This window comes from Anabaena azotica SJ-1, from assembly GCF_047275885.1.
In the GTDB taxonomy this organism is placed as follows: Bacteria; Cyanobacteriota; Cyanobacteriia; order Cyanobacteriales; family Nostocaceae; genus Trichormus_B; species Trichormus_B azotica_A.
Genome location: NZ_CP178454.1, coordinates 2,132,675 through 2,190,345, shown reverse-complemented (window position 1 = coordinate 2,190,345; position 57,671 = coordinate 2,132,675). Strand labels below are relative to the sequence as shown.

General features: G+C 39.6%; 46 protein-coding genes (2 of these 46 running past the window's edge). 27 read left to right on the top strand and 19 right to left on the bottom strand.

The genetic code is table 11. From position 1 onward, the window contains the following. On the bottom strand, positions 1–842 hold the 5' portion of the coding sequence (locus tag ACLLO5_RS09600) for a helicase C-terminal domain-containing protein (RefSeq protein WP_413176048.1). It extends 721 nt beyond the left edge of the window; only the first 842 of its 1,563 coding nucleotides appear in the window; its start codon is at positions 840–842; the stop codon falls past the left edge of the window. 169 nt (positions 843–1,011) lie between these two features. On the opposite strand from ACLLO5_RS09600, the gene ACLLO5_RS09595 reads away from it, so the two are divergent. Further along, entirely contained in the window at positions 1,012–1,974 is a 963-nt protein-coding gene (locus ACLLO5_RS09595; RefSeq protein WP_413175225.1) for a M48 family metallopeptidase, read from the top strand. A gap of 194 nt (positions 1,975–2,168) precedes the next feature. On the opposite strand, the gene ACLLO5_RS09590 is transcribed toward ACLLO5_RS09595, so the two are convergent. Further along, entirely contained in the window at positions 2,169–3,107 is a 939-nt protein-coding gene (locus tag ACLLO5_RS09590; RefSeq protein ID WP_413175224.1) for an AAA family ATPase, read from the bottom strand. A gap of 395 nt (positions 3,108–3,502) precedes the next feature. Here ACLLO5_RS09590 and ACLLO5_RS09585 point away from each other — a divergent pair, with 395 nt between their 5' ends. After that, a complete protein-coding gene (locus ACLLO5_RS09585; RefSeq protein ID WP_413175223.1) occupies positions 3,503–3,931 on the top strand; it encodes a hypothetical protein in 429 nt (142 codons plus the stop codon). A gap of 345 nt (positions 3,932–4,276) precedes the next feature. On the opposite strand, the gene psbA is transcribed toward ACLLO5_RS09585, so the two are convergent. Continuing rightward, positions 4,277–5,359: a photosystem II q(b) protein gene (gene psbA / locus ACLLO5_RS09580; RefSeq protein WP_413175222.1), complete on the bottom strand. Its 1,083-nt coding sequence runs from the start codon at positions 5,357–5,359 to the stop codon at positions 4,277–4,279. A 446-nt stretch (positions 5,360–5,805) separates the two neighbouring features. On the opposite strand from psbA, the gene ACLLO5_RS09575 reads away from it, so the two are divergent. Beyond that, positions 5,806–7,239, top strand: coding sequence for an ArnT family glycosyltransferase (locus tag ACLLO5_RS09575; protein ID WP_413175221.1), 1,434 nt, complete (start codon positions 5,806–5,808; stop codon positions 7,237–7,239). Positions 7,240–7,371: 132 nt separating this feature from the next. Here ACLLO5_RS09575 and ACLLO5_RS09570 read toward each other — a convergent pair whose 3' ends face one another. Next, on the bottom strand, positions 7,372–7,968 hold the full coding sequence (locus tag ACLLO5_RS09570; protein WP_413175220.1) for a glyoxalase-like domain protein: 597 nt from the start codon (positions 7,966–7,968) through the stop codon (positions 7,372–7,374). Between the two features lie 254 nt (positions 7,969–8,222). Between ACLLO5_RS09570 and ACLLO5_RS09565 the strand changes: the two genes are divergently transcribed. Further along, complete coding sequence (locus ACLLO5_RS09565) at positions 8,223–8,846, top strand: sigma-70 family RNA polymerase sigma factor (RefSeq protein WP_413176047.1); 624 nt, start codon at positions 8,223–8,225, stop codon at positions 8,844–8,846. A 101-nt stretch (positions 8,847–8,947) separates the two neighbouring features. Further along, positions 8,948–10,054 (top strand): tetratricopeptide repeat protein, encoded by a 1,107-nt coding sequence (locus ACLLO5_RS09560; RefSeq protein ID WP_413175219.1) that lies wholly within the window; start codon positions 8,948–8,950, stop codon positions 10,052–10,054. Between the two features lie 82 nt (positions 10,055–10,136). Here the strand turns inward: ACLLO5_RS09560 and ACLLO5_RS09555 are convergent, their stop codons facing one another. From ACLLO5_RS09555 to ACLLO5_RS09545, 3 genes are all read right to left on the bottom strand, one after another. Next, a complete protein-coding gene (locus tag ACLLO5_RS09555; protein ID WP_413175218.1) occupies positions 10,137–10,892 on the bottom strand; it encodes a hypothetical protein in 756 nt (251 codons plus the stop codon). Between the two features lie 94 nt (positions 10,893–10,986). Then, entirely contained in the window at positions 10,987–11,856 is an 870-nt protein-coding gene (locus ACLLO5_RS09550; RefSeq protein ID WP_413175217.1) for a DUF2267 domain-containing protein, read from the bottom strand. 119 nt (positions 11,857–11,975) lie between these two features. After that, the gene (locus ACLLO5_RS09545; protein ID WP_413175216.1) at positions 11,976–13,340 is read right to left on the bottom strand and encodes a sensor histidine kinase; all 1,365 of its coding nucleotides are present in this window, start codon (positions 13,338–13,340) and stop codon (positions 11,976–11,978) included. A 390-nt stretch (positions 13,341–13,730) separates the two neighbouring features. Here ACLLO5_RS09545 and ppk1 point away from each other — a divergent pair, with 390 nt between their 5' ends. Beyond that, on the top strand, positions 13,731–15,896 hold the full coding sequence (gene ppk1, locus ACLLO5_RS09540; RefSeq protein WP_413175215.1) for a polyphosphate kinase 1: 2,166 nt from the start codon (positions 13,731–13,733) through the stop codon (positions 15,894–15,896). A 217-nt stretch (positions 15,897–16,113) separates the two neighbouring features. After that, entirely contained in the window at positions 16,114–16,524 is a 411-nt protein-coding gene (locus ACLLO5_RS09535) for a response regulator transcription factor (RefSeq protein ID WP_413175214.1), read from the top strand. Between the two features lie 215 nt (positions 16,525–16,739). Here the strand turns inward: ACLLO5_RS09535 and ACLLO5_RS09530 are convergent, their stop codons facing one another. Next, positions 16,740–16,922 (bottom strand): hypothetical protein, encoded by a 183-nt coding sequence (locus ACLLO5_RS09530; RefSeq protein WP_413175213.1) that lies wholly within the window; start codon positions 16,920–16,922, stop codon positions 16,740–16,742. A gap of 130 nt (positions 16,923–17,052) precedes the next feature. Here ACLLO5_RS09530 and ACLLO5_RS09525 point away from each other — a divergent pair, with 130 nt between their 5' ends. Beyond that, the gene (locus ACLLO5_RS09525) at positions 17,053–17,598 is read left to right on the top strand and encodes a DUF2854 domain-containing protein (protein WP_413175212.1); all 546 of its coding nucleotides are present in this window, start codon (positions 17,053–17,055) and stop codon (positions 17,596–17,598) included. A 287-nt stretch (positions 17,599–17,885) separates the two neighbouring features. Here the strand turns inward: ACLLO5_RS09525 and ACLLO5_RS09520 are convergent, their stop codons facing one another. Beyond that, positions 17,886–18,146 (bottom strand): chlororespiratory reduction protein 7, encoded by a 261-nt coding sequence (locus ACLLO5_RS09520; protein WP_413175211.1) that lies wholly within the window; start codon positions 18,144–18,146, stop codon positions 17,886–17,888. A gap of 207 nt (positions 18,147–18,353) precedes the next feature. Further along, entirely contained in the window at positions 18,354–19,559 is a 1,206-nt protein-coding gene (locus ACLLO5_RS09515; RefSeq protein ID WP_413175210.1) for a histidine kinase, read from the bottom strand. Positions 19,560–19,838: 279 nt separating this feature from the next. Between ACLLO5_RS09515 and ACLLO5_RS09510 the strand changes: the two genes are divergently transcribed. From ACLLO5_RS09510 to ACLLO5_RS09500, 3 genes are all read left to right on the top strand, one after another. After that, on the top strand, positions 19,839–21,350 hold the full coding sequence (locus tag ACLLO5_RS09510; protein WP_413175209.1) for a hypothetical protein: 1,512 nt from the start codon (positions 19,839–19,841) through the stop codon (positions 21,348–21,350). Between the two features lie 222 nt (positions 21,351–21,572). After that, positions 21,573–22,961 (top strand): S-layer homology domain-containing protein, encoded by a 1,389-nt coding sequence (locus tag ACLLO5_RS09505; RefSeq protein WP_413175208.1) that lies wholly within the window; start codon positions 21,573–21,575, stop codon positions 22,959–22,961. A 421-nt stretch (positions 22,962–23,382) separates the two neighbouring features. Next, positions 23,383–24,468 carry an SGNH/GDSL hydrolase family protein gene (locus ACLLO5_RS09500; RefSeq protein WP_413175207.1) on the top strand — a complete coding sequence of 362 codons (1,086 nt, stop codon included), beginning with the start codon at positions 23,383–23,385 and terminating at the stop codon, positions 24,466–24,468. On the opposite strand, the gene ACLLO5_RS09495 is transcribed toward ACLLO5_RS09500, so the two are convergent. The 3 genes from ACLLO5_RS09495 to ACLLO5_RS09485 form a co-directional block, all read right to left on the bottom strand. Then, positions 24,410–25,186 (bottom strand): class II aldolase/adducin family protein, encoded by a 777-nt coding sequence (locus ACLLO5_RS09495; protein WP_413175206.1) that lies wholly within the window; start codon positions 25,184–25,186, stop codon positions 24,410–24,412. The genes ACLLO5_RS09500 and ACLLO5_RS09495 overlap by 59 nt on opposite strands. 197 nt (positions 25,187–25,383) lie before the next feature. Beyond that, positions 25,384–26,922 (bottom strand): ArnT family glycosyltransferase, encoded by a 1,539-nt coding sequence (locus ACLLO5_RS09490; protein WP_413175205.1) that lies wholly within the window; start codon positions 26,920–26,922, stop codon positions 25,384–25,386. A 5-nt stretch (positions 26,923–26,927) separates the two neighbouring features. After that, on the bottom strand, positions 26,928–29,363 hold the full coding sequence (locus ACLLO5_RS09485) for a hypothetical protein (protein ID WP_413175204.1): 2,436 nt from the start codon (positions 29,361–29,363) through the stop codon (positions 26,928–26,930). 250 nt (positions 29,364–29,613) lie between these two features. Between ACLLO5_RS09485 and ACLLO5_RS09480 the strand changes: the two genes are divergently transcribed. The 3 genes from ACLLO5_RS09480 to ACLLO5_RS09470 all read left to right on the top strand — a co-directional run bounded on the left by ACLLO5_RS09480 (position 29,614) and on the right by ACLLO5_RS09470 (position 32,509). Next, complete coding sequence (locus tag ACLLO5_RS09480; protein WP_413175203.1) at positions 29,614–30,558, top strand: glycosyltransferase family 2 protein; 945 nt, start codon at positions 29,614–29,616, stop codon at positions 30,556–30,558. An 89-nt stretch (positions 30,559–30,647) separates the two neighbouring features. Further along, positions 30,648–31,016 (top strand): EamA family transporter, encoded by a 369-nt coding sequence (locus ACLLO5_RS09475; protein ID WP_413175202.1) that lies wholly within the window; start codon positions 30,648–30,650, stop codon positions 31,014–31,016. Between the two features lie 584 nt (positions 31,017–31,600). Then, a complete protein-coding gene (locus ACLLO5_RS09470) occupies positions 31,601–32,509 on the top strand; it encodes a polysaccharide deacetylase family protein (RefSeq protein ID WP_413175201.1) in 909 nt (302 codons plus the stop codon). A 161-nt stretch (positions 32,510–32,670) separates the two neighbouring features. Here ACLLO5_RS09470 and ACLLO5_RS09465 read toward each other — a convergent pair whose 3' ends face one another. Continuing rightward, a complete protein-coding gene (locus ACLLO5_RS09465; protein ID WP_413175200.1) occupies positions 32,671–37,374 on the bottom strand; it encodes a glutamate synthase-related protein in 4,704 nt (1,567 codons plus the stop codon). A gap of 893 nt (positions 37,375–38,267) precedes the next feature. On the opposite strand from ACLLO5_RS09465, the gene ACLLO5_RS09460 reads away from it, so the two are divergent. From ACLLO5_RS09460 to ACLLO5_RS09420, 9 genes are all read left to right on the top strand, one after another. Further along, entirely contained in the window at positions 38,268–40,184 is a 1,917-nt protein-coding gene (locus ACLLO5_RS09460; RefSeq protein WP_413176046.1) for a phosphodiester glycosidase family protein, read from the top strand. Between the two features lie 351 nt (positions 40,185–40,535). After that, complete coding sequence (locus ACLLO5_RS09455; RefSeq protein ID WP_413175199.1) at positions 40,536–40,955, top strand: phosphomannose isomerase type II C-terminal cupin domain; 420 nt, start codon at positions 40,536–40,538, stop codon at positions 40,953–40,955. 151 nt (positions 40,956–41,106) lie between these two features. After that, complete coding sequence (locus ACLLO5_RS09450; protein ID WP_413175198.1) at positions 41,107–41,430, top strand: HesB/IscA family protein; 324 nt, start codon at positions 41,107–41,109, stop codon at positions 41,428–41,430. 224 nt (positions 41,431–41,654) lie between these two features. Continuing rightward, positions 41,655–42,038, top strand: coding sequence for a 30S ribosomal protein S12 (gene rpsL / locus ACLLO5_RS09445; RefSeq protein ID WP_013190146.1), 384 nt, complete (start codon positions 41,655–41,657; stop codon positions 42,036–42,038). A 363-nt stretch (positions 42,039–42,401) separates the two neighbouring features. Next, a complete protein-coding gene (gene rpsG / locus ACLLO5_RS09440; protein ID WP_347603501.1) occupies positions 42,402–42,872 on the top strand; it encodes a 30S ribosomal protein S7 in 471 nt (156 codons plus the stop codon). 139 nt (positions 42,873–43,011) lie between these two features. Further along, positions 43,012–45,090, top strand: a complete 2,079-nt coding sequence (gene fusA / locus ACLLO5_RS09435) for an elongation factor G (protein ID WP_413175197.1) — start codon at positions 43,012–43,014, stop codon at positions 45,088–45,090. Between the two features lie 22 nt (positions 45,091–45,112). Next, positions 45,113–46,342, top strand: a complete 1,230-nt coding sequence (tuf, locus tag ACLLO5_RS09430) for an elongation factor Tu (protein ID WP_413175196.1) — start codon at positions 45,113–45,115, stop codon at positions 46,340–46,342. Between the two features lie 192 nt (positions 46,343–46,534). After that, positions 46,535–46,852, top strand: coding sequence for a 30S ribosomal protein S10 (gene rpsJ, locus ACLLO5_RS09425; RefSeq protein ID WP_010998474.1), 318 nt, complete (start codon positions 46,535–46,537; stop codon positions 46,850–46,852). Positions 46,853–47,049: 197 nt separating this feature from the next. Further along, positions 47,050–47,700: an LON peptidase substrate-binding domain-containing protein gene (locus ACLLO5_RS09420; protein WP_413175195.1), complete on the top strand. Its 651-nt coding sequence runs from the start codon at positions 47,050–47,052 to the stop codon at positions 47,698–47,700. Positions 47,701–47,811: 111 nt separating this feature from the next. Here the strand turns inward: ACLLO5_RS09420 and pheA are convergent, their stop codons facing one another. After that, positions 47,812–48,693, bottom strand: a complete 882-nt coding sequence (gene pheA / locus ACLLO5_RS09415) for a prephenate dehydratase (protein WP_413175194.1) — start codon at positions 48,691–48,693, stop codon at positions 47,812–47,814. A gap of 362 nt (positions 48,694–49,055) precedes the next feature. On the opposite strand from pheA, the gene ACLLO5_RS09410 reads away from it, so the two are divergent. After that, on the top strand, positions 49,056–49,643 hold the full coding sequence (locus ACLLO5_RS09410; RefSeq protein WP_413175193.1) for a DUF1997 domain-containing protein: 588 nt from the start codon (positions 49,056–49,058) through the stop codon (positions 49,641–49,643). 56 nt (positions 49,644–49,699) lie between these two features. Here ACLLO5_RS09410 and ACLLO5_RS09405 read toward each other — a convergent pair whose 3' ends face one another. From ACLLO5_RS09405 to ACLLO5_RS09395, 3 genes are all read right to left on the bottom strand, one after another. After that, positions 49,700–50,371: a ribonuclease HII gene (locus tag ACLLO5_RS09405; RefSeq protein WP_413175192.1), complete on the bottom strand. Its 672-nt coding sequence runs from the start codon at positions 50,369–50,371 to the stop codon at positions 49,700–49,702. A gap of 8 nt (positions 50,372–50,379) precedes the next feature. Then, positions 50,380–52,512 carry an Rne/Rng family ribonuclease gene (locus ACLLO5_RS09400; RefSeq protein WP_413175191.1) on the bottom strand — a complete coding sequence of 711 codons (2,133 nt, stop codon included), beginning with the start codon at positions 52,510–52,512 and terminating at the stop codon, positions 50,380–50,382. 572 nt (positions 52,513–53,084) lie between these two features. Beyond that, positions 53,085–55,724 (bottom strand): TIGR03960 family B12-binding radical SAM protein, encoded by a 2,640-nt coding sequence (locus ACLLO5_RS09395; protein ID WP_413175190.1) that lies wholly within the window; start codon positions 55,722–55,724, stop codon positions 53,085–53,087. A gap of 565 nt (positions 55,725–56,289) precedes the next feature. Here ACLLO5_RS09395 and ACLLO5_RS09390 point away from each other — a divergent pair. Beyond that, entirely contained in the window at positions 56,290–56,487 is a 198-nt protein-coding gene (locus ACLLO5_RS09390) for a hypothetical protein (protein ID WP_200321377.1), read from the top strand. Between the two features lie 55 nt (positions 56,488–56,542). On the opposite strand, the gene ACLLO5_RS09385 is transcribed toward ACLLO5_RS09390, so the two are convergent. Next, positions 56,543–56,899: a hypothetical protein gene (locus ACLLO5_RS09385; protein WP_413175189.1), complete on the bottom strand. Its 357-nt coding sequence runs from the start codon at positions 56,897–56,899 to the stop codon at positions 56,543–56,545. A gap of 243 nt (positions 56,900–57,142) precedes the next feature. On the opposite strand from ACLLO5_RS09385, the gene clpS reads away from it, so the two are divergent. Next, positions 57,143–57,424, top strand: coding sequence for an ATP-dependent Clp protease adapter ClpS (gene clpS / locus ACLLO5_RS09380; protein ID WP_413175188.1), 282 nt, complete (start codon positions 57,143–57,145; stop codon positions 57,422–57,424). A 68-nt stretch (positions 57,425–57,492) separates the two neighbouring features. Beyond that, positions 57,493–57,671: the start of a CPBP family intramembrane glutamic endopeptidase gene (locus tag ACLLO5_RS09375; RefSeq protein ID WP_413175187.1), read on the top strand. Its footprint extends 655 nt past the window's final position; the window shows 179 of its 834 coding nt (coding positions 1–179); it begins with the start codon at positions 57,493–57,495; the stop codon falls past the right edge of the window.

The window sequence follows — 57,671 nt, the reverse complement described above, 5'->3', positions numbered from 1 at the left end:
CGCTGCCAAATTGGTGTAAGTGCTTTAGCTAATTCCAGTGGAGCGTAATGTAAAGAAAATAAGCCTTGACGACGGGCAATAGTAGCCCAGAAAAGAGGAGGAGAGGCAGAAGAAGACGGATTTTCCACCAGGCTTTGGAATTGTTGCCTTAAGCGTTGCCAAACATCTGGCAAGCTATCTGAGTCTAAAGCTAAAAACAAATTTTGTAAGATATCTGTTTCTGGTTGGGATAGCAGATAACAGTGGTATGGATTTTCAGGATGTTGGAATAATTCGCACGTCATTTGTACCCTAGCTTCACGAATTACATCAGTTTCGTAGGGACAAGCAAGCATCAGTTGATCCCAATCATGGGATTGAATCTCTTGTGTTAGCTGATGACGCACCCAATCTTCCAAATCATCAACTCCATCAATAATTGTGGGAATATTTGGGGGAAAACTATCATTATCAGCCAACTGACCTTTTAGCCAAGCTTCAGGAGATGTCAACAGCAACCCTTGGAAATCAGCACCAGGCCAAACTTCACCTGTTCTGATGGGTTTGTTAGCTTGTAACCATTGCTGTAGACGGGGAATTTCTATTTTCAGCAACCGCTGCTGCACAGCCTCCGAAGCCACAATAATTACAGGGCCATGCCACATCAAGGCGGATGCGATAAAACTTGTGCGATATCGCCCTTGATAGCCACAAACAGCACCTACTTGAATTAAGGCACTACGTCCCAAGCGCAAAGCGCGTGCTACCAACCGTGCCATCGTTAAGTGATGGGGCCAGGAAGGAAAACCCGCCTGCGATCGCAGGAAGTTATGTAGTGATAAATGAACTTCTGCCTCAATCACACGCTTTTCATCCCATAACAAGTGACTTTTTCCGAACTGCCCCATTTCTATTATGTTGTCAGGGAGTAGGGAACAGGGAACGGGGGAACAGGGAATATTTATTTTTCTTCTTCCTCCTGCCTCCTGCCTCTTCCAACCCCCAATGATCATTTACCAACTTCACTAGATTATGCCAACCTACACAGGAATTTCCAGCGAAGCCTTTAGGCATCCACTAGATCGCCAAGCCGAGCAAGCCTTACGAAGTTTACCGGGATTTGATTTAATCGCTCGTAAATTTGTGGAATTTGTCTATGAACGCCCTCAATTAGTCTATTTAATGGGCAACACCATCCAAGTAGGGCCCCGTCAATATTCCACTATCTACCAGATATTTCGGGAATGCGTGCGAGATTTAGACATTTACCCCGAACCAACACTGTTTATCTCACACAACCCCCAAGCCAATAGCTATGCATTGGGGCAAGAAAATCCTTACATAGTCGTAAACACAGGGATACTTGACTTACTCAATGAAGCCGAAATTCGGGCAGTGCTTGCCCATGAACTGGGGCATATTAAATGTGGTCATACTATTTTAATTCAAATGGCGATGTGGGCAATGAGTGCCGCTTCCGTCATTGGTGAATTAACCTTCGGTTTAGGTAATTTCGTCAGTCAAGCTTTGATTTATGCCTTTTTTGAATGGCGACGTAAAGCCGAATTATCCGCAGATCGCGCAGCATTGTTAGTCATGGATGACCTAAACCCAGTTATGTCATCAATGATGAAAATTTCTGGCGGTAGTAACAAATATGCCAACGAATGTAGCTTACAAGAATTTATTCAACAGTCAGAAAAATATCAAGCACTAGATGATGATGGACTCAATCAAGTATATAAATTTCTCATGTACAATGGCGCTCAAGGAATGATGCTTACCCATCCATTCCCTGTAGAACGCTTGCATTATTTACGCTCTTGGGCAGTATCAGAAGAATATCAGCAAATTCGCCAAGGAAACTATCAGCAAACACCCGCTACCGGAGCAGTAAACGTCAAAGTTGAAACACCGGAAAATGAAGCAGAAAAATTACGTAAACAAATTGAAGAATTGCAAAACGAAATTAACAGGATGAAAAAAGCTGATTAGGTGACAGGGAATAGGTGTCAGGTGACAGGTGACAGGTGACAGGTGACAGGTGACAGGTGATAGTTAAGAGGGAATAGGGAATAGGAGTCAGGAGTCAGGAGTCAGGAGTCAGAAGGCAGAAGAACGAAGAACGAAGAACGAAGAACGAATTAATTTTTACCCTGCTCCCCTGCTCCCCATCTCCCAATCCCCGATTAGCTTTCAGTTTCGCAGTCAGGAACACCTTCCCTAAATACTCGACTAGCAAGAATATCTACTGCTTCGATAGTAATTAAATCTTGCTTATTTAATTTTTTGCCACTATTCAATAAACGATTAGCTTGACGCAAACGCGCTCTGTCTATAGCATTACGCACACTACGAGCATTAGCAAAATGGGGCATAGTCTTCCGGCGAATTAAATACTCTCGGAAAGCTTGTTCTGCATCTGGGCTAAAACAATAGTTTTGAGTTGTGACTATAGATTGAGCAATAATTAACAAATTATCAACACTATAATCATTAAATTCAATATGAATCCCAATCCGAGAATTCATACCAGGATTACTGTGGAAAAAATGCTCCATTTGGGTTTTATAACCAGCAAGGATAACAACCAAATCATCACGCTGGTTTTCCATCACCTGCATGAGAATTTCAATGGCTTCCAAACCAAAATCTCCTGGATGATCTGGGCGGTATAAAGTATAAGCTTCATCAACTAATAAAACACCCCCCATAGCATTATTTAAAACTTCCCTAGTTTTCGGTCCAGTTTGTCCAATACCTTGCCCAACTAAATCATCTCGCGTCACCAACATGACATTCTCTTTGCGGATATATTCCAGACGATAGAGAATTTCCGCCATTCTCATAGCTACAGTAGTTTTACCCATACCTGGGTTGCCTAAAAAAGTCATGTGCAAACTAGGCGCACCAGCAGTTAAACCAAGACTTTTACGAATCCGGTCAACCAGCAACAAAGCAGCCATTTCTTTAATTTTGTTCTTGACTGACTTTAAACCGACTAACTCCTGGTCTAACTTATCCAGAATGTCTTGGATATGAGATTCCCGGAAAGCTGCCTCTAAGTCAATTTCGCTATCTTGGGTAACAGCACTAATCGTTTCTTTGTTTAAAACTTGTTCACTCATGACTATCACCTCTGGTAATGACTTTGATGATAGCCTTAAGGTTGGAAATATAAAAGAATGTAATTCTAATATGACTGATATATATTTCTTTATTATCAATTTCCGAATTTAGTCATAGAGAAAACATAATCTCCCTCACCTCCCCTCCAATATAGAGACAGTGTGAGGGCTGGTTATTGGTCATTGGTCATTGGTAAGATTTTTCTTAGATAGCTAGTTTATACCTATTTTCTTTAATTTTGACACATATAATCTTCTTCAAACCCCTTCAAAAAGAGGGGCTTAGAGAAATGATATGTATCAATATTTAAGAGGAACGGTATTTCCTATAAGTAGGAAAATGATAAGGGCTTGACTATACCCCAGTCTGGAATTCGATTTAGGTTTTTATCAACATGATGATTAAATTGACATACCGATTGTTTGCATTGATACTTATCGTTTTTGTATCTTTCTTTGTACCAGAAATTACGGAAGCATCAGCAAATAATTTTTTTAATTCATCTCAAGTAATTTTCACTTCTCATAGTGAAGATACTAAGGATACTATTACTTTCTCAGAGGATGATTTAACTCCCCAAGAACATCAGAAACTTCAAGCAGTCCGTCAGCGAAGAAACAAGGAAATTCTTGCAGTTTTAAATTCTGCTCAACGTCAACAACTTGCTCACTATTTGCATACTGGTAATGACCTGGATCAAGCCCTAGAGGCGGTAGATTTAACCTCAGAACAACAGGAACTAATAAATGCTGTTATTGAATTTACTAATTTGAAACTGAAAGGAATTTTTTCTAATCATGCATTACTAGTAAGTGATAAATAAAGCTTAGTGATTGTGATTGGGAATCATAAATTATGTCAGTTGTGAAAGATTTTGCATTTTGAGCAACTGACAATAACAACATCAAGATTATTTTTATACACTCCTATCTCATTATCTATCCAATTTCTCCCATATAAGTAATCGTGCAAAATAAATTTCATAGTTAGGAGGGGGAACAGGTAACAGGTAAGGAATACAGACATTTTTGTTTTCAATCAATATGTGTAATTAATTTTGCTTGGGTATTTGTTAAGAGTAAACATGAAAAAGCAACCCAAAGCATTTTTAACTTGGGTTGCCTACACTGTTTTTGAGGGCATGAGAACGAACTGAATTCCGAGTCAATTAACCATGAATAGCAGGTGCAACTAAAGCTACAGGTTGAATATCTCCAGCAGCTAAATCTAAGGGGAAGTTGTGAACATTGCGTTCGTGCATTGTTTCAATTCCCAAGTTAGCGCGGTTTAAAATATCAGCCCAGGTATTAACTACAGCACCTTGAGAATCAAGAAGGGAATGGTGAAAGTTAAAACCATTGAGGTTAAAGGCAAAAGAGGATACACCCAAAGCTGCACACCAGATACCAATTACTGGCCAAGCACCTAAGAAGAAGTGTAAAGCACGACTATTGTTAAAAGATGCGTATTGAAAAATTAATCTGCCAAAATAACCGTGAGCCGCAACAATATTATAGGTTTCTTCTTCTTGTCCGAATTTGTAACCTTGGTTTTGGGATTCATTTTCGGTGGTTTCTCGCACTAAAGAGGAGGTGACTAGAGAACCGTGCATAGCAGCAAATAAAGCACCTCCAAAGACACCAATTACTCCTAACATATGGAATGGGTGCATGAGAACGTTATGTTCTGCTTGCAGTACAAACATGAAGTTAAAAGTACCACTAATCCCTAAAGGCAAACCGTCAGAGAAAGAACCTTGACCTATGGAGTAGACTAATATTACCGCAGTGGCAGCAGAAACAGGTGCGCTGTAGGCGATCGCAATCCAAGGACGCATCCCTAAACGGTATGATAATTCCCACTGGCGACCCAAGTAGCAGAAAATACCAATCAGGAAGTGGAAAATAATTAATTGGTAAGGACCACCATTATATAACCACTCATCTAAAGTAGCGGCTTCCCAAACAGGATAAAAGTGCAACCCAATAGCATTGGAAGTAGGAACAACCGCAGCAGTAATAATGTTATTCCCGTAGAGTAAAGAACCGCTTACAGGTTCACGAATACCATCTATATCTACAGGTGGTGCAGCAATAAAAGCAATGACGAAACAAATTGTTGCTGTTAAAAGTGTAGGAATCATCAGTACACCAAACCAACCAATGTACATCCGGTTGTTAGTGCTGGTAATCCAATTACAAAATTTATCCCAAAGATTGTTACTTTGGCTTTGTTGCAGAGAAATAGTCATACTTTTTAATTCCGAGGTTAATCGTTGTTCAAGGCAAGTTAACCTTATGCTTTATTTAACTATGTAGTTATATAGCTTGTCAAGTATATTTTCATGTAATTTGTAAATTATTTTTTTAGCCAATGAGGTTGACGGGTGATCAACGGTGTGTAATCTAGGCTGGGCTTGACTTTCACGTTGATGAATATGGAAAAGACGAAAGTAGGGGTAATACCCTGACGGGAAGCAAGCTACATGAATTGCCCCTACCCTCGCAATAATTAGGTTTTTGGTCACATTGTGCGTAAGTCCTATGAGAATAAGTTTAAAAATAAATTGATACACTATAGTCTATTTTAGATTCATATAAAAGTGTTTACCTAATACGAGTAATGGATATCTTTTGTTGTCACCTGCTTTGAAGAGTTACATATTTTCAAAATTTATGTCCCCAAAATTTATGCAAAATGGCGTATATACAAAAATTAGCAGAATTATTATTAATATTTAATCCAACATTAATAATAAAGAGTATACAAGTGCTAGATTCAATTCCCCGCTTGTTCAATAGTTTTTTAACTCGTAAAGATTGGTTTTTTTGTACACTCATTACCATATTAGGATCTGCTATTAGAATCTATAAATATGATCAAATTCCTGTACATGATTGGACAGCTGATGAATATGCTTTTGCCTGGAGTGGTATGAGTTTGATTAAAGACCATGTACCTACAAGTTGGTCTTGGTTAAAAGCCTATGGAGACTTACCAAGAGTAGATTGGAAAGGTGGTACTTACCAGTTAGTTACTCCTTGGCTAGATCATCCTCCTTTATTTAGTTTAATTGTTGGTAGCGCGGCAATTTTAGGAGGAGCAAATACTTTTTTTGATTGTACTTTAACTACTATTAGAATTCCATCATTGATATTTGGCATTCTTTCTATTATTCTCTTTTATATATTAAGTTTAAGATTATACAATACTAAAATTGCTATTATTTCATCTGTAATTTTTGCCACCAACCCGAATATAGTTTTTCTTTCTAGATTGGCAGTGAGTGAAAATTTTATTCTTTTTTTAAGTTTATTGACTTTACTTTATTTTTTGGAATATTCCAAATCTTCAAATTTAACCTATTTATATATTGCCGCGTTTTTAGCTGGTTTGGCATCTCTAGCAAAAATAACCGGCTTTTTTCTTGTACCTATGCTTTGTTTACTGCTAATTCTTCAAAAGAAATGGCGAGAAAGCTTATTAGTTTTTGTTATCGGTTTATCCCTATTATCTATTTATTTTATTTATGGAATTAGTTATAATTCCGAATTATTTTTTAAAGTTATTCAATCCCATACTGAACGTTTTGAAAATTTTCTTTTATTTAAAGAAATAATTTTAAAGCCAGTATTTTTTGAAGATGGTTGGTTAACTTTTAGTTGGCTAATTCTAATCCCAGTTTTAAGAGCATCTGGTGATAAGATCAAATATAGAGTTATTAGCATTCCCATTATCGTCTATTTATTTATACTTTTATTTTCTGGTTCTCAAAGCCATTTCTATGCTTGGTATCTTATTCCTTTGTTTCCTTTTTTATTTTTAGCATTAGGAAAATTTTTAGCTAATTTTATCAAAAACCCAGATTTTCTAAGTGCGTGTTTATTAATTATTTTTGTGGGGGCGTGGAGTTTTAACTATAATATCCAGTATGGATTAGGTGAATTGTTCTTAAAAACAGCAATAACAAAGTATTTCTTTATAGTAGGAGTTTGTTTATTAATCACACCATTCTTAGTTTATGCTGTAATTCAATCGGGAAGAACAAAGTTTTTTGCAAGTTTAGCTGCGGGGTTTACAATTGTTATTTTACTTCTAGGAAACATTAATATCATTTATAACTATCAGTAGAAAAAATCAATATCTTCCCTAAAAATTTAGGGTGCATCAGAAAAAAACCGAAAAATCATGAATGAAAATATCCCCGACTTCTTAAAGAAGTCGGGGATCTCAATGGGAATCTAAATTCTAAATAACTAATAATTAACCGTTTACTTCAGCCATTTCAATCACTCGTCCTTCGTAGTCTTTCACCAAGAAATTCAAAGGTTTTTGATTGCGAATCTTAAACTTCAAACCTCTGGTTTCCACCCGCATTAAAATCAATTCCAAACAGTCATGGTCAAAACAAACATGGCGCTGCTGATTTTTAGTACCAATACTCGCACCAGTAATGATGTGCAGTTGAGTATTTTTCTTTAATTGATACCACAGTCCATCATTGGCGTTACTCATTGCTTTATTTGACCAACTGGGACTAGTGGACATATAAAGCGGGTCTATCCCTGTGGCACCAATGGTTTGTTCGTAGTTGTAGTAATAGTGCAAAGGTACTTCTGCTGCTGGCAAATCTAGTAAGCCTTCATACAACTGTCGGGCAATTTCCAAGTCCGACACCATGACAGTATAGACTTTCGGGGCGCTGGTTAGAAACATCCACATGGCACCAGCATAAGCCGCCAATAGCATAATCATAATGCCTTGGGTGGAGAACAGGCTATCCAACGGTAGGGAAGGTAAGAAAGAGCCTAAAGTAAAGGGACTAAGCAGGAAAGGTATCAAATTAGCTGCTATAACCATGAATAAACAAAGATTGTATAAGGGAGCCGCTTTTAGTATTGTCGATAAAGACTAATATTAAGTCCTCTTTTTTAGTTTATCTCAGGAACAGGGAACAGGGAACAGGGAACAGGGAACAGGGAACAGGTGACAGGTGACAGGTGACAGGTGACAGGTGACAGGTGACAGTTAATAGTTTTTACCAATCACCAATTACCAATTACTGTTTACCAGCCATTACTCTGTATATTAAAAAAAAATCTACTAAAACACTTGTGCAAATTCCTTCTTTTCCTGAAGCTAATCATCCTCTGGTTAAATCGCTGTTTCATCACAGTGACCAGGAATTACTGACTCTGTTTAGGCGCTATCCCGATGATGGTAAATACTTTACGGTCATTTTTTGCCGCTATAGCCCTATAGTTTACACTTTGATTCAACATTCGGCGCGATCGCCTGTTCAGGCCGATTATCTATTTGCGCTTACATGGCGACATATATACTATGAACTCGGTGGACTCTATCTCACTAACCCAGAAACAGGCGAGGATATATTAACCTTGCAAAACTGGTTAATCAACATGACTGCGTTCTGCATTAATGAAATTAAATTACCACCAACCGAAGCGATTCATTATTCACTCAAGGACACTTCACCACCGTTATGGTGTTATCTAGACCAGTCCTTAGACCAACTACCACCAATATTACGCTTAATTGTCTTGATGGCTCAAACCTTTCACTGGAGTGAAACACGCATCGCTGCTTATCTGCAAGCTGAAGGAGAAAATATTTCTCCTGACGAAGTAGCCAATTTTCTCCAAGAAGGTTATCGTATGCTAGAAGACAAATTACCAGCTGATATTCGCGCTATTTACTTAGGTGAAGATCCCGCTTAAGCTTGACTTAGGTATCAATGTGAAATTAGCTATTTTGTACCTAAAAATTTAAACTTTTGCTTACACCTTTCTGAAAAGCCGGAATTTCACGGTTAATTGTCATGAAACAACTACACTTTTTATCGAATTCTACTATTTTCAATTTACATTATTCCCAGATTTTACAGCAAATTCATAAATTGCCCCAGGGAATTGTTTATACTCTATTATTTACTGCTTTTTTCATACCTACTGCGGCTAATGCTATTGAGATTACCAACCAAATCTATAGTCCTTTAAATCATCCTCTTGGCAAACCATTAAATGTTAGACCAGTCAGAGAAGAAGCTGATAGATTACTGCGTCTGGGTAGACAACAATATGCTTCTGGTTCTGTGGATAAAACCATTGAATCTGGATTACAAGCACTAGAGATTTATCACTCTCTTGGTGACATGACTGCACAGGGTTTAACCTATGATTTACTCGCTGGTGCTTATCTACAATTAGGTAATCTCAAAGATGCGGAAGATGCTATCCGTCGTCGCTTAGGAATAGCGCGTGATAATAAGGATTTTAAAAATCAGATTTTTGGACTGAATAATCTGGCAACTCTGTTGTTACAAAAAGGCGAACCAAAGGCTGCTGGAGAAACTGTTCAAGATGCTTTAGTCATTGCTCGCAATCTTGATGATATTGAAGGACAAGGGCTTTCTTTGAGTAATTTAAGCCTGGTATATATAAGATTGGGTGATTATAATCAAGCTGTTAAATTAGCGGAAACTGCTTTATTTTTTCGCCGTCAAACAGGTAATGTCATCGGTGAAATAAATACTCTTAATAACTTAGGTGATGCTTATTTAATGGCGGGAGATTATGAAAATACCATAGGCGCTTATGGGACAGCGATGCGGTTAGCAAAAATAAATTTTTATCGTCCTGACCAACTACGAGCAATTGATGGTTTAGTGACTGCTCATACTGCTGTTGGTCGTTATGAACGGTCTTTGGAATTACTAGAACAGCGGCTGGCGATCGCTAAATTTTTAAATAGTCCCAACGAAGAACTAAAATATTTCGTATCCTCCGGGGAACTTTATGAAAAAATCCGGGATTATCCCAAAGCACGTAATTTTTATCAACAGGCGCTTTCACTCGCACAAAAATTAGATGACATCAAACAAGAAGCAAAATTGCTCCATATTCTCAATGAATTGAAAGGACGTTAACTGTAAGCAGGTGACAGGTGACAGGTAACAGGTGACAGTGGAGAGGTAGGGAAGCAGGGAGAGAATCAGTAATGACCAATGACTAATTCAAGAATACTGAACCGTTTGATTGAATACTCATTGCTCTTTTATCCTGCTTCATATCATTTGTTTCTTGGAATGTTACTTCCAAAGTTCCCCTTTCTTCAGCAGGTTTAGGTGTCACCATCAAAAAGCCACCATCTTCTCGTTGAAATGTCACCGTTATTGGTGTGCTTAAACCTCGTAGAGTCACATCTGATTTACCTTGTAACTTGCGTGGTGCTGTATCGCCAATGACTTGATAAGTAACATTTGCCCCTGAGTTATTAATTAGCCTGATATTTGCTTTACCATCTGCTAGTGCAATTCTGGCACTGGGGTCTTGTCTTTGTTCTGGTGCGGGTGGTTGTAAGCTGTTGGATGGGGGAAGAGTTGGTACCGTTTGTGCATTATCTCCTGACCGAAACCCGCGTTGAGAACGATTATAAGGCTGTTCACTAAAAATACCGGGATTAGGATTCAGTGCTGATGGTACTGGTGCTTCACCTCCCACACCCAACCTGACTTGGTATGGTGAAGGAGAAGTAGGGACTGGTAGCAACCCAAGTTGCATGAGTATGAGTGTCAAATCATTAGGAGGACAAATGGGGGGGACTATAACCCGAATATTATAAGGTTCTTCATAGAAAATACCGGGACAAGGATTAAGTTTAGAAGTTGTTTCTTGTGCCAAAACTGCTTGGGGAATGATTGGTAAACTCATCAATAATCCACTACAAACAGTCCCAAATAATTTCATATATTTAGGAAAATTCATTATTTTAACTCCTGTGAAAATATTCAGAATTAGGAATAGGGTGTAAGGTGTAGATAAATAATCTTCTCCCTGTCACCTGTCACCTATCACCTACTTACGCTTCTTCCCAAAATTGACGAATTCTCTCAGGTAGCCAGGTAGAAATTTCCTGAATGCGTTCTGGGGATAATTCGTCTTTAGTGGCAGAAAATACAGCTTTAATTACTTGTTCTGCATCTGTATTTGGTGGCATTCCTCCTTCATTTGCTACTCGAAATAAAAAGAGATCGCTATCAATTCCTCTAAAGATTCCTGTAGGTTGTAATGGTGGACGCACACGACTTAAAAATGCCACAATTGGGTTAGTATCATGCCACAAATCGGCAATTTCTAATTGCAGGGATTTATCTTTAGTTATTTCTGCTGCTTCATGTAGTTCTGCTTCCACTCTGTCAGCAGCTTCCGTTGTCATTAAATCTCGCATGACCCGGAAAACAACTTCTGTTAAATCCCTGGCATCAAAAATATCTGTTAAGCCACTTTTAGCCATGATTTTTTCTAAAAATGGCAAATTTTTATCAGCAATAGCTACTGATGGTTTTGTTTCTGCAACCTGTGGTTGATTAACTTCTAATTTCTCTAACAGCTTCTGGCCTTTTTCCGTCATTTCTGCTTGTTTGAAAGTGATCAAATGTGGTAAAGGTCCATCCGGTGCGCCATAAGTATTAGCAATTCGCAGGTCAATTTCCTGGGGATGAATCAAATCAGGAACGTCTTCTTGAGTTGCGTAGGCATTACCTGTAAACTCTGCATTGATATAATGATTTTGATTTAAGTAATCTAAATGTCCTAAAAATTCAGCTATAGTGATTTGATGTCCAGGAAAATCGGCTTGATGAAAGTGAACTTCATGCATTCCCCTGCCAGTTTCATTAATTTTTTTCAGTAAAGTGTAGGTAATATCTTGTCTGATAGTAATTGGCATCTGTCCCTAAACCCAATATTGTTATTTTTTATGTGAAACTATATCTACACTAATAAGTAAATATATTTGTCTCCCTCTATCACAGGAAACAAATTTTGAATAGATGTTTAACTATGAATTTAATACTCAAGAGTGATGGGTAAAATCACAGTGAACGTAGTACCTTCTCCCACAATGCTATCAACTTGAATTTGTCCTTGATGATGTTCAACAATTGCTTGTGCGATCGCCAGTCCCAATCCTGAACCCGTTGTAGTTTCCCGACTTTGATGAGTTCTCGCTGGATCTACACGATAAAACCTATCAAACAACCGTGGTAATGATTCTGGAGGAATACCAACTCCTGTATCAGTGATTTTAATTTGCAAACAAGCCACACCATAACGCACACCAGAAAGCCGTGCTAACTCCACCTGCACTTCTCCCTGAGTGGATGTATATTGCAAGGCATTACCAATCAAATTTGTACATAACCGCACCAATTGATCCCAGTTTCCCAACAAAGTAAACCAATTTTCTTGTAATTCTGGTTCAATTTCCAAGGGAGGATCAACTAAATTTAGAGTTAAGGTAATTTCTTTTTCTTTAGCTACCAGTTGTTGTTCTTCCACAACTTCCATCAGCAAAGCATCCAGGGGACAAGTTGAAAAAACTTCTTGGCTAATTCCACTGTCTTGTCGCGCTAAAAATAATAAATCATTTACCAATCTACCCAAACGCTTGGTTAATCGTTCTACTAATTTTAATTGTTGCTGATAATGAGCAATACTGCTGGTTTCTAAGTCTAAATCAGCCAGTGCAACTTGGACATTAGTTTGAATTAAAGCAATGGGACTTCTCAGTTCATGGGAAGCATCAGCTGTAAATTGCTTGAGACGTTGGTAAGACTCCCCCACTGGTTCCATAGCTTTCCCAGACAGAAACCAACCACTCGCAGCTACTGACAACACCATTAACCAAATTCCTAAAGCCAAATCAAAAATCAACTGACGACTGGGTTTAGTGACTTCAAACCAAGGATGACTCACGCGCAGATATCCTAAAACCTGTCTTCCTATTTCTACCCGATGGGTCACTTGTCGCAGTAGTAGTTCTGAGTCTCCCCATCCTCCCATTCCCACCACACGGACAGTTTCACCCGTATTACTATGAATAGGAATATTTATAGGTTCCCAAAAAGTTGACCACCGTAATTCACCAGTGGGACTAAACCATTCTAGGTCAATGCGATCGTCTTCTGCTGTATCAGAATTATTCCGAAAACTCGCTTCTACATTCACGCGGAGTTTATCAGGTTGGAAGTTTACAGGTTCAATTACCAATGAACGCTCTACTACTTCCACTACATGATTTAATGTATCATCCACCCGTTCAACTAACGTATTACGAACATATAAATAAACCCCAGTGGCAAATAAGAGTAGTAAGATAGCAGTAACAGCAGTGTACCAAAGGGCAAGACGGCGACGGGTGGCTTGGAACATTAGATATGGGAACAGGTAACAGGGAACAGGTAACAGGGAAAATAAAGGCTGAAAGTCTTGTGGTATCTAAGTTTGATCTTAACTACTGTTGTTACCCAACTGACAATTGCTATATTTCCGCGTTGTTAATTATCTCTTAACCAAAACTCACTATATTACTTAAATTAATTGAGTTAAAGCATATTGCAGATAGATGAGGTACAAGATTTTCATAAAAAATCATCAAGTATTAAACGGGTTTTAATTCTGACTCCTTTGCGGGCGAAGCATTCGGGCAATCAGTTATCAACTTTTATCCAAAGCTATTTTCCGAATGCTTCGCCCCTACAACCCCTCCTTTAAATCTTCTCCAGCTTGCTGTGCAACATCTACTAGCCTCTAAAAATAATTATGCCAAAATCCAAAAAGACTAACCCTGCCATTAATTTAAGTGATGCACAATACTATATTAACCGAGAGTTAAGCTGGTTACAGTTTAATAGTAGAGTATTGCATGAGGCTTGTGATGAAAGGACTCCCTTACTAGAACGGCTCAAGTTTTTGGCTATTTTCAGTTCTAACTTGGATGAGTTCTTTATGGTGCGGGTCGCAGCCTTAAAGCAACAGGTAGAAGCAAAAGTCAATCTTTTAACTCCCGATGGTCGGACACCACAACAACAATTAGATGATATTCGGTCATACCTGGGTCCGGTAGTTACAAAACATAACGAACAGTTTGAGCAAGTTTTACAGCCATTGTTGGTTAATCAGGGAATTTACATTTTAGATTACATTGAATTAAATTCAAAACAACGTAGTTATCTGGATAATTATTTTAAAGAACAAATCTTTCCAGTTCTGACTCCTTTGGCTGTTGATCCGAGTCATCCTTTTCCTTATATTTCTAATCTCAGTTTGAATTTGGCTGTGGTGGTGAAGAATCCAGAAACGGAAGAAGAATTTTTTGCCAGAGTCAAAGTTCCCAGTGTTTTACCACGATTTTTACCGCTACCTTCGGAGTTAGGAATTCAAAACAACGGAAAACCCGTGTATTGGACAGGTGTACCTTTGGAACAAGCGATCGCACACAATCTAGAATACCTGTTCCCAGGCATGAATATTCAAGAATGTCACCCCTTCCGCATTACTCGTGACGCTGACCTAGAACTGGAAGAAGACGAAGCCGATGATCTTTTATTAGCCATTGAACAAGAACTCCGCAAACGTCGCATGGGTGGAACTCCCGTCAGGTTAGAAATTAAATCCCAAACACCAGAAGTATTACGTTGTCGGTTATTGCAAGATTTGGAATTAACCGAAAACGATATTTATCAAGTCGATGGTTTATTAGGACTGCGAGACTTGATGTATTTTATGGCTTTACCATTACCAGAACTCAAAGAACCACCACGTCAATCTGTTGTTCCCTACCGTTTACAACGTCTCAGAGAACCAAACATAGATCCCGATTTAGTGGAACTAGAAGAAGGCAGAGATTTCTTTTCTATTATTCGCGAAAAAGATTTGTTAGTACATCATCCCTATCAATCATTTTCCGGCACAGTAGAACGGTTTATTACTCATGCTGCTTGGGACCCAAATGTATTAGCTATTAAAATGACTCTTTACCGGACTTCCGGTGATTCACCCATAGTTAATGCTTTAATTGCTGCGGCTGAAAATGGTAAACAAGTTTCTGTATTAGTAGAATTGAAAGCCCGATTTGACGAAGAAAATAATATTTACTGGGCTAGACGTTTAGAAAAAGTTGGTGTTCATGTTGTTTATGGTTTAGTCGGACTCAAAACCCATAGTAAAATTGTATTAGTTGTGCGACGAGAAAAAGACCGGATGCGTCGTTATGTGCATATTGGAACTGGAAATTATAACCCGAAAACAGCACGATTATATACAGATTTAGGCTTGTTGAGTTGTCGTGAAGAATTAGGTGCAGATTTAACAGATGTGTTTAACTTCTTGACCGGATATTCTCTACAAAAATCCTATCGAGAAATCTTAGTTGCACCGGTGAATATGCGCGATCGCTTTCTGGAATTAATCAAGCGAGAAATCGAAAATGTCAAAAATGGATTTTCCGGTCGCATCGTTGCCAAAATGAACGCCCTAGTCGATCCTGAAATTATTGCAGCCCTATATGATGCCTCCCGTACTGGTGTGCAGATTGACCTCATTATCAGGGGTATCTGCTGCTTGCGTCCTGGACTCAAAGATATCAGTGAAAATATTCGTGTCATCAGCATTATCGGCCGATTTTTAGAACATTCCCGCATTTTTTACTTCTACAACAATAGTCAAGAAGAAATATATATTGGCAGTGCTGACTGGATGCGTCGTAATCTAGATCGTCGAGTGGAAGTTACCACTCCCATCAAAGACCAAGATATTGCTAAAGATTTGCAAGAAATCCTGGGAATTATGTTAGCTGATAACCGTCAAGCCTGGGAACTACAATCTGATGGCAGTTATATTCAAAGACGACCCTGCGATAATTGTCCAGAAGCCAATTCCCAAAAAACTTTCATGTCTATGGCATTACGTTCTACAAACATGACATAAATTTTGAGGACTTTAAAAAGTTGACTATACCTTAAAAATAGTATCAACTTATATTGTTTTATAAAAAGTTATTTTTTGGTGCAACCAGAAATATGACTTCATCATTTCTTCATAATAGAAATGCCATTATTCCCCCTCAAGGTAGAGTCAAAACTGACACCTCTTCTCATACACTATAAAAGCTCTTAGATGTAATATTTTGTAGCCGGGAATGTTAATGTTGTCCTGTGAGTCTTCTTCCTTGCGCGTTCTCTTAGTTGATGATCATGAATTAACTCGCTTAAGCCTACAACTAGCTTTTTCTTGCCAAGAAAATATCCAAGTCGTAGGTTTAGCTAGTAATGGTCAAGAAGCCATAGAAATGGTCAAAAGATCCAACCCTGATGTAATTGTTTTGGATTTACATATGCCAGTGATGGATGGTTGGTGTGCATCAGGTTATATTAAATCCATATCTCCCAATACTCAAATTTTGGCTTATTCTTCAATAGATGATAATTATTTACAGCAAACCAAAGCCATGCCTAATTTTGATGATGTTTGCAAAAAAGAAGCTCCCACAAATGAACTGATTGCTTTAGTTAGGCAACTAGGACTGCGTGCTGCCAAAAATTCATCTGTAGGATGAAAAATTATCCACTTTGAATTTTTGACAGGATTTGAGATTTTAGATTGAGTTTTACTGCTGATTACTGAATCATACTGTATATTTTTATATGACTTGAATCACCCAGCTATATCTATATTCTGGGTGAAAAGATATTTATACCAAACCAAAAATCGTCGGCTTAACAGTAAAATTACAGTTTGCCGACGTAATTTTTATTTCATACTTTGAACGGCTTAATTACTATCCGCTGCGGGAATTGTGCGTTTAAATTCATCAATTAAATCATCTAATTCTTCCAACGCTTGATTGACATCAACTCTCAACGTTCCCAGGTTCGGTTGTTCTAGTAGACTCAGCAAGTAGTCACGCTTGCTTTGTACTGATGCAATTCTTTCTTTGATGGTTTGCAGTTCCATTGTTGTATTCCCAATCTTTAACTATCTTCAATTAAAGTTAACGCAAAATCGGCTGAGGCTGATAGCGCATCTTGGCGTAAGCCACTGATAATAAAACTAAGATGTTAAGAAATTATACTCACCTCAGATCATGCTAGGCAAGATTTCTTTGGGAACACTCGGTTTAACTGTCGGTGGCATATTAATCATAGTCGGCTTTATCGCCTATGGTGCTGATAATGCTACTCTCAATCTCGTGGGATTTTTCTATGGTTTTCCTCTTTTCTTGGGAGGTTTAGCACTCAAAGCCAATGAACTCAAGCCTACACCCTTTAGTCAAACAACCACACCATCAATATTGGATCTCAGAAAACAGCAAGCGACTGTAACTCAAAACAAAATCCGCACGGATATTACACGCTTTTGCTATGGTCAAAAAGCACATTTAGATCGGGCGCTTGCTTATCTAGGTTTGAGTCCTAGCGATGAAGAAAGACCAATAGTAACTGGGTTAAGAGAAACAGAAGTTAATGGTGCTTATTCCTTAATTTTAGAATTTGATTCTCCTCAGATTCCCATAGATATTTGGCAGCAAAAACATGAAAAAATGACTAAATATTTTGCTCCTAATGTTGAAGTAAAAATTACACAGCCCGCTGAAAATAGAATTGAACTGGAGTTAATTAAAATTCAATAGGAATTTATCGGGATTGGGGATTGTTAAAGAGGCAGAAGGACGAAGGCAGGAGGCAGGAGGTAATCCCCATAAATAAATTTAGGGGATTTAATCAGGACGTATTTTTCCTTGCGCCGCGCGTCTCGGAAAAAATATTTTTATTTTTTGCATAAATAAATTTAGGGGCTTTAAACCCTTTTGGCAGAGAACAAAAATTGTATTTTCTTCCTTCTGCCTCCTGCCTCCTGCCCTCTGCCTTTCTTCGGTAATTGGAGATTAGAAAAAACCATTACCTATTACCCAATTCTTTATTTTTCTAAGCGCACTGCATACCACTGTAGATATTGACCAGGGCCAACGTCTAAGTCACAACTGGTATCAATTAAATATTTTGCTTGTTCTGATACTAATTTAAATTTCTGCACATCAGGAGGCAAGTCATCAAATGGCAGTTGCTGTAAAACATTTTCCAGTTTTTCTAATAACTCTGCTACTGTCAAAAATTGTTCTGGTTGGTTTGTTTCTAGAACAACAAAGTGTTCCTCTTGATACATTAATGGATTTGGCATTTTTTAATCTATTTATTAAAGTTATTAAAGGGTAATTAAATTTGTGTGCAGGAAGTCAGGAATCAAGGCAAGAATCAGAATTGATATAGCAGGGAACTCTTAACAGGGAACTCTTAACAGGGAACAGAGTTGAAAGTCTTTTAGTGTATGGATTTTTGACGTTAATTGTGTATCTCATTCAAGTGCATACCGCTATAACTGACCTAATTAAGATGGATAAACTGGTAAAGTAAAATGAAACCATGCACCACCTTGAGGTGCGGAGTCTACCCAAATTTGACCATAGTGCGCTCTGACAATACGTTGACATAAAGCCAGACCAATTCCGTAACCATCTGTTGCTTCATCTCTTTGTAGACGGAAATGATTTTCAAAGATGCGATCGCGGTTTTCTTGAGGAATACCAGGGCCAGTGTCACCAATACTAAATTGGACTTTTTGGGTAGTACGGTGCAGTCCAGCCAAGCTAATCATGCCACCAGCGGGTGTATATTTAATAGCATTATCTAAAAGATTTACCAACACTTGACGAATGCGTTCTGGATCTGCATAGACACGGGGTAAATCATTGGGAATATCAGTTTCTATTTTTTGAGATTTAGCAATGTAGCGATCGCGCAATTCCTCCAAAACCTCCAAACAAAGTTTACCTAATTCCAGCTTTTGTGGAACAATGGGAAACTCTGTGTCATGACCACGACCAACTTGTAACAAGTCGGCTATCATTCGATCAATTATGCGCGTTTGATTTCGGGCTTGTTTTAATAAATGGGCTGTCATCGCTGGTTTGAGACGCTGAAATTCTCCCATTTCTACATTATAGTTAGATTGCAGAGTTTCTATAGCTATAGCCGTAGCTGTCAAAGGATTGCGGAGGTCATGTGCTAACATCGACATCACTCGATCTTTAAATTGTAGCTGTTCTTGAAGTTTCTCTTTTTCCTGCTTCAAGTGAAAAATTTCATCCGAAAGCCTAATCAACTCAGCAGAAACAGCCACAGAACGGATTGTAGACTGAGGAGATGTTCCCCGCCCATCCTCTTCTCTACGTTCTTGTAAATCTTCCTGTAACTTTAAGAAAGCGTCTACAGCCGTTTGCCATCGAGGCCACCAGTTTTTTAATTCGGCTATGATATTACTGCCAGCTAGAGTTTGCTGGGGTTCAGGATGAATTTTGATTAAAGCTGGCGTGGCTATTAATTTAAAATGTTCCGCCAAATATGGTTGTTGCCCAACATCAATAATTTGAAGCTCAAAACTATACTCAGCCTCTAATTCTTTTAAATAAGCACGAATTCGCTGTACCTGTTGGCGGGACTTTGGCCGTCCATCGACAAACAACAGCAGCTGGAGTGGGGCTTCAGAATAGATCGGCTGATCCTGGGAAACTTTCATGTAATCGTGTTTCAACACTGGTAACAACCTGGCAACGCTTTCTTTGAAACTAAGAGTATGGCTTGCGCCTCTCTCGGCAATTCAGGAATTTAGGAGGAAAAAAAGAATAAACCCTTAACTATCAATATCAAAAGTCATTCAATTAGTTTCTCCAATCTGCAACGGAGGCGAGAGTATCACCCGTTACCCACTCAGGGGAAAGTAAAATAAACTGACAGTTGTTGATAGTTGTTGTTTTCTTCCAATTTAATATCTATTTTAGATTTTCATCCTCCTATTCTGATCTGCATTTCTGAAATGAAAAAAATCTTGTTGGGACTTTTGCTTCCTTTTTCACTAATTTCCACCCCTAGCTTCACCTCAGCTATGGAATATAAGTCTCCATTTGCACTAAGTCAAAATTTGGCTTCAGAACAAGAGACTGATAGATTTTATACCACGGCAGCAAGGCTAGTACAGCAGCAGATTTATTTAATTGCTCGACTTGAGCAAGCACTTAACAATCCAGACCCCAACAAAATGAGAGCCGTTCGGGGGCAATTAACTATTAATACTTATTCTGTAGAAAGTTTTCTCAAACGTCAGTACCCAAATCCCAAAACTTTGTGTACTGCAAAAGGAGAGGTTTCTCAACAGTCTTCTTTACCTATGCAGTTAACTGAGTCCCAATCACAAATTTACTGCTCTTTGTACACTTCTAACCAGGAATTATGGAAGTTATCCCCGGTTATAGATCAGTTATTGTCTCGACGAGGTGAGTTAGCCTTGGTTAGACCTCTACCTTTAGTTTCTGGACAACGAAAGTCAGATCCGGTACTTTCTGTGGCACCAGTTCAGCGTCCTGATCTTGACAAACTAGCCACAACTTTTGTTAGTAGAGAACCAAATATTACTTCATCTCCAGTACCAGTAGTTGGTAATGTGGGAAAAAAAGCCATAGCGAACTATGTAGCACCCATCCAACCAGCTATTGGTGTACCAGAAGAGACTATTTTTACTCTCAAAACTGCTGATCAAATGTTGAAAGCAGCCCAAGCAGCATTTCCCCAAAATACTAAATTTATTAATCCTCAAGCAGACGCAGCGATACTTGATCGATTTGCTTACGACATTGATCCCCAAGAAACACAAATCTACGCTCCGTTTTTGGCATTGTCTAACACGGGAATTTTTCGAGTTTTACCTGATTCAGCCTACCGTCATCAGCCTAATACTCTCCAAAATAGATTACTACCAAAAGTTAGTGAGCGTTATCCTTTTCCTGTTGTGGGTGAGGTTAAGGGTGATTTTACTCCCAGTTTAGCATTGAAAATGATGGGTGATAACTTTCAGTTAAGCCATCAAGGAATAGATTATGGCTTCATGATCGATGTGGGTGAGATACCCTTAGAAAAATTGGATGGGAGATTACAAGGCGTTTCTGCACCTATTAGAGATTTATTCCGTAATTACCAGCCGCCGAAACAGTTAAAAGCCTTACAAATAGACAGACAGCGGTTTTTAACAGGGAAAGATCAGAAGTGGTCACAAAATCAAATATTGTTGGCGAGTGCAAAAGCCAGATTAAATCATACCTATGTAGTGCGATCGCTCCAATTCCAACTCCCAGAAATCATCTTAAATCCTCAACCCATTTCCCCACAAAATAGCCGTATTAGGCAGCAATTAGGACCAATACCCAGCAGCGATACCATCATCGCCTTCCGCGCCGTGCGTAGCCGTCCAGACGGCAGCTACACCATTTTGTGGCGAGTCCTCAACCAATTACCAGCACCACAAATTGAAGACTTAGAAAATTATGTGCAGTAGGAGAGGAGTTCAGGAGGCAGAAGGCAGAAGGCAGAAGGCAGAAGGTAATTTATTCTCCCCCATCTCCCCCATCTCCCTCATCCTCCCCATCTCCCCCATCCTCCCCATCTCTCCCATCCTCCCCATCTCCCCCATCTCCCCATCTCCCCCATCTCCCCATCTCCCCTGCTCCCTGCTGATAAAATGCTAGGGTAGAAAAGGAAACTTGACTTTTAATTTCCTGTGTTGTCTTCTAAACGTCCAGCTATCTTTCTAAGTATGGCTGTTTTACTATCTTCCTTAACAGCCTGTTCTAACAGTCCTGCGTCCAAAAATTTGGAGCAATCTTTAGCAGCAGACCCCGCGCTGCAAAATAACCCTACAGTTTTTGGACAAACCAAGAATCAAGGAATCTCAACTACACCTACAGTTCAGTTACCTCAAGACTTTCCTAAAGAAATTCCTATCTATCCCAATGCCACATTACAAGAAATTAAACCTGATAATAATTCAGAAAATTCAGAACCAAAAACTATAACTCGCTGGCAAAGTTCCGACCCCAGCAATTTTATCACCAGCTTTTACCGAAATCAGTTTCAAAACAAAAACTGGCAGATTTTACAACAACCAAAAGATGATATAGAAGGCACTTTTGAAGTAAAGCAAAATAACTTATTTTTAAAAGTAACAATTCAACCAAAATCAGTTACTAACACGACATCCAATCAAGCCCAAACTGCAACTGAATTATTAATTGAATACTTACCTAATAAAATTGCCATCAATCAACCCACCATTAATCAACCTAATTTAAATCAAAACTTAAATCAAAACTCTAGTGAAATTCCCCAACCGGGTGATCCACAGTTTATTGGACCTATCATACCCAACGCAAATGTAGTCCAACAACCAGTTATCCCAACAAACACATCTGAACCTCAAGAATTTAGTGACTTAAATCAAGCACCACCAGAATGGCGAAAACAGATTCAAGATTTAGCAACATTGGGTGTATTGTCAATAGAACCAGACAAAACTAAACCCAACTCTAATTCTACAAATAACCAATTTCAACCCAATCAAATCATTACCCGTAGAGAATATGCTCGTTGGCTAGTTGCTGCTAATAATGCCATGTATGCTAATAATCCTGCCAAGCAAATTCGTCTAGCATCAGCAAATGATCAACCTGCTTTTAGAGATGTTTTACCTAAAGATCCTGATTTTTCCGCTATTCAAGGATTAGCAGAAGCAGGATTAATTCCCAGTTCTTTAACTGGAGACACGACAGCGGTTTTATTTCGTCCTGATGCACCCTTAACAAGAGAACAATTGTTATTGTGGAAAGTCCCGTTAGATACTCGTCAAGCCTTACCTGTTGCTAACTTAGAAGCCGTTAAGCAAACCTGGGGTTTCCAAGATACAGAAAAAATTGACCCTAAAGCACTCAGAGCAATTTTGGCTGATTTCCAAAGTGCTGAACAATCAAATATTCGGCGGGTGTTTGGGTATACAACATTATTCCAACCCAAAAAAGCTGTAACTCGCGCTGAAGCTGGTGCAGCTTTGTCTTATTTCGGTATTCAGAGTGAGGGAATTTCAGCAACTGAGGCTTTGAAATTAAAGAGTTAAAACCAGAATATAGGACATCGTATTTTGGATTCACAGGGAACAGGGAACAAACAATAAAAAAATGTCCTCACAATTGCGGCTACTGCTATATTTACAGCTTCATATATTCTTTATAATACACCACTAATTATAAAGTTAAGGTAAATCTCAGGGTTTTCATTGAATTCAGATCCTGTTTAATGAATCTTTTGACATAAATTAAATATAATTACTTAAGTTGACTGAATAAGTTGGACTCAGCACAAGCTTGTAAAAAATACTAAAACTAAAAACTGCAAAAACACTTAGGCTACAAGCATCATAATTCTCAAACTTTCTTGCATAAATTTCTAATCACTCAAAAAATAATCTGTAGATTTACTAACCTCTACAGATTTATATACGTGCAAGATTCACAAAAAATACAAGGAATTTAATGATCATGAAAAAACAAGTTGTAGCGGCTGGTTTTGTCCTCGTTTCTTTCATGTTGCCACTAAAAGCTTCGGCGGTAACTTTTAGCAATTTTTATGTATTTGGCGATAGTCTTTCAGATACAGGCAACATTTTTAATTTAACTCAAAATTTAGGGGGTTTACCCCCAAGTCCACCCTACTTTGACGGACGTTTTTCTAATAATAAAATTTGGGTAGATTACCTGGGAGAAAATCTAAATTTAACGCCTACTCCATTCACAAATTTAGGTCTTCCTCCTTACAATACGACTACCTTGAACCAAAGTATTAACTTTGCTATTGGTGGTGCCAACTCTGGTTCAGGTAACGCTGTTGTTCCTAATCCGCGATTACTAGGAGTATTAGAACAGGTTGGTTTGTTTACCCAGCCATTCCTAGCCACGAATCAACTGCTTGATCCCAATGCGTTATATGCTGTGTGGGGAGGTGGCAATGATTATCTGTTTGGTGGGAGTAATACTACTAATCAAACAGTCCAAAATTTATCAACAGCAGTAGATTTTTTAGCTTCATCTGGGGCTAAAAATATCATGGTATTTAATTTACCAGATTTGGGTAAAACTCCGTTCGCCTTAGCCAACCAAAAATCCCAATTTTTCACTGATTTAACAATTGACCATAACAATAAATTAGCAGCCAGCCTAAACTTATTTACAAGCAACATACCTGACATTAATCTGATTAATGTTGATGTATTTTCCCTATTTAATCAAGTTGTAAACAATCCTGGAGAATTTGGTTTTACAAACGTTACTAGTCCTTGTGTTGTAGGTCCATTGACCAATATAATCAGTGTATGTAGTAGTGATCAACAAAACAATTTTCTGTTTTTTGACGGCTTACATCCCACATCAAATGCTCATCGTCTCATAGCAGATGCAGCACTTTCCGCAATCTCAGCTAAATCTGTTCCTGAATCTTCAGCAGCTTGGGGACTGTTGGGGTTGGGAGTGTTGGGTGTAACAGGAGCTATTAAACGTAAACAAAAGGCTTTTAATTCAGCAAATCTGGTTCTTGCTGCACAATCATCTCGTACAACGGTTGAAAGCTAAACCAACCCAACTCATGAGAACCTACCTGAGAGTGGGTTAAGCTTGCATATTCTGGTTTGATAAGATGGGGTTTCCCTGCGGCTTCAGCTAGTAATTGTGCTTGACAAGAACGTTCCATTGTAATGAACCACCAAGCTGCCTCATCAACTGTTTTACCGACGGTGAGTAAGCCGTGGTTCTGGAGAATAATAGCTTTGTTTTTACCTAAAGTTTGGGAAATACGTTCACCTTCTTTTGGGTCAAGAACAACACCTGTGTAGTCTGCAAACAGGCTATGGTCTTCGTAGAAAGCGCAAGCATCTTGGGTAATGGGATCAAGAAGACGACCAAGGGTAGACCAACTTTTTCCGTAGATAGAATGGGCATGGGCAGCAGCTATTACATCAGGACGTGCGGCATGAACTTGAGAATGAATAGCAAAAGCTGCCCGATTTACTGGGCTGTCACCATAAATAACTTCACCATTCTGGTTAACTAAAATCAGGTCACTAACTCGAATTAAACCAAAATGGACACCAAAAGGGTTAACCCAAAAGTGTTCTGGGTTTTCTGGGTCGCGGGCTGTAATGTGACCAGCAATACCTTCATCAAAACCAAACCGGGAAAATAAACGGAATGCAGCTGCTAGACGCTGCTGAAGATGTAGCCGTTGTTCTGCAACAGAATTAAAGGTTGGTATTTGGAGGATATTTTTATTTGGTTGAGATATAACTTGCATATAATTCGGATGTTTAATGGAAAGTAGACTATATTTTTACAATACAACAGAATACTGGAAAAGGAATGGTGGTGCAAAAGCATACCTGTTTTGGGATAATTAAGACTGAAAAATCAATACTTAAAATATAATTTTGGTGTATTTATATTGCTTTGATATTGACAAATCGCGATAAATAGCTAGGTTAAAATTGAAAACTATATTGATGGTGAAATCAATGTAAAACCATTAACTTCTCCTAAGATATTACTCTGACCTAAATTCATTTTTTCCAAAGTTTCACTATCCACCAATAGATTAAATTTCTTAGACCACATCTCCTGTAAAACCGAAAAAGGAACAGCAATAACCTGACAATCACTATAAAAATCTAAACTAGGACGACTATAACTAAAAGAAGTATAAATTGTTTTTCCCGCTGGAATATGTTGACGAATTAATGCCGCAACTGGTTTAACTGGAAATGCTTCATTTAACTCCCATATCCAAGAATTTGAACTCATTAACAGCAATAAAACCAAATACATTCCTCCAAATAAAACCGGAATAAAGTTACGTTTTTTCTTGATAACTAACCATGTAGTAATACCCATACTAATTGCTAAAACAATACTCATGGTAATTAATGTAGTTTGTGGGTCAGCCAAACTAAAATAAACACAACCTCCTAAACCAGCAACAGTTAAAAAAGCAAAAAATCCTCCCAGAGATTTGAAATTAAACTTTCTTTCTTGCCAAATTTCACTCAAATTAACGCCAATTGCTAAAGCTAAAAATGGATATATAGGCATTACATACCAGGGGAGTTTTGTATTCATAAATGAGATAGTCCCAAGGTAAATTACTGTGCCGATAATAATTAAACGACTCCAAGCAGTATGTCGTTTGTTCCAAGCTAAATATAACCCTCCAGGCAAAAATAATAACCAAGGAAAACCATATTTAAGTATTTCTATGAAATAGAACCAAATAGGGCCAGTATGACCTTCTACAGATTCCGTCAGTCTGGCAAAAGTTTGTGATTGCAAATTTATTTGTAAAAAATTCTCTCCATAATGTAGCCATTGGGCTATGTACCAAGCAATAGGTAAAGCATTGCCTAATAATATTCCTATCCATAAATATAAATTTTTAAATAAATAAAACTGTCTATTGAGTAATATAAATAAACCAGCAATTCCCCCCAGCAGTAAAACTATCATGCCTTTGGTAAGAGTAATTAATCCTAAACTCAAACCAATTCCTAAAGCATAAATTCTCTGCTGATGGGATTTTAAGATAGAAAATAATAACAACAAAAAAAATGTAATTACTGCACCATCTAACATTGCTAGTCTGCCATGACGCACGACAGGTAACATGGTCATGTAAACTAAAGCAGTAAATAATGCTGGTAAACTTTGGTTAAAAACTAAATTTCCTATTGAGTAAAGTAAAGGTACACCTAACGCAGTTAATAATGCACTTGGTAAGCGTGTTGTCCATTCATTTACACCTCCTAATGAATAAGCAACAGCAATTAACCAATGTATTAAAGGTGGTTTATTATGATATGGTTCACCTCCTAAAGTTGGATAAAGCCAAACCATTTTATCAACGGGGTGACGATAAATGTCACGGGCAACTTGGGCAATAGTACCTTCATCCCAATCTCGTAAAGGCAAATTTCCTAAACATATTAACCACAGGAATAAAGATGCAAATAACAATCCTAATAACCAATATTTATTCCTCATATTTATCAATTAATTAATGGCAGAAATTTCATTATATTTGTGACGGTTTTTAATGTTTTTAATTCTGGTATATCTGGTTTAATTTTTTCGGCTATAGCTAATGGTTTTTCAGCTTTTCTTGGTTGAAAGCTATACAAATGTATAAAGCTTAAGTAAGTCCATAAATAAGGATTTTGACTATCATATTTAGTTAATTCTGTTAAATTCTGGATTAATTCTGAGGCTTTGCGCTGTAACAGTTGTGATAAAACTAAACTATAACGCCAATTGAGGTTATTTGGTTCGTTTTGCAAATAATAATTAGCTGCAAGTTCAATTTGTTTTAAATAATCTAGAGTTGGATCATATTGATTGAAGTTATCTATCTGCTCAAATATATTTTCTAATTTACCATTTTGTAATTCTGGTGCTAATTGTGAGATGCGGGAAACTAAATCTAAAGGTGGTGATTTTTCTATGTTTCCTTCATCTGTGACATTTACCGTTACATCTTGAATATTTAAGGGTGTGATTTTGCTATTTCTTCTATCTAGATATAAAGCAGAAAGTTGATATTTACCTAAAGGTAGTGTTTTGGGAATAAATGTAGATAAATTCTCAATTACTCTAAAAGTTCCTTGGGGATGGCATTTAAAACCACAGTATAGATTTCCCAGTGCAATCGCATGATCATGATACCATGAAAATTGCTGATTTTTCCATCTCAATAGTAATAACCCATTCTGCAATTCATCCCATTTACCTGTCATTTCATAAGTAACAGGATTATTGTTTTCTCTGATTAATTGATTAGAAATTTGAACTTTATCTAGAGCAAATTCTTGTTCAATAGTGTTTATTTTTTGAATTACTACATCGGGATTTTTTCGATGATATAATTTGAGTGTATCATTATTTGGTAATTCCCACTTAGCTTGTAAGCTTAAATCAGGAGCAGATTCAACTAAAGATTTTAATTTGCGTTTAACTTCTCCTTTTTCTCCTGGTTGTTCTGGTTCGTTATCTCTGGTGATATACCAGGAAAAATACTGTAAATCTTGGTTAATATCAGCTAATTTTGTGGTTAATTTTCTCCCATGTACACGAAAATCTGCTAATTTACCGTAATAATCTAAAGTGAATTCGTTTATTTGCGGTGTAGAAACCGGAATTATCCCCAAAGTTGATCGTAAATAGGGAGTTGTTTGGTTAATTTTATCTATTAATTGAGAAAGGGGATATTTTTTAGCGTCATCGTTGGGTAAATGCTTTCCTCCCCATGCTTGTATTAAGGGTAAAGTAAACAAGTTATTCAATAATACTATGATGCTTAATCCTAAAGTTATTAACCTCAGTTTATCAAAGCTGATATTTTTTATTAGATGGAAGAAATAAGCTAAAATTAAACTGATGATGGGAAAAACTGGGAGAATAAATCTAATATCTTTATTTGTACCCAAAGTGCAAAGTATGTAACTGCTAAAGAGGAAAATTAATAACCAGATTAAACCAGACTTCCCCAAACTTTGTTTAATTGCATCTTGAGAAAATTTATGTTTAATTAAATAAACTAATAAAATTCCTAAACTCACGCATAATATTGGTAAACCTACTGTTTCTGGTACAAGTTGCGGATAAAATATCCATCCAGCAATAGTAGTTGCAGCCGGATCACCTTCCCGTTTTCCCACACTGTTAGCGTGTAAAGCTGAAGTGATAATTGTTAACCAATTGACACTATACCAAGAACCACAAATTAACCAAGCGGAAATTAAAGATAAACCTGATTGAATTAGTTTAATAAATTTGCGGTTTTTGATAAAGGTAATTAATGTCCAAATTCCAGGAATGAAAAGAAAAAGAAATCCTGTGGGTTTAGCCAACATGATTAACCCTATTCCTAATCCCAAGATAAAAGTTAATATCCATGATATCCAACCAGTGTAACTATTTCTCCAAATTGTTAAAATGGTAAATGTGAAAATGACGATGGCTGTTAAACCATAATCTAATAAATAATCTGTTCTGACAATTCCCAATATAGGAAATAGTAAACAAAAAATGCTGGCAGTTATAGATATTTGGCGATTTTTAAATAAATATTTTCCTAAATGATATACAGATAATATAATTATTGCTGAATACAATAAATTAACTAAACTTGCTTGGTCGTATCCCTGACCAAACAGAAATAAAAAGGGAACTGTACAAATATATACAAAGGGAGCGCGATAACTAGGGGTTAATTGCCACAGAGATAACCACCATTCTCCTGAGAATAAATTAAAATTCTCAAAGATGCGATAATGACTTAATGCTCCTGTTAAATGTGCGCTTTGATCATGGGCTGGGATAGAATTATCTAATAAAAACCAAGTTCTATCTATAACTAATGCTACTAACCAAATTAATAATAGTATGAGATAATCTTTTTTAGATTTAGTATCATGGAAATCATTCATATTTACAGGAACACAAATTTTTACTAGATTAAATTATCTATGTGCTGAAAAAAATTTCTATTTCAATAACTAAACTGGAGTTACTGAATTAGAAGATGAAATTCAACAATTTTTGTTTTCAAAATCTGATTTTTCTGGGTAAAACTAATTCATAGTTTCATTCAGAAATGCCACAAAATTATGGTTTTATAGAAGCTGTTGTGGATTCAACAAAGCTAGATTAAAAACTTTGTAGAAATTATCAATTATTGTGAATCAGCCCATCTATTCCCTGGTTATCCCCATTTACAACGAAGAAGAAAATATTACAGAAATGTATAGCCGTCTAATTAATGTTATGGAACAATTAGACGGTGATGTTGAACTAATTTTAATTGATGATGGTAGTTGCGATCGCTCTTTGAGTATGATCCGCGAACTCCATCATCATGATAGTCGAGTACGTTACCTGAGTCTAGCTAGAAATTTCGGTCATCAAGTCGCTGTCACAGCAGGTTTAAACTTTGCCCAAGGCAAAAGCATCATTGTTATGGATGCTGACTTACAAGACCCTCCAGAATTAATTTTAACCATGATTGACAAATGGCATGAAGGATATCAAGTTGTTTATGCCCAAAGGATCTCACGTCAAAAAGAAAGCTGGCTAAAACGCTTTACTGCATATCTTTTTTATCGTCTTCTCAAGCGTTTGGCTCAAGTTGATATCCCTGTGGATACGGGAGACTTCTGTTTAATGGATAGACAGGTGGTAGATATCCTCAATGCTATGCCAGAACGTAACCGCTACATTCGTGGTTTACGTGCTTGGGTTGGTTTTCGACAAACATCCGTACTTTTTGAAAGAAATCCCCGTTATGCTGGGGATGTAAAATATACTTTTACCAAGTCTTTTTCTTTGGCAATTGATGGTATTATTTCTTTTTCCAAAGTTCCCCTCAGAGTAGCTACTTATTTAGGGCTTTTATCCGCTACTATTGCTTTAATCATGATATTACTAGTGCTTTATTGGCGGATATTTGCACCAGTATCTCCCTTAATAGGCTATACATTAATTACAATTGCCATGTTTTTCTTAGGTTCTGTACAGTTAATTTGTATTGGTATTTTGGGTGAATATATTGGTCGGATATACGAAGAAGTTAAGGGTCGTCCTCTTTATACGCTTAAGGAAACTGGAGGTTTTACAAAAACTTGATCTACTTAGCTTAGAGTCCTGATTTTTTCATAAGTAATTGCTCTTGTTATTTATCCGCAAATCAGAATTAAAATAATCAGGTAATATCAGTGACTCCACCAGAATTTAGTTTACTGCTCATATCAGTCCTCATCAGTGTGGCTGGACAATTTTTATTAAAAATGGGCGCGTTAAAATTAGGTAAAGTTCATGCTGGGAACTTTTTTAGCCTAATTTTCAACATTATCACCATACCAGAGCTTTTATTAGGACTTACCTGTTACGGTATTGGTGCGATCGCTTATATCCTACTATTAACAAGAGTTAACCTTAGTGTTGCTGCTCCTGCTGTATCCGTTGGTTATATCTTTTCTGTATTACTGGGTTACTTTATTCTCAAAGAACCTATTCCTCTACTCCGTATTGTAGGATTAGGTTTAATTGTGATGGGAGTGATATTAGTAGTCTGGCGAAAATAACTTCAAAATAGGAATTATTTATTGTCGTTGACAAACAACTTCATTATCTATTGATAAAATTATTTTTTGCATCCAGGAACAGTATCTCTATTAACGAATAAATAGGGCTTGATTATGGAAAGATATGATCAGTCGCTTTTTCTTATCCATCTATTGGATAAAATTTCTAAAACAATAATATTGCATCTAAAAATTTAATTTTTTCTTTAAAATGTAGGAACAAAGTTTAGAGGTAAAATATACATTAATAGTAATATTACTGATAGATTGTGCCGTTATTTTAGGATAGATACTCTATTCTTATGGACTATTTCTGTGGAATAATCATTGATTCAATATCCTACTGTGTTGACAAAAGTACAAAAGTCAGAGATTCATTACTTAAAGGTTGTCGTGAAATGTTAAATACTCAGATTTTAGGGAAATAAGTATAATTTTTCCACCTAAATTTCGGATTTTCTGTAACTTTGTATCGCAATTTTCATGATTACTAGTAAAACATTGAGTATCTAATATTTAGACAAAATGTGTTATAACCTACCGTCAGAAACATGACTGATGGTTCAACCCCAAGGAGATATATAGTGGAACACAATAAGTCGTTTTTTTGGCCGCAGGGAATATTAATTACATTACTTTGCTTAACTGGTACTGTAGGCATTGGTTTTATGATGCTTGTAAAACCAACTATCTCTGACGCGCGAAGTCGTTTCAATATCGGCAATAATGATATCGCTGCTAACGTAGGCACTCAACAACGGATTGAGGCTTTTAAGGCGACAATACTCACAAGTTGGCAGCAAGAAGCGCAAGCAAAAGGTATTAATACTGATGTGCCATCACGTTTTCAAGGTGAAACAATTAAAGCCGTAACACTCCCCTCAGATCAGAAAGTGATTGCACTCACCTTTGATGATGGACCTTGGCCGAAAAGCACGGCGCAAATCCTTGATATTCTCAAAAAAAATCATATTAAAGGTACATTTTTTGTTCTTGGGCAGAATGTAAAAAATTATCCAGATTTAACTAAACGAATAGTTGCTGAAGGCCATTCTATTGCTAATCATACCTGGCATCACTGGTATCATCAAATGAATCCGCAAACTGCGGCTTTTGAAGTTGCTAATACTACAGATATTATTTTTAAAACTACAGGTGTAAAAACAGGTTTGTTTCGCCCACCAGGTGGAATTATGACTAACGGAGTAGCAGGTTACGCCAGAAGTAATAAGTTTGCCATTATTATGTGGTCTGCTGACTCAACAGACTATTCTCGTCCTACTGTACCAAGATTAATCAACAATATTTTCAAGTCAGCAAAACCCGGTGGTATTGTATTAATGCATGATGGCGGTGGCGATCGCACTCACACCGTCAAAGCCTTGCCAGAAATTATTAATAAATTCCGCAAACAAGGCTATGAGTTTGTAACTATTCCAGAAATGCTAGAAATGCAAGATAAACATCAACAGTTACTGGCTAAGAAGAAGTAGTCAGGAGGCAGAAGGCAGAAGGCAGAAGGCAGAAGGCAGAAGGCAGAAGGCAGAAGGCAGAAGGCAGGAGTTCAGGAAGAAGAAAGAATTAATTTTCCTCCCCATCTCCCTCATCCTCCCCATCTCCCCCTGTCACCTGTCACCTGTCACCTGTCACCTAACTAAACAGAACTTAACTCTTTACTTACCTTCTCAGTTTCAGCATTAGCTTCTGGACTGTCGGCTTCTGAAGGTGGTACAACTTGCCAGAATTTAGGAAGATATTCTGACCAATTTTGTAAAATTAGTTGTGCTTTCGGTGAACCAGTGCGATCGCCATGAGCTTTAATCAAATCATGCAGTTGTTTTGCACCGGCTTCCGTTACCACTCGCTGAATTTTGACAATAGCCTTATTAACTAATTCAGGGAAAGTACCATCTTCATCTAAGAAGTAACCCAATCCTCCAGTCATACCAGCACCAACGTTGCGGCCGACTTTACCCAGAACTACAACTACACCACCGGTCATGTATTCACAGCAGTGATCACCAGCGCCTTCAATTACCGCTGTACCTTTAGAATTACGCACAGCAAAGCGTTCGCCGGCTAAACCGTTGGCAAATAATACACCACCAGTCGCACCGTAAAGACAGGTATTGCCAACAATCACATTTTGTGATGGGTCATAGTTAGCATTTGCTGGGGGTTTAATGATGATTTCTCCCCCGTGCATCCCTTTACCTACATAGTCGTTAGCTTCCCCGGTCAAAGCGAGGGTTAAACCAGGCAGATTAAACGCGCCAAAGCTTTGTCCAGCACTACCTTGGAAATTCAGGTTAATTTGACCTTCAAAGCCACTATCACCGTATTGGGATGCGATCGCCCCTGCTAATCTTGAACCTACTGTTCTATCGGTGTTGACGACTGTAAAAGTCTTGCTGATGGTCGATTGATTGCTAATCGCGGCTTGAATATCCGGATCAGCTAATATTTGGTCATCTAACACAGATCCATTGCTGTGAACTTCTTCGTGTTCCAACCAGCTACGGTTTTGTTTTGCGTCTGGTAGCTTAGTTAAGCAGTCTAAGTTGATGGATTGGGTTTTAGCCAGGTTCACATCAGAACGCACTGTTAACAAATCTGCCCTACCAGTCAATTCGGTTAAAGATCGATAACCTAGTTTAGCTAATAAACTGCGAACCTCTTCGGCGACAAAATAGAAGAAGTTAACAACATGGTCTGGAATACCTGTAAAGCGTTGACGCAACTCTTCTTTCTGAGTGGCTACACCCTTGGGACAAGTATTTAAATGACACACCCGTGCCATAATACAGCCTTCAGCAATCATGGCGATAGAACCAAAACCAAACTCTTCGGCACCCATTAAGGAAGCAACCAGAATATCCCAGCCACTCTTGAGACCACCATCAACTCTTAAAATCACGCGATCGCGTAATCCATTTTCCATCAACACCCGATGCACTTCACTTAATCCGAGTTCCCACGGACTACCAGCGTGTTTAATTGAACTTAAAGGAGATGCACCAGTACCGCCATCATGACCAGAAATTTGGATAATATCAGCATTAGCTTTCGCCACACCAGCTGCGATCGTACCAATCCCAATTTCCGCTACTAATTTCACAGAAACCTGTGCTTTAGGGTTAATTTGATGCAAGTCAAAAATCAACTGCGCCAAATCTTCAATCGAGTAAATATCATGGTGTGGTGGTGGAGAAATCAAAGTCACACCGGGCTTAGAACGGCGCAACATCGCAATATAAGGACTTACTTTAGGACCTGGTAACTGTCCACCTTCCCCTGGTTTTGCACCTTGAGCGATTTTGATTTCGATCTGTTTGGCGCTGGCTAAATATCCCGGTGTGACACCAAAACGACCAGAAGCCACTTGTTTGATGGCGCTGGAAGCAGTATCACCATTTCTCAACCCGTTTAAATGTGGCAGAGTGGGTGAATGTCCTGTTTCGTCAACATCATTTAATACTTTGTAACGAACTGGATCTTCGCCACCTTCACCAGAGTTAGATTTACCACCAATGCGATTCATGGCGATCGCTAAAGTTTCATGTGCTTCCCGTGACAACGCACCTAAAGACATTCCCCCAGTACAGAAGCGTTTAGCAATCTCGCTGACTGACTCTACTTCTTCAATCGGAATAGATGGACGTTCGCTGTGGAAATCCAGCAAATCCCGTAACGCCGTTGCTGGTCTACCTTGCAAATACTGTTTGTAAACTTCGTAATGGTCATATTTCTTACCATCTACAGCCTTATGCAGCGCCTTCACCAGTTCCGGGCTATTGCTATGATATTCACCACCGGGACGGTACTGAACAAAGCCAAGGTTTTCTAACTTCTTAGCAGTCAATTCCGGGAAAGCCTTACTGTGGAAACAAAGCACCTCTTGTGCAAGTTCCTTGCAACTTAATCCACCGATACGGGAAGTTGTGCCTCTAAAACCCAAAGCCAACAAATCCCCACCGATACCGATAGCTTCAAAAATTTGTGCTGCTTGATAGCTAGAAAGCAGAGAAATTCCCATTTTGGAGAGAATTTTCAACAAACCCGATTCTACAGCTTGACGATAATTTGCGATCGCCTGTTCTAGAGTCAGAGTATTAATTTTCCCCCTTTCCATAAACTGTTGCGTTTTCGGATCAGCCCACCAATCCCGCACAGTATCCAAAGCCATATAGGGACAAACCGCACCAGCACCATAGCCCAACAAACAAGCAAAATGATGGGTACTCCAACATTGGGCGGTGTGAACAACCAAAGAAGTTTTCATCCGCACACCTTCGCGGATCAAATAATGGTGAACCGCACCAATCGCCAACAAAGGGGGAATATAAGTGTATTCAGCACTGATACCCGCTTCTTTGCCCCCCTCAACGGTTGGGGGGATCTTATCACTCAAGATCAAAATTTTCGCACCAGCCCGCACAGATTCCGCTGCTTGTCTCTGCAAAGCTTCCACTGCCGCTTTTAAACCCTCTGGACCAGCAGCAATAGAAAACAAAGTTGACAACTCAGCAGTCGCAAAACCAGACAACTTAATTGCAGCCAACTCAGTCTCCGTCAACACCGGCGAATCTAACTTGAGTTTGCGAGCGTGTTCTGGTTTCGGTTCTAATAAATTACCCCTTTCACCCAGTTCCACCGTCAAAGACATCACCAGCTTTTCCCGCAAAGGGTCAATCGGTGGGTTTGTTACCTGAGCAAACCGCTGTTTAAAATAGTTATATAGCAGGTGTGGTTTTTCTGATAACACCGCCAAAGGAATATCATCTCCCATGCAGAAAGTCGGTTCTGCACCAGCATTAGCCATTGGCTGAATCACCATTTCCACATCTTCCGTGGTGTAGCCAAAAGCAATTTGTTGTTGGAGTAAAGTTTGTTTTTCTGGTAAGTCAGTGGTCAGATGTCCATTGTCAGACCCATGATGACCATTACCGTTACCATTCACCTCGGAAGGTTTTACCAACTGCTTCAATTCTTGGCGATATTGTTGCAACCAATCCCCATAAGGATGTAGCTTGGCAATACGTTGTTTAATTTCCCAGTTCTTCAGAATCTCATTGCTGGTTAAATCCACAGCAATCATTTGTCCTGGACCCAATCTGCCTTTTTCCAAAATATTGGCTTCTGGGAATTCCACCACACCCGCTTCCGAACCAACTACGATATAGTCATCTTTCGTAATCAAATAGCGAGCCGGTCTTAAACCATTACGGTCTAAAGTCGCACCCACTCTTTTTCCATCACTAAATACCAACAGCGCCGGTCCATCCCAAGCTTCTTGCAGACCGCTGTAATATTCATAAAAATCAACAATCTCAGGATAATTTTGCAAAGAAGGTTGATTTTTGTAAGCCTCTGGAACCATCATCATTAAAGCTTCCAAAGGGCTGCGTCCAGAACGCACCAGCAACTCCAGCACATTATCAAGGGTAGCTGAATCACTGCTGTCAGTATTTACCAGCGGTTTAAATTCCTCAGCCCTTCCATTCCAAACCGGATGATCTAAGGTAGCCTCTCTGGCCATCATCCAGTTAATGTTGCCCAAGAGCGTATTAATTTCGCCATTGTGACCCAATAGCCGCATAGGTTGCGCCAAAGGCCATTTCGGCATCGTATTGGTACTAAAGCGGCGATGATAAACAGCAAAGGCAATCTTGAAAGCCGGATTTTTTAAATCCTGGTAAAATTCTCCCAACACCGCCGAACGCACCATACCCTTATAGACAATTGTGCGGCTCGATAAGGAGCAAACATAAAACTCTTCGGAAATATTTTTGGCTGCTTTAACAATCCGGCGACGAGCAATATACAATTCCCGTTCTAATTCATCGCCACTTTTATCAGCCGACGCTAGAAAAACTTGTTCTATCTGGGGTTGATTTTCTTTTGCTTGCACCCCTAATACTTCTGAACGTACAGGGACTTCTCGCCAGCCCAGCACAGTCAATTTTTCCTCAGCCGCTACTTGCTCAAATATAGCTTTGACTTTTTTTGCTGATTCCTGGTCTTGGGGGAGGAATATCATTCCTACGGCAATATTACCAGTGCCGGAAACATTAATTCCTTCCTGTTGAAACAATTCCCAAGGAATCGCTGTCAAAATCCCTGCACCATCACCAGAGTCTTGGTCGGCGCTGCATCCTCCTCTATGTTCTAAACAAGTCAGAGCAGTTAAAGCTTTTGCCAAAATTTCATGATTGGCACGATTTTGTCGATGGGCTATAAACCCTACACCGCAAGCATCTCGTTCCTCTGCTAACCATCTTTGTCCTGAGTAAGTGTCCGTGATTTCCATATCTGACAATGTAATGTTTTGACCCTGATTCAATGGTTGATGATTCATACTCTATTCCTGAAATATTGAGTTACGGATTTTGCCACTATTGCTACTGCCAAGAAAAAAATTTCTAAATTTAGCGGTGGAGAAATACATAATCACGAAAATTTAGGGAAAAAAAATTTTAACTTCGGATTTACTTTTTGGCTTACCCGTGTTAAAATCACCGCGTTATTTTTTTATGTGTTTATGTACTATTAGAAAAACTGCCTTGATCTGGACTATTTGCTTTCCCTGACATTACGTTTATTTATGATGATAAAGCTAAGTATTTTTCAATCCCCTTTTAGCCAGATCAAGGGTATTGCTCAGGATAACCTGCCTTGGTGTCCCTGAAATTCAGTGTAAACTGAACAATCCACTGTCTCGAAAGCTGCAATTCTCTGGTTGCAGTCACAAAGACAGCGTATTAAACTATATAACCATTTGACGATTCCTAAACTATAGCTGTTGTCTATAATTTTCGCCGATTGTCAATTGTTCCCTGTCTGGTTGACAATTATGACTTCAGTGAAACCGCAACAGCAACAGCCAATGACTTATGTCAAGCTGCGCTATCGGTGATGATGGAATATTTTAATTTTTGGTTTAAATACCAAGACTACTATTATAGCGTGTTTGTAAAAATGTGTTATTTAGAACAATTAGCCTTAGTAGTTTTGGCGGAAAAATTGCTTGCCAGTTTTTACAGGATATAAATAGCCAAAATACATAATATCACTTTTATTGAAAAATAAAAGCATAATTTTTTAAGATTTCCTCATAATTGCTCAGATATCCTCTAAGGTGGTAAGGGGATTGGGGAAATGAGGGGGATGAGGGGGATGAGGGAAGTAATTTTCCTAATTACCATCAATCCCCAATTACCAATTACCAATGCCCATTTAAGGATATTAAAAATGCCGATGACTATAACTAACAAGCGGGGGTTTTTCCGCTATTCAGTTTCGTCAATTCTTTCGACTGCACTGTGTTTGACTGCTACTTATACTACTAGCGCCCAACAGTCTCCTACAAATTCTCAACTCCTCCCTAGCTTGATTTCTCAATTACCCACATCATCATCTGGTAATCAAATAACCCTGAATGGCCGTACTTTATCAGCAGCCTGGTTACAACAACGGACAACAGACGGTAAAGTAATAACTCATCTGAGTGATGGGGCGCTGAGGCAGTTGATGGGGGTAGATTTATTAAATACCAGCAATCCTGAACTACAACCGGTGGAATGGTTTTCGTCAGGGACTCCAACACTTAAGGCCAAGCTGTTGGGAGGATATCGCTATTTAGATATTTCTAATTTTGCTCAAACAGCAGGTTGGCAAATACAAGCGAATGGCAACGCTTTGGTGATTTCTACTCCCCAAGCAAAAATCAATAATATTCGTCAGGGAAAACGACCTAATGGTGACAGACTGGTTGTTGATTTAGATCGCCCAACTCCGTGGCAAGTTACACAAGGTCAACCGATAAAAAGACTTGTAAACTCTAATGCACCAATTTCTCAACTCCCTAAACCACTAAATAGAGAGTGGATAATTACTCTAGATAGTACCGCTGATAACGGCTTGATTCAAAGGTATATACCCCAACCGACTTTACTGCCAAAACAATTAAATCAATTACCTTCACCAATTTCCCCTGAACAACTAATTCAAAAAGTGGAAGTTGTTAATAACAGAACTATTATTAGTCTTAGTGTACCCTTTGGTTTAGCTCCCCAGGTTAGTGCGATCGCTAACCCGAATCGTTTGGTGATTGATATTCGTCCTGATGCCTTAGTCGCAAAGGATATAACTTGGGCAAGGGGTTTACGTTGGCAGCAAAAATTTATAAATTCAGGTACAGACAGTTTCCCCGTAGTTTGGCTGGAAATTAATCCCAGAATTGTTGGGTTATCGCTAAAACCAATTTGGGCTAACCCAGAAACTCAAACAGGTATAGCCCCTTTAATCCAAACAGCAAAACGTTATTTAGCTGTAGCAGGAATTAACGGGGGTTATTTCAACCGCAATAATAAATTACCGTTAGGGGCAATTCGGCGGGATAATCAGTGGGTATCAGGGCCAATTCTCAACCGAGGTGCGATCGCATGGAATGATTCAGGAGAATATTATTTTGGCCGCCTCACCCTCAACGAAACTTTAATCACCAGCAATAACCAACCGTTATCAATTCTATTCCTCAACAGTGGCTATGTACAAAATGGCATTGCCCGTTATACCCCTATTTGGGGGTCTACTTATACACCCCTCACAGATAACGAAATCATCCTCGTTGTCCAAAAAGACCAAATTATCAACCAGCTACCAGGTAGTAAAGTAGGTGTCACCCCCATTCCCATTCCTAAAGACGGCTACCTCCTCACCTTACGCGGTACAGCTGCCACTAACGCCTCTAAATTACCAATTGGTACAAAAGTTAGTCTTACCACCACCACCACTCCTGCTGATTTTAGTCGTTATCCTCACATCATCGGCGCAGGTCCACTTCTAGTCCAAAATCGGCAAATTGTCCTTAATGCCAAAGCTGAAAAATTCAGCGATGCTTTCATTGCTGAAAAAGCAGTTCGCAGTGCCATTTGTACCACCACCACAGGTAATTTAATCATTGCCGCCGTACATAATCGCGCTGGTGGCAATGGACCCACTTTAGCTGAACACGCCCAATTAATGCAGGTTATGGGTTGTGTAAATGCCCTCAACTTAGACGGTGGTAGTTCTACAAGTCTATATTTGGGAGGACAATTACTTGATCGTTCTCCCAATACAGCCGCCCGTGTCCACAACGGTATAGGTATTTTTCTTAACCCTTGATAATTCAGTCACTGCCTTAAGGGTTTTCAGGCTTTTCCCTGATAATTGCCTTGGTTCTGTGTAAGTCTGGAAATTCAAAGATATTTTGTGGAAGTTTGCATTTTGATTTTCTTTTCAGGAGGATTTTTAATCACTTTTTAAAGTTGAGAACAAGCTGGCATTTTTCTTGATGAAGAGTTAATGTAGACCCAAGACTTTTACTGGCGGTGGTTTACATTATCACCTTCTATTTTGATATGGTTAGCAAAGTGAAATCAAATGGCTAATTTTCCCATTAGCAATATCAAATACAATTCTTTCACTAAATATTAAGAATAATAACTTTTTTGTATGTTTACAAATGAGGTAACTATGGCACAATTTACAGAAACCGTACCTAACAACACTCTCACCCTAAATGCAACCCTTAATTCCAGAGGCGTTGCCGCTGGTGAACTACGCCCTTGGGGTTCTTTTACAGTTTTAGAAGAAGGGCGCGGATACAAAATTAAACGCATAGAAGTTAAGCCCGGACATCGCCTTAGCTTACAAATGCACCACCACCGTAGCGAACACTGGATAGTCGTTTCCGGTACAGCCAAGGTTATCTGTGGTGAAAACGAAGTTTTACTCAGCAATAATCAGTCTACCTATGTACCCCAATGTACTGTTCACCGATTAGAAAATCCTGGGGTAATTCCCTTGGTGCTAATTGAAGTGCAGAATGGCGAATACTTGGGCGAAGATGATATTATTCGCTATCAAGATGATTATGCTCGCAATGATAAATAAGGTGTGGGGAGCAGAGGGGCAGAGGGGCAGAGGGGCAGGGGGAGCAGGGGAAGATGAGGAAAATATTTTCTTCCTATCCTGACTCCTGACTCCTGAACTCCTGAACTCCTGTAATATTAAATATGGATTTTCTGAGTGCTACAAAAATTCCATGATCAATTTCAGTCCAGCAGCGATAAATGAAATCGGTCGCTTAAAATCCAAACAACAGCCCAATATTTTATTTCGCTTGCGAGTGAAACCAGGTGGCTGTTCGGGTTGGTTATACAACATTTCCTTTGATGAAGCCGTCAAATTTGAAGATCAAATTTTTGATGTTCATAATATTCAGCTGGTCGTAGACAAAGAAAGCATCAAGCATATTAACGGTTTAACACTGGACTATTCAGAGGATCTAATGGGTGGAGGTTTTCGCTTTTATAACCCCATTGCCACCTCTACCTGTAGTTGTGGTAATTCTTTCTCTATGTCATAGGAAACAGGGAATAGGGAACAGGGAACAGAAGGCAAAAAGTAATAGATTATTCTCCTCTACTCCCCTGCTCCTCTGCTCCTCTGCTCCCTTGCTCCCCCTGCCTACTGCCTCCTGCCTCCTGCCTCCTGCCTCCTGCTAAAATAATAATTGACATAAAAACACACAAAACGCTATAATCAGGATTTGTTAAAATAGATAATAAGCAGCAACACGCGCTGTAACTCATGCCAACAATACAGCAGCTAATACGTAGTGAACGCGAACTAGCGCGTCAAAAAACCAAGTCCCCTGCTCTGAAACAATGTCCTCAACGTCGAGGAGTTTGTACCAGAGTATATACAACTACCCCCAAAAAACCTAACTCAGCTCTCCGCAAAGTGGCAAGAGTGAGACTGACTTCTGGATTTGAAGTTACAGCTTATATTCCAGGAATTGGTCATAACTTACAAGAACACTCTGTTGTGATGATTCGTGGTGGTCGGGTAAAGGACTTACCAGGCGTGAGATACCACATCATTCGTGGCACCTTAGATACAGCCGGAGTTAAAGACCGGAAACAAGGACGTTCCAAGTATGGAACTAAGCGCCCAAAAGAAACTAAAAAGTAAAAACTAGGCGATTAATCGCACCAATCAACGATTAATCGTCTCAGTCTCAGTACCCATAAAACACAGAATCTAGCGGCGTATTCTTGTTTAAGAAATCAATCTGTAACTTGCACTAAGCGAGCAAGTGTAAGGATTTTTAAGCCAAATACTGTAAGCGATGGCAACACTTTAATGTAAATATTAAAGTTAATAAAGTTGTCGTCTTGTGTTTCTGATAAAGGGTTAACAGGTCAATTAGTTCAGCTTTATTGCAACTAGTGCCAAAACTCAAGGAGATTTGAGCGGCCAGTTAGACCGCTTTTAGATTCCTGTGTTCTGATAGCATATAATTTCGTTGCCAAATTCCGAATTTAAGGATGAAGTATGTCTCGTCGTGGTGTTAGTCAAAGGCGCCCAGTTCCGTCTGACTCAGTGTATAACAGTCGCCTTGTGAGCATGATTATCAGGCGAATCATGCGTCATGGCAAGAAATCACTTGCCGCCAGAATTGTTTATGATGCTTTAAAAACTATTGAAGAACGCACCGGTAACAGTGCTTTGGAAACATTTGAACGAGCGGTGCGTAACGCCACTCCTTTGGTAGAAGTAAAAGCTCGACGAGTAGGTGGAGCAACTTACCAAGTACCAATGGAAGTCCGTTCAGATCGAGGTACTACCTTAGCATTGCGTTGGTTAGTGCAGTTTTCCAGGTCTAGACCAGGTCGCACCATGGCCAGTAGACTAGCAAATGAATTAATGGACGCTGCTAACGAAACGGGGAGCGCCATTCGTAAGCGGGAAGAAACGCACCGCATGGCTGAAGCAAACAAAGCATTTGCACACTATCGTTATTAAGTAGAGCAACGATATATCGTCTTCAGAAAAAGCGGTATATCGTAGAATTTCTCAAAAAGACGGTTTTCCGTAAAAGTATAGAATCTTAACAAAGAGTAATATACAAGATATCATGGGGCCAAAATTATAGGAGGTAACTGTGGCACGCACAAACCCGCTGGAGAAAGTACGCAATATCGGTATTGCGGCGCACATAGATGCGGGCAAAACGACGACAACAGAGAGAATATTATTTTACTCTGGGATAATTCATAAAATTGGTGAAGTTCACGAAGGAACTGCCGTAACAGACTGGATGGAACAGGAGCGGGAGCGGGGAATTACCATTACTGCCGCTGCTATCAGTACCAGCTGGAAAGATCATCAAATTAACATTATCGATACTCCTGGTCACGTTGACTTCACGATTGAAGTTGAACGCTCCATGCGCGTGTTAGATGGTGTAATCGCCGTCTTTTGTTCCGTTGGTGGTGTGCAACCACAATCTGAGACAGTATGGCGGCAAGCAGACCGCTATAAAGTACCTCGGATCGCTTTTATTAACAAGATGGATCGCACGGGTGCGAACTTCTATAAAGTTCATGAGCAAATGCGCGATCGCCTGCGGGCAAATGCGATCGCCATTCAACTGCCAATCGGTAGTGAAAACGACTTTCAAGGCATCATTGACTTGGTACGGATGTGTGCATATATTTATGCCAACGACCAAGGCACTGATATTCAGGAAACAGAAATTCCTGAAGACTTGCAAGAGCTGGCCACAAAATACCGTACTCAGTTGGTAGACGCGGTAGCAGAAACCAGTGATGATCTGATGACCAAGTACTTCGATGGCGAAGAACTGACAGAAGCTGAAATCCGTACAGCCCTACGTAAAGGTACAATCGCGGGAACAATAGTACCCGTACTTTGTGGTTCAGCCTTTAAAAATAAAGGCGTGCAGTTGATGCTGGATGCAGTTGTAGATTACCTGCCAGCACCAATTGAAGTCCCACCAATTCAAGGCTTATTGCCAAATGGCGAAACTGTTGAGCGCCGGGCTGATGACAGCGAACCTCTAGCTGCCCTGGCATTCAAGATCATGGCTGATCCCTATGGTCGCTTGACCTTCGTTCGTGTTTATTCTGGTGTATTGAAAAAAGGTAGCTACGTCCTGAACGCCAGTAAAGACAAAAAAGAACGGATTTCTCGCCTGGTGCTAATGAAGGCAGATGATCGACAAGATGTAGATGAACTGCGAGCAGGTGATTTAGGTGCTGCATTGGGATTAAAAGATACCTTGACAGGTGATACCCTTTGTGATGAAGGATCACCTGTAATTCTGGAATCCCTATTTATTCCTGAGCCTGTGATCTCGGTAGCGGTTGAACCCAAAACCAAGAACGACATGGATAAGCTGTCAAAGGCACTACAATCTTTGTCAGAAGAAGATCCTACCTTCCGTGTCCGTGTAGATCCAGAAACGAACCAAACCGTGATTGCGGGGATGGGAGAGTTACACCTGGAGATTCTTGTTGACCGGATGTTACGCGAATTCAAGGTAGAAGCCAATGTTGGTGCGCCACAGGTAGCTTACCGGGAAACAATTCGTAAAGCTGTAACCAGAATAGAAGGTAAATTTATCCGCCAAAGCGGTGGTAAAGGACAGTACGGTCACGTTGTGATTGATCTGGCTCCAGGAGAACCTGGTACTGGCTTTGAATTTGTCTCCAAAATTGTCGGTGGTTCTGTACCTAAAGAGTATATCAACCCCGCAGAACAGGGAATGAAAGAATGTTGTGAATCTGGTGTTGTCGCTGGATATCCCCTCATTGATGTCAAAGCTACCTTAGTAGACGGTTCTTACCACGATGTAGACTCTTCAGAAATGGCTTTCAAAATCGCTGGTTCAATGGCGATGAAAGAGGCAGTATCGAAAGCTTCTCCCGTACTGTTAGAGCCTATGATGAAAGTTGAGGTAGAAGTTCCCGAAGACTTTATCGGAAACGTTATTGGTGACCTCATCGCCCGTCGGGGGCAAATTGAAGGGCAAAGCACTGAGCAAGGACTCGCTAAAGTGACATCCAAAGTTCCACTAGCGACTATGTTTGGTTACGCCACAGATATCCGGTCTAAGACCCAAGGCCGAGGTATCTTCACAATGGAATTCAGCCACTACGAAGAGGTGCCTCGCAGCGTGGCTGAAACTATCATTGCAAAAAGCAAAGGGAAAGCATAATTAAAAAAGGAAACGAGCATCCATGGCACGCGCAAAGTTTGAAAGAAATAAACCCCACGTTAATATCGGAACTGTTGGCCACGTTGACCACGGTAAAACTACTTTAACAGCAGCCATTACAATGACTTTGGCAGCTATGGGTCAAGCTGTAGCTAAAGGCTACGACCAAATTGACAACGCACCCGAAGAAAAGGCACGTGGTATTACCATTAACACCGCTCACGTTGAGTATGAAACGGAATCACGTCACTATGCTCACGTAGACTGCCCTGGACACGCTGACTATGTGAAAAACATGATCACCGGTGCGGCACAAATGGACGGTGGTATCCTCGTAGTTGCTGCTACTGATGGACCTATGCCCCAAACTCGTGAACACATCCTATTGGCAAAACAGGTGGGTGTTCCCAGCTTGGTTGTCTTCTTGAACAAAGAAGATTTGATGGATGATGAAGAACTTCTAGAATTAGTAGAACTGGAACTCCGGGAACTACTTACTAGCTACGATTTCCCTGGTGATGATATCCCCATCATCAAAGGCTCTGGTCTACAAGCTCTGGAAGCAATGACCAAGAATCCTAAGACTCAACGCGGAGAAAATCCCTGGGTAGACAAAATCTATGAATTAATGGACGCTGTAGATTCCTACATCCCCAGCCCAGAGCGTGATGTTGATAAACCCTTCTTGATGGCAGTAGAAGACGTATTCACCATCACAGGTCGTGGTACTGTTGCTACTGGTCGGATTGAACGTGGGAAAGTTAAGGTTGGCGATACTGTAGAACTAATTGGTCTCAAAGACACTCGTAGTACCGCAGTTACCGGGATTGAAATGTTCAAGAAGAGCCTTGACGAAGGTCTGGCTGGGGATAACGCTGGTGTACTACTACGTGGTCTCAAAAAAGAAGACATTGAGCGCGGTATGGTAATCGCCAAACCCGGTTCAATTACTCCTCATACTCAGTTTGAAGGCGAAGTATACGTCTTGACAGAAAAAGAAGGTGGTCGGAAAACACCATTCTTCGCTGGATACCGTCCTCAGTTTTATGTGCGGACAACTGATGTAACTGGCACGATCAAAAGCTACACAGCTGATGATGGTGGCGAAGTAGAAATGGTAATGCCAGGCGATCGCATCAAGATGACAGTAGAACTAATCAACGCGATCGCGATCGAGCAAGGTATGCGCTTCGCTATTCGTGAAGGTGGCCGCACCATTGGCGCAGGTGTTGTATCCAAAATCCTGAAATAGAACTCACCTTTTTGCTCTGATTATAAGGGAGCAGGGATGGTTAAAATTCATCTCTGCTCCTTTTATTTCCCCAAACTAAGGTTGGATTTTAAATTTTGGGTTTGGGATTGCGTCTAAAATCCAAAATCCAAAATCCAAAATCTAAAATCTAAAATCTAAAATCTAAAATTCACAGAACCTGGAAAACTGAAGATGGCAACTTTACAGCAGCAGAAGATTAGAATTCGCTTACAGGCTTTTGACCGACGTTTATTGGATACATCTTGCGAGAAGATTGTAGACACTGCTAACCGGACTAACGCTACAGCTATAGGCCCAATTCCTTTACCAACCAAACGGAAGATATATTGCGTACTGCGTTCACCTCACGTAGATAAAGATTCCCGCGAACACTTTGAAACCCGCACCCATCGTCGAATTATTGACATATATCAGCCTTCTTCTAAAACTATTGATGCACTGATGAAGTTGGATTTACCATCTGGTGTCGATATTGAAGTCAAATTGTAATTTGGTCATTCTTCAGTAGTTAGTTGCAAAGAACAAACAACAACTGACTGCTGAAATTAAATATAAATATTGACTATGCTCTGAGAAAATTTATCTCAGAGCATTTCATTTAGCCATAAGACATAATGATAAAATGCAAAGTAAGGGAAAAGTAGTGAACAATATATTTTAAGAATAAAATTTATACCCAAACAACAATGACATCTTCTTCTAAAATCGCTGTCCGTGAACTACCTCTGTTCCCTTTACCTGAAGTGGTTCTGTTTCCTAGCAGACCATTACCTCTGCATATCTTTGAATTTCGCTACCGAATCATGATGAATACGATTTTGGCAGGCGATCGCAGGTTTGGAGTATTGATGATCGATCCAATCAAAGGTACAATTGCCAACGTTGGCTGCTGTGCAGAAATTATTCATTATCAGCGAATGCCCGACGACCGAATGGAAATGTTAACTCTAGGACAACAAAGATTTCGGGTTTTAGAATATATTCGTGAAAAGCCTTATCGCGTAGGTTTGGTAGAATGGATTGAAGATCAACCACCATCTCAAGATTTGCGCCCCTTAGCTACTGAAGTAGAACAGCTACTGCGAGATGTTGTCCGTCTTTCCGCCAAGTTAACTGAAAAAAATATCGAGTTACCAGAAGATTTACCAGATTTACCCACAGAGTTATCTTACTGGGTGGCAAGCAACCTTTACGGTGTAGCTCCTGAGCAACAGGCTTTGTTAGAAATGCAAGATACATCTGCCCGTTTGCAAAGAGAAGCAGAAATTTTAACTTCTACTCGTAATCATCTGGCAGCACGTTCTGTTCTTAAAGATACATTTGATAATATGGGTTAATACGCAAGCTGCTAGTTATCAGAGAACAGGTAAAAGGCAAAAGGCAAAAGACAAAAGTAAGAATTTATTTTTCTCCCCTACACCCCATGAGGCTGATAACTAGTAACTTGGTTAGGTAGTAACCGCTAAAACTTCATAACTGCCAAAAACTTTTAAAACTTCAGTAAAAGTGCTTAATTCAGATAAAGCAGATGTGAGCAAAGGAGAGTTTATCCCTGCTTCTGCATCTATGAAAAATAAGTATTCTCCTAAAGAACGTTTGGTGGGTCGAGATTCAATTCGACTCAAATTAATTCCCAGATGAGCAAATACTTCTAAGGCTTTGACTAATGCACCAGGCATATTAGCAGGTAAGCTGAAAGCTAAAGATGTATGAGTAGGTGTAAAAGATTGTTCAGCACTATCAGCTTGATCCACCACCCAAAAGCGTGTACAGTTTTCTGGATAGTCGTTAATCCCACGGACGAGAATAGGTAGATTATAAAGCTGGGCGGCTCTGATAGAAGATATTGCAGCTATTGTTGGTACTTCTGGGATTCGCTCTAGTGCTTCTGTGGTAGAATTATTAGCAATTAAATTAGCATTAGGTAGAAATTGAGCCAACCAACCTTGACATTGTGCTAATGCTTGGGGATGAGAATAAACGGTGTCTATTTTATCTAAACTATCTGCACAGGAAATTAATGCATGATTTATAGGTAGAACTAAAGCTAGTTTAATTTGCAATGTATCTAATTGCCAAAGGCTATCCATTGTCATGCTAACACTACCTTCAATGGAATTTTCCACAGGGACAACAGCTATATCAGCCTGTTGTGTAGTAACTGCTTGCAATGATTTAGCAATAGTAGGGTAAGGAGATAAATTGGCCTCTATATTTTGATTGCTTTTTAGCCAGTTGAGATAAAAAAAAGCTGCTTGTTCAGAATAAGTTCCAGCCGGACCTAAATGTGCAATCACCGAAGGTGAGCGTTTCGCCATCGCTATAGTCATATTATTTTATTGGTTCTTCAGTATCTAATATGCAAAATCTAGACAAAAAAAATCTCAGGAAGCTGATTATGTAAAGGAAATGAACCATAATTTTTAACGTTATGAGAAAATATTGTCTCTTCCCACTGTTCCCTGTTCCCTGTTCCCTCTTATCCAATGGGTAATTTAGCATAACAAGTACCGAAGAACCATTTTATTTTGAATTTTGGATTCACTGAAAGTTTCTTATAGTTCTATACCTTATATCCCAAACTCTACACCCTAGTTTTTTGATGGATTATTAATAAACTTATTGATTCTATGCAAATCAATTTAATTTATTAAAAAATATTAAAATTAGAAAACAACGCTTTAATCTACTCATGGCTACCAAATTTACTGCCTCCCAATCGGTCGAAATTGCTGTTCCCAAACAGCCTATTCCTATTCACCACTATTTGCGTCAGCCTCAACGACTGGTGAATACTTTGACTGACAACAACAGGATTCAGCAGTTGTCTGAGGAAGTATTCCGTTTAAAAATGCGTCCTCTGACGTTTATGTCATTGAGTATTCAACCTACTGTAGACATGAGAGTTTGGTCAGATTCCCAAGGAACGATTTATTTACGTTCTGTGGGTTGTGAAATCCTGGGATTTGAGTATATTAACCAACGCTTTACTCTGAATTTAAAAGGATATTTATCACCACAGCAGGTAAATAATGAGACTCACTTACAAGGAAAAGCTGATTTGGAAGTGCTAGTGGATATTCCCCAGCCATTTTCCCTGACTCCAAGGGCGATTTTAGAAGCTACAGGTAATGGCTTACTCAAAAGTGTGTTATTGACAATTAAACAAAGATTGTTACATCACCTCCTGGCTGATTATCGTCATTGGGTAATATCACAAACGCAAACAAAGGATATTGTTAGTGATAATACGGAAATTGGACTTCTCAACTTTGAGTGATTGGTAATGGTTTATAGTTAATAGGTAAAAACTTTTTAACTGTAACCTATCACCTGTCACCTGTTCTCTATTTGGCAAGGACGAAAAGATCGACGATGTAAGGGTGATGCTCCGTATTTTTGCAGAGCCAGCAAATGACGCTGGCTTCCATAACCCTTATTGCGTTCTAATTCATACATGGGATATTTGGATGCCAAACGTAGCACTAGGTCATCACGCCAAACTTTGGCCATGATACTAGCAGCAGCGATGTTGAGCGATCGCTCATCTCCCTTAATCATAGTTTCTTGTGGTATCAGTAAGTCCTTTACCAACTGATTACCATCAACTAAGCAAAGTGCAGGCGGTACTTTCAACTTCAGTACAGCCCGCTTCATGGCTAACAAAGTAGCTTGCAAAATATTAAACTGATCAATTTCCGCAGTTGTAGCATAACCAATTTTCCAGTCTAAAGCCAGCCCATTAATTTGCTGTGCCAACTGAGTTCTGCGAGAAGCAGACAACTTTTTGCTGTCTTTAATTTTAGCCGCCATCAGTTTTGGCAAAGCATTGGCTGGTAACATCACTGCTGCTGCAACTACAGGACCAAATAACGCACCACGTCCCACTTCATCTACACCTGCAACCAAGCCATGAATATTAGCACAAGCGGACAACTCCCACCAACTAGATTCTGGTAAGGGTGCAGTTGACAAAACAGATACAGGTTTTGGTTCTGTTTCTACCATAACAGCCGTTAGCTTTCCTCTATTGCTGAAGAACGACGGCGACGACGGCGATTAGGAGTAGAAGAAGTGCTACTTAGTTCCTCTTCATCAGTGAAAGACTCAAATCCAATGCTGCTAGATTCTTGAACAGGAGGCTCGATGATTAATGGCTCTAAAGATTGTTCTTCTACCTCAACTTTGGGAATGGGCATTTTGACTTTAGTCACTTCAGAATTGGTTCTTTCCGCAACAGTTAATTCTGATAATTCTGATGTTGATTCCGTTGTGGAAGTTGATGTTTGTCCAGGTTGAACAATGTTAAAAATCACAGATTTGGGATTTTTGACTTCTTGCTCCAGTTTTACACCAGGAGAAATTCCCATCAAAGCAAACATATCTTGTTCCTGGAGTGTCATTTCTACAGAAACAATTTGCGGAGGTTCTACCACCGGTTTGATGGGATCTATTTTCACTTTGGTGCGTTCAGTTCTTTCTGTCCATCCAGCTTTACCCAAAGTGGGTGTTCGCATCGCATCTCTGTCTCGTCGTGTCTCGGAGAGCAGAGAGGGAATTTCTGGTGTTGGAGCTATATCACTTTCAGCATCTAAATCTAAATCTGAATCGTTAACAAAAGCCAGCGGCGTACCCAGGCGGGTTTCATCTTTGCCACTAGCACCATTGATACCAATTCGACTACGACGGGTGCGGGTACGACGTTTGTTATCGCCCATTTCTTGATAACTGGGATGGTTAATAAGATGCATGGGTGTTAACTCAGCGTCACCTTCAAATCCTTCCCCAAATCCATCATAGCTTTCCCGTGGTTCTGAGATGCGAGCAGATGGTATCCGTGGTTCTCTTTGAGATATGGGTGTTGTAAACCTCTCTTGTATCTCTGCTGCGGGGATAGGCATCCGGTTTTCTATTTCCCCTGGTAAGCGCACGGTATGTCCTAAACCGCCACAGGTGGGACAAGTTTCTCCAAACAATTCATAAATATTTTGACCCTGGCGTTTGCGGGTTAGTTCTACCAAACCTAGCTCGGTCAGTTGGGCTATCTGAGGACGAGCTTTGTCAGCTTTGAGAGATTTATTAAAATGTTCTAAAACTTGCAGTTGGTCGCGCCGCGATTCCATATCAATGAAGTCAACGACAATTACGCCGGCAATGTTCCGCAAACGCAACTGACGGGCAATTTCTGTGGCTGCTTCGCAGTTTGTCCACAAAACTGTTTCTCTAGCTGTAGCGGAGCGTGTGAAGGAACCGGAGTTAACGTCAATGACTGTTAATGCTTCCGTTGGCTCAATAATGATATAACCACCAGAAGGTAGGTCTACTCTGGGTCGTAGGGCTTCCCGAATGGCGGCGTTAATGCGGAAATATTCTAAAATGGGGGAGCGATCGCGGTGATGATCAATAAGCACACCTTGTGGTGTCTGACCTCCACTCCAGTTCTGCAAATACTGCTTGACTCGCCGCAAACCAGTGCTGGAATCAACAACAATGCGATTTACATCTGCGCCATACATATCCCGCAATACGCGCTGGATAAAGTCATCATCCCGGTTGAGCAATGCCGGAGCGCGGGTGGATTGAGCTTCCTGTTGGATAACTTCCCATTGCTTTTGTAGCAATTCTAAGTCTTCAATAATTGCTTCTTCTGGTTTACCTTCTGCCTCTGTTCGCACCAGCACACCCATACCGGCTGGTTTAATTAAAATTGCTAGGGCGCGGAGGCGGTTACGCTCGCTTTCACTCTTAATTCGTCGGGATAAATTGACACCCCTCCCATAGGGCATTAACACTACGTAACGTCCTGGTAGGGTAATGTTGCCTGTGAGCCTTGGGCCTTTTGTTCCCGTTGGCTCTTTCATTACTTGTACCAATACTTTTTGCTGTGGTGTGAGCAGTTCAGTAATGGCTGCGGAACTACGCTTGAGTTTGAGTGGACCCAAGTCAGTGACGTGAATAAAACCGTTGCGTTCTGGATCACCAATATTGACAAAAGCTGCGTCTATTCCAGGTAACACATTTTCTACTACACCTAAGTAGATATCACCAATTTGATGATGACCAGTGGCAACAACGAGTTCTTGGATTTGATCTTCCGAAAATACGGCAGCTATTTGATGCTGCTCTGCGATAATAATTTGTTTTGGCATTCAAGTTCCTCAAAAATTGGCAGCACCAATGGGGATTAGAAGAAGCTTCCTTTTATACCTCTAGCCCCTACTGGCAGCCCTACACGGTGCTACTGGTAATAAAAATTCTAAATCTGAGAGAGCTTTCCATAATTGAAAGCTGTTAATACTGTAATTGCGTTTACACGCCTGATTATTCCAGAACGGCTGCATATATTTTAAGTAATTAAATCAACCGTCCGTGGTTGATTTCTGATGCAATACTTTCACCATCTAGGGTAATTGTATTGAGCAGGTGTTGTAAAAAGCTAGAGTTGGAGATCAGGCGTAGAGCTATTGGTAGTAATTGATTCACAAGGTAGCTAGAGAGAGAGTATTCTTTAATCTGCCTCAGTTTGTCTGGGATTCAATCCTAGAATTTGCACTCTAATATCTTTGCTTTCGCTCCCTGAATATCAGGGTAGTGAACCAAGTCATTCAATAATGCAGCGCCAGAAAATTTCTCTTCATCCCATTCTAACGCAACCTTGCTAAAAATCAATTCCCATGATGTATAACATCTGGGCAACTACTAGCAAGCTGCCCTGCTGGGATTATATCTCTAAAAGTAGCTGGTTGCGGTGGATATGCAGGAGGTGAAATTCTGCTTTGGCCACTATTTCCAATATAGACAATAATTGCTCAGGACGCAAGATCACACCGTCATGACGACAGCTACCCAAATAACGTAAGACAGCTTTTGATTCGGTTGGTAAGTTATGGGCTTCTATTAATTCTAAGTCAAACAAGCGATCGCGCAGATTTATGATCTGATGTTTGCCTGATTTAGTTGTATGTTCTACCAAGAACTCTTCTGTGATTTTGATTGCTTCAATCCACTCCTGCCATTGTTTTGTTGTCACATCACCAACCGTGAACACTGTGAGCAAATATTCTGCTGCTTGCATTGCTTGGTTAGCTGCGGGTGCTTTTAAATCTATCTCTTCCACTTGGTAGATGGGAATATCTGAGGGTAGTTGGCTGATTAACTGCTCCCGAAAACTGCCCAAATCCATTGGTTGAGTTAACTCAAAATCCACAATTTCACCACTACTGGTGCTACCCAAGGATAAAGCACTAGCTAGAGCCATCCGGGGATGGGGATGAAATCCACCAGTAAAAGCTACTGGTAAACCTGCTCTTCGTATCACTCTATCAAACAAGCGCATTAAATCCAGGTGACTAACTAAAGCCATATCACCATGTTTGCCGAACCGCACTCGTAAACGTTGTACTTTGGTGGTGTTGGGAACAAAATCACCAGCAAATTTAGGAATTGCAGGTGGTTCAATGACAATATTGTGACCGAAATCAGTACCACACACACCACAATGAGAACAACCTTCAAAAGAGCAATCGGGAACAATTGCTGCTTCTAGAGCGCGTTTTAGGTCTTCATATAACCAATTTTTATCAATTCCGGTATCAATATGATCCCAAGGTAGGGGAAGATCGAGAGGTGAAGAAGGTGACAGTATTTCTTCTTGTATGCCAATCCCCAGTCCCCAGTCCCCAGTCTCCACTTGACGGTATTTCCAATCTAGACCAGCTTCGGCGATCGCAGTTCCCCAAGCTGAAAACGCTTGTTCTACATTTTCATACCAAGAATCCATCCCTGCACCCAATTCCCAAGCCCGCCTTAATACTTTACCTAAAGAGCGATCGCCTCTGCCTATAAAGTCTTCCATTGCCGAAAGGCGAATATCAGTAAAATTCACCTTTACATTGCGAATGCGTCGGAATTCTTGCCGCAGGATGTTTTGCTTGCGCTTAAATTCAGATGTAGAAACCGAGTACCATTGAAACGGCGTATGTGGCTTGGGTGTAAAATTAGAAATCGTCAAATTAAAGCTTAATAGTTTTCTGCCTCTAGCACGACATTCTTGCTGTAACCAGCTTACCGTTTCCGCAATGCCCACTACATCGGCATCTGTTTCTCCAGGTAAACCAATCATGAAATACAGCTTGATTTTGTCCCACCCTTGTTCCCAGGCTGTTTTTACTCCCCGCAATAATTCTTCATTTGTCAGGCCTTTATTGACAATATCGCGCATCCGTTGAGTTCCGGCTTCTGGTGCAAAAGTCAGGCTACCTTGGCGCGTACCACCCAAAATATTGGCAATATTCTCATCAAATCTGTCCACTCTTTGAGAAGGTAAAGACAGGTTAATATTGTCATTTTTTAACCGATTTTTGATTTCCATCCCCACTGCTGGCAGGGATAAATAATCGGAACAACTCAAAGATAACAGGGAAAATTCATTGTAACCTGTTGCCCGCATTCCTGCTTCAATTGCTTCTACCACCTGATCTGGTTCTACATCTCGTGCTGGACGAGTCAACATTCCTGGTTGACAGAAGCGACAGCCACGAGTACAACCCCGACGAATTTCAATTGTCAGGCGATCGTGTACGGTTTCTACGTAGGGAACTAAACCAATGGAATATGCGGGAATAGGTGTTGCTACTCGCCGGAGAATGCGTTTTGGAACATCAGCACGCAGGGGATGTACTGCACCACCTTCTCCCATTTCATAAAACTGAGGAACATACACACCAGGGATTTGTGCCAAGTCTAGTAAAAGTTCTTCCCGACTTAAAAGAGCTTGTTTACCTTCTGCTAACACCAAGCCAATTTCTGGTAATAGTTCCTCTCCATCGCCCAAAACAATAAAATCAAAAAAATCTGCGTAGGGTTCAGGGTTAGATGTTGCAGTCTGTCCACCAGCAAAAATTAGGGGATATGGGGACTGGGAAAAAATCTTCTCCTCTGCTCCCCTGCTCTGGAGCCTCTCTCTCCAAGTTAAGGGAATACCCGCCAAATCCAACATTTCTAGGATGTTGGTGGCACCTAGTTCATAACTGAGGCTAAAACCTAAAATGTCGAATTCTGTCAGATAGCGTTTCGACTCTACCGCAAACAGAGGTGTTTGGGTGCTGCGGAGTTTGGCGCTTAAATCTGGGCCTGGTAGGTAAGCGCGATCGCATAACTGATTTGGTTGGGCATTCAAAATATTATAAAGAATGATATGCCCCAAATTAGATGCACCAACCTCATATACTTCAGGGTAAGTTAACACCCAACGTATAGTTGCCGTATCCCAAGGCTTGTGTACTGCTAAACGCTCGTTACCCAGATAACGGGCAGGTTTTAAAATATCCGGTGTTATTAATTGCTCAACTAAAACAGCCACTTTGCTATCTTCTAGCTACCTTAAATTACAGCTAATCTCCTTCAACTTAGCATTAATTCTGTTTTTCAACCGCATTGCTCATAATTAACTTAGAACTGTTTTACAGAAATTTACATCCTGCTCTGTCAACTTAGGTTGGTTTCTTTGAACATAAACCGATTTTTCCTCAATTGAGTAGCGATCGGTAGCATCTTTGCTAAATCTTTAGGGTGCAGCTCTTTTGTTTAAAGATTCTCATAACTATACTCTAAAATGTGTTTATATATACTTTTTTTTTAGGTGACTTAAAAAACAATCTACATAAGATAGCCGAAATGCAGATTAATCATCTGTGGCTTCAGACAGCAACCTTTACTATTGCCTAAAAATCACAGTATTTAATCCAAAATCTCCTCAAACCCTCTCACTACTTTTTACCTTCCAAATGACAAAAGCACGGTTGAGAACAAACAATCTATCTAAAAACAGTCGTGATCTATATCACTTAAACCCAGATATCTAGATCATTTTTTATACCAATGTTTATCGCAGATAATGAACAACAATTAAAGTAAGTTTATTCTTTATGAGCACACAATACGCGATTCGTCAATTAGTAGAGAAGGCGTTGCACATAAAAAAATTAACGCCAGAAATAGAGAATGAGATTAACTCAGAACTAACCCAACTAGGTTACATCTCTGATGTTGATTATGAAGCTTTAGAACTCTTAATGGCAGAGATGGATGCTGGACGAGTGCAGTTAGTCCCCCACTGGAGCTAAAATCCGCTGATCATCCACCATCAATGCTGAATTATTAAATAGAGTCTTCATAAATTTACAATGGCTTACCATCTTGGGAGGCTTGCCAAAATTGGTAAATGAACTGATGGAGTTGCTGTTGAGCAGCCACATTGTTGTCGGCTTTTGGTTCTTTTGGTAAAAGATCACCCAAAAAACTAATTACTTCTGTATCTAAAGCAGGTCGAAATAAATGTACAGGCCATAACAGATCAGATGCATCTCGCAGATCCGTGATGTAGGGTACTTCTTGGATCAAGTTAACCAGCATTAAAGGACGCACCCAGCACAAATCACGAGAAATCACCACTTGAATGACTTCGGCATAAAGATTTCTGTGGCCATAATCCAAAGATAGAATTTGTCCCGGTTGAAAGTTGGAGTTAATATCCATAATCAAGCATTGACAGTATATACAAGGATTCTCTAGCAGTTTTTTTAATTCTAGAAGTAACTTTCATGTAGTATTATGATTACCTTTGATATATTTGAGTATTCACCACCAGCAAGCCTCAGACAGAAAAATTTTTCTGCTGGAAATGGGAATAAAATGTTATAAAATTAAGTAAATAACTGTTAAGCAAACGCTAGGCAGTAACCGCATTGTAGTAAATCAACAATAAAAGAGCAAAGAGTAGTGTCAGTCGAAACCATTGAGAAGCGTTCAACAACCCGCAAGCTCGCGCCTCAGTATCGCGTTTTGCTCCATAACGATGACTACAACTCTATGGAGTATGTGGTTCAGGTGCTAATGACCACTGTACCGAGCATTACCCAGCCCCAGGCTGTGAGCATCATGATGGAAGCCCATAATAGCGGGTTAGCCTTAGTTATTACCTGCGCTCAGGAACACGCTGAGTTTTATTGTGAAACTTTAAAAGGTCACGGTTTGAGCAGCACTATTGAACCTGATCAATAGTCATTGGTCATTAATCATTGGTCATTGACAAAAATATATAATCCTGACTGATGATAATTGACAAATCAATGATAAAAATTAATTTAGCTCAAATCGCCCAATGCCCTGCCCCTTTGAGGCTGGGTAGTTTTATCTTGGCTTTGTCACTCCTATGGTTGCCTTTGGCTGTACCAATATACTTGTTAGTACCTGATACTAATTTAGAAAGTATCTTGACAATGGTCATACTTTATGTAGAGTTTATCTT

Coding starts and splice junctions, on each gene's coding strand:
- ACLLO5_RS09570 (WP_413175220.1), bottom strand. CDS start 7,968: ATGGTTATAGCAGCTAATTTGATACCTTTCCTGCTTAGTCCCTTTACT.
- ACLLO5_RS09510 (WP_413175209.1), top strand. CDS start 19,839: ATGAAAAAAATCTTGTTGGGACTTTTGCTTCCTTTTTCACTAATTTCC.
- ACLLO5_RS09485 (WP_413175204.1), bottom strand. CDS start 29,363: ATGAATGATTTCCATGATACTAAATCTAAAAAAGATTATCTCATACTA.
- ACLLO5_RS09545 (WP_413175216.1), bottom strand. CDS start 13,340: ATGTTCCAAGCCACCCGTCGCCGTCTTGCCCTTTGGTACACTGCTGTT.
- ACLLO5_RS09575 (WP_413175221.1), top strand. CDS start 5,806: ATGGCGTATATACAAAAATTAGCAGAATTATTATTAATATTTAATCCA.
- ACLLO5_RS09420 (WP_413175195.1), top strand. CDS start 47,050: ATGACATCTTCTTCTAAAATCGCTGTCCGTGAACTACCTCTGTTCCCT.
- rpsL (WP_013190146.1), top strand. CDS start 41,655: ATGCCAACAATACAGCAGCTAATACGTAGTGAACGCGAACTAGCGCGT.
- ACLLO5_RS09595 (WP_413175225.1), top strand. CDS start 1,012: ATGCCAACCTACACAGGAATTTCCAGCGAAGCCTTTAGGCATCCACTA.
- pheA (WP_413175194.1), bottom strand. CDS start 48,693: ATGACTATAGCGATGGCGAAACGCTCACCTTCGGTGATTGCACATTTA.
- ACLLO5_RS09590 (WP_413175224.1), bottom strand. CDS start 3,107: ATGAGTGAACAAGTTTTAAACAAAGAAACGATTAGTGCTGTTACCCAA.
- ACLLO5_RS09520 (WP_413175211.1), bottom strand. CDS start 18,146: ATGCCAAATCCATTAATGTATCAAGAGGAACACTTTGTTGTTCTAGAA.
- ACLLO5_RS09410 (WP_413175193.1), top strand. CDS start 49,056: ATGGCTACCAAATTTACTGCCTCCCAATCGGTCGAAATTGCTGTTCCC.
- ACLLO5_RS09555 (WP_413175218.1), bottom strand. CDS start 10,892: ATGAATTTTCCTAAATATATGAAATTATTTGGGACTGTTTGTAGTGGA.
- ACLLO5_RS09385 (WP_413175189.1), bottom strand. CDS start 56,899: ATGGATATTAACTCCAACTTTCAACCGGGACAAATTCTATCTTTGGAT.
- rpsJ (WP_010998474.1), top strand. CDS start 46,535: ATGGCAACTTTACAGCAGCAGAAGATTAGAATTCGCTTACAGGCTTTT.
- ACLLO5_RS09525 (WP_413175212.1), top strand. CDS start 17,053: ATGCTAGGCAAGATTTCTTTGGGAACACTCGGTTTAACTGTCGGTGGC.
- ACLLO5_RS09550 (WP_413175217.1), bottom strand. CDS start 11,856: ATGCCAATTACTATCAGACAAGATATTACCTACACTTTACTGAAAAAA.
- ACLLO5_RS09450 (WP_413175198.1), top strand. CDS start 41,107: ATGATCAATTTCAGTCCAGCAGCGATAAATGAAATCGGTCGCTTAAAA.
- psbA (WP_413175222.1), bottom strand. CDS start 5,359: ATGACTATTTCTCTGCAACAAAGCCAAAGTAACAATCTTTGGGATAAA.
- rpsG (WP_347603501.1), top strand. CDS start 42,402: ATGTCTCGTCGTGGTGTTAGTCAAAGGCGCCCAGTTCCGTCTGACTCA.
- ppk1 (WP_413175215.1), top strand. CDS start 13,731: ATGCCAAAATCCAAAAAGACTAACCCTGCCATTAATTTAAGTGATGCA.
- ACLLO5_RS09495 (WP_413175206.1), bottom strand. CDS start 25,186: ATGCAAGTTATATCTCAACCAAATAAAAATATCCTCCAAATACCAACC.
- ACLLO5_RS09465 (WP_413175200.1), bottom strand. CDS start 37,374: ATGAATCATCAACCATTGAATCAGGGTCAAAACATTACATTGTCAGAT.
- ACLLO5_RS09500 (WP_413175207.1), top strand. CDS start 23,383: ATGAAAAAACAAGTTGTAGCGGCTGGTTTTGTCCTCGTTTCTTTCATG.
- ACLLO5_RS09390 (WP_200321377.1), top strand. CDS start 56,290: ATGAGCACACAATACGCGATTCGTCAATTAGTAGAGAAGGCGTTGCAC.
- tuf (WP_413175196.1), top strand. CDS start 45,113: ATGGCACGCGCAAAGTTTGAAAGAAATAAACCCCACGTTAATATCGGA.
- ACLLO5_RS09585 (WP_413175223.1), top strand. CDS start 3,503: ATGATGATTAAATTGACATACCGATTGTTTGCATTGATACTTATCGTT.
- ACLLO5_RS09460 (WP_413176046.1), top strand. CDS start 38,268: ATGCCGATGACTATAACTAACAAGCGGGGGTTTTTCCGCTATTCAGTT.
- ACLLO5_RS09400 (WP_413175191.1), bottom strand. CDS start 52,512: ATGCCAAAACAAATTATTATCGCAGAGCAGCATCAAATAGCTGCCGTA.
- ACLLO5_RS09455 (WP_413175199.1), top strand. CDS start 40,536: ATGGCACAATTTACAGAAACCGTACCTAACAACACTCTCACCCTAAAT.
- ACLLO5_RS09535 (WP_413175214.1), top strand. CDS start 16,114: ATGTTGTCCTGTGAGTCTTCTTCCTTGCGCGTTCTCTTAGTTGATGAT.
- ACLLO5_RS09560 (WP_413175219.1), top strand. CDS start 8,948: ATGAAACAACTACACTTTTTATCGAATTCTACTATTTTCAATTTACAT.
- ACLLO5_RS09530 (WP_413175213.1), bottom strand. CDS start 16,922: ATGGAACTGCAAACCATCAAAGAAAGAATTGCATCAGTACAAAGCAAG.
- ACLLO5_RS09490 (WP_413175205.1), bottom strand. CDS start 26,922: ATGAGGAATAAATATTGGTTATTAGGATTGTTATTTGCATCTTTATTC.
- ACLLO5_RS09405 (WP_413175192.1), bottom strand. CDS start 50,371: ATGGTAGAAACAGAACCAAAACCTGTATCTGTTTTGTCAACTGCACCC.